The organism is Ruminococcus gauvreauii (genome assembly GCF_025151995.1).
GTDB classification, from domain to species: domain Bacteria; phylum Bacillota; class Clostridia; order Lachnospirales; family Lachnospiraceae; genus Ruminococcus_G; species Ruminococcus_G gauvreauii.
This window is the reverse complement of record NZ_CP102290.1, coordinates 57,672-115,342: the sequence shown is the minus strand read 5'-3', so window position 1 is coordinate 115,342 and position 57,671 is coordinate 57,672. Positions and strand designations below refer to the sequence as shown.

Below are 57,671 nucleotides of genomic sequence, written 5' to 3'. Positions count from 1 at the left end.
TGATGACCTCACAGATGGTCTTGAGACCTGTCTCTTCCCGGGCGGCGGCCATGTATTTCAGCCCCTCTTCCTCCAGCCCCTGGAAAGAATACGGAGAAGTCCTCGGCTTGTAGGCGCCCCCGCGTACAAACTGAGCGCCTGCTTTTTTCACAGCACGTGCGATCGCCATCAGCTGCTCCTCGGTTTCAACAGCGCAGGGACCGGCCATGACCGTGAGTGTATCGGGACCGATTTCCGTATCACCCACCTGAATGCGGGAAGGCGACGGGTGAAACTTTTTATTTGTCAGTTTATAACTCTCCGTGATAGGAACGATTTTATCGACAAAAGGCATAAGCTCGATGTTTTCATTACATAAAAGATTCTTATTGCCGACGACTCCGATGATGGTGACTTCTTTTCCCTGTGAGAGATGTGTTTCGAGACCTTTTTCTGTCACGGCACGTTTGACGGTATCCACAGCACTTTGAGGCGCCCCCGGTTTCATTACAATGATCATGTTTTTGATATCCTTTCTTCTATAATTAATGTGTATTTTTACTATTAGACAACGGTTTTATTGTAAAGTATCCGGATATAAAAGTCAATACTTTAAGACGTTGAAGTTTAACGGTTTAAAGCGCGAGTGCATATGAGGGGAAATGTGAGAAGAAAATAAAAAAACACCGGAAAATTGTTGAAATTATATAAATAGCTTGAAATTATCGTTCGTTTTTAGTAAAATATAACCATACTAAAATTTGGGAGGTAATTTTATGGACATTTACAGAACAGACCGAATCAGAAATGTTGTCCTGCTGGGACATGGAGGCGCTGGTAAAACAACTTTAGTAGAAGCAATGGCTTACTTATCCGGCATGACAAACCGACTGGGAAAAGTGTCTGACGGAAATACAGTCAGTGATTTTGATAAAGAAGAGATTAAACGCGGATTTTCGATTTCTACATCAGTAGTTCCGATTCAGTGGGATAAAATGAAACTCAATATTCTGGACACTCCCGGCTTTTTTGATTTTGTCGGGGAGGCAGAGGAAGCTGTTGCAGCAGCGGATGCTGCCGTTATCGTAGTATCCGGTAAATCCGGTGTACAGGTGGGAACACAGAAAGCGTGGGATCTGTGTGAGAAATATAAACTACCCAGAATGATCTTCGTCACGGAGATGGATATAGACAATGTCAGCTACCGTGAGGTTGTGGAAAGCCTGACGGAACTATACGGCAAGAGGATTGCTCCGCTGCACATGCCGATCCGTGAAAACGAAAAGTTTGTGGGCTATATCAACATAGTGAAAAATAAAGGCCGCAGATACATTGAAAAAGATAAAAAAGAAGAGTGTGAGATCCCGGAATACTCTCAGGAGTATCTGGAAAAATACCGTGAAATCCTTCTGGAATCTGTCGCTGAGACAAGTGAAGAGTTCATGGACCGCTATTTTGGCGGAGAAGAATTCTCAGTTGCTGAGATTTCTGCCGCGCTGGCAATGAATGTGCATGAGGGAAGCCTCGTGCCGGTGTGTATGGGTTCACCGGTCAACCTTCAGGGCGTGTCCAACCTTCTGGATGATATCTGCGGATATTTCCCGAGCCCGAAAGAGAGAGAACGTGCCGGTATCATTAAGAACACCAGTGAAATCTACGAAGCGAATTACGATTTTACAAAGGCTAAATCTGCGACTATCTTTAAAACGATCGTCGATCCGTTTATCGGTAAATATTCCATGATCAAAGTCTGCTCAGGTGTCATTAAATCCAATGACGTTCTTTACAATGTAGACGAAGATATGGAAGAGAAACTGAACAAATTATACGTTCTGGAAGGTAATAAGCCGATTGAAGTATCGGAGCTGCATGCAGGCGATATAGGTGCGATCGGAAAACTGAATTCGAAGACAGGGGATTCTCTCGCGACAAAAGCCACGCCTGTCATGTATGGAAAACCCGAAATGTCGGTACCATATACATACAAGAGATATAAAACACCAAATAAGGGTGACGTGGATAAGATCTCGCAGGCATTGGCGAAAATGACGCAGGAAGACCTGACAATCCGTTCAGTAAACGATTCACTCAATCACCAGACATTGTTATATGGAATGGGCGATCAGCATCTGGACATTATCGTGAGCAAACTCAAAGAACGCTATAAGGTCGATATTGAACTTTCAAAACCTAAAGTTGCGTTCCGCGAGACGATCCGGAAATCTTCAGATGTGGAAGGCAAATACAAAAAACAATCCGGTGGACATGGACAGTACGGACATGTTAAAATGAAATTCGAACCGTCAGGTGATCTTGAGACTCCGTGCGTATTCGAACAGATCGTAGTCGGAGGAGCTGTTCCGAAGAATTACTTCCCGGCAGTAGAAAAGGGACTGCAGGAATCCGTATTGAAAGGACCTCTTGCAGCATATCCTGTAGTCGGCGTGAAGGCAGTACTGTATGACGGATCATACCATCCGGTTGACTCGTCGGAGCAGGCATTTAAGATGGCGACGATCATGGCCTTCAAGAAAGGTTTCATGGATGCATCACCGGTGCTTTTGGAACCGATCGTAACCATGAAGGTATCTGTCCCGGATAAATATACCGGAGACGTTATGGGAGATCTGAACAAGCGCAGAGGCCGCGTGCTGGGAATGAATCCTGACCACAACGGAAATCAGGTCATTGAAGCGGACGTTCCGATGCTGGAGATCTACGGATATTCAACAGTTCTGCGTTCCATGACAGGCGGAAGCGGGGACTTCTCTTATGAATTCGCACGTTATGAGCAGGCACCTTCCGATGTTCAGGCACGCGAAATTGAGGCGAGAGCTGCCAAGGAGAATGATTCGGAAGACTAGACAAGATGATATCAATTAATTAAAACGGGGGATGTTGCGGTGCTGCAGATCAATTTCTGCAGCCGCGGCATCCTTTGTGTGTAGGAGAAAACATTATGAAGAAAAAAGGCAAAATCATCATTGCAATCATCATTATTCTTTTAGCAGGCATTTACTATTATGTGACCCTGCCGGCCATCAACATTCACGCATCCGGATTCTGGCTCTTTGTCATCCTTCTGGCAGTGATCGTGCTGGCAGCATACATTCTCAGGAAGCGGATGTACACGCCGCAGGAACTGAAGCACAGCGGTATTGTCAAAATACTGGGAGGCATTGCCCTGGTGCTCGTAGCGGCATATCTGATCGGAAGCATCCTGTCGTCCCCGATCATCAATGCAAATAAATATCAGAAGCTGGTGTCGCCGGAGACGCGCAACTTTACCGAGGATATCGAACAGGTCAGCTACAATCAGATACCGCTTCTGGATAAAGACAGCGCAGAACTTCTGGGAAACAGGAAGATGGGAAACATGGTCGACATGGTCTCACAGTTTGAAGTCAGCAGTATCTATTCCCAGATCAATTACAAAGGCGATCCGGTCCGTGTCAGTCCTCTGGAATATGCGAGTCCGATCAAGTGGCTGACGAATCAGTCGGAAGGAATCCCGGCATATATCAAGATCGATATGGCGACTCAGGACACAGAGCTCGTACGTCTGGATAAACCGATCAGATATTCTGAATCTGAATATTTCAACCGGAACATATACCGGCACCTGCGTTTCAGATATCCAACGTATATCTTTGATCAGCTGAGCTTCGAGATAGATGATGAAGGTGTACCGTACTGGGTATGTCCGGTGAAAAAATTCAATATCGGTCTCTTCGGCGGACAGACGATCGGCCGTGTTGTCCTCTGCAATGCACAGACGGGGGAGACGATCGATTACGCGATTGAAGACTGTCCGACATGGATTGACCGTGCATATCCGGCAGATCTGCTGATCGAGCTTTATAACTATCACGGAAAACTGGTCAATGGCTTCTTTAACAGTATTTTCGGACAGAAGGGCTGCCTCAAGACAACCGATGGATACAATTATCTGGCGATGGATGATGATGTATGGGTCTATACAGGGATTACATCCGTCAGCAGTGACCAGTCCAACGTGGGATTCGTACTGATGAATCAGAGGACGATGGAAACCAGGTATTATGAAGTGAACGGGGCGGAGGAATATTCCGCGATGGCCTCTGCAGAGGGGCAGGTTCAGAATCTGGGTTACCATGCGGCGTTTCCTCTTCTGCTCAACACTCATAATGAGCCGACGTACCTGATCGCGCTGAAGGACGATGCAGGTCTGGTGAAAAAATACGCGATGGTAAATATTCAAAAGTATCAGATCGTAGCAATCGGAGACACGGTTTCCGCGTGTGAAGAGAATTATATCAGACTCCTCGGAAGCAGCGGAATCACCGCCGACGAAGACGGCACGTATGAGTCTGAGACCGTCAAGGGGACCATCAGCCGGATGGCGCAGAGTGTCATAGACGGAAATTCGCACTTCTATATCGTGCTTGAGAATGACAGCAAGATCTATGATGTGCCGGTTGTGGATTTCATGGAGATTGTCGGTTACGACGTGGGTGATTCGATCGAACTGGAATATGTGGAAGGCGATCCCGTGTGCACGGTCATGAATATCCTTTCGTAACTGCTTGACAAACACGAGGGACATGAGTAAAATTATTTACAGATTTTACCCTCTGCCGGCAAAGATGCGTGCGTCTTTGCCGGCAGAGGATGTACGAATATTGTGGGCAAACCCCGGGAGGAAAAAATAAATGGCAGTACCTTATAACCACAGAGCGATCGAGACAAAGTGGCGCGAAAACTGGGAGAAACATCCCGTGAATGTTGATGATGGAAAAAAAGAAAAGTATTATTGTCTGGATATGTTTCCGTATCCGTCCGGAAACGGGCTTCATGTCGGACACTGGAGAGGATATGTGATTTCTGACGTGTGGAGCCGTTACAAGATGCTCAACGGTTACTACCTGATTCATCCGATGGGGTGGGACGCATTCGGACTGCCGGCAGAGAATTATGCCATTAAGATGGGCGTTCATCCGGCAAAGTCCACGGCAGAGAATGTCAGCAATATCAAAAAGCAGATCAATGACATTGCAGCAATCTATGACTGGGACATGGAAGTCAACACGACGGATCCCGAATTCTATAAATGGACCCAGTGGATTTTTGTGAAAATGTTCAAGGAAGGCCTGGCATACGAAAAAGAATTTCCGATCAACTGGTGTCCGTCCTGTAAGACCGGACTTGCGAACGAGGAAGTGGTAAACGGCAAGTGCGAGCGCTGCGGTGCCGAGGTGACCAAGAAAAATCTGCGCCAGTGGATGCTGAAGATCACCGCATACGCAGACCGCCTGCTGAATGACCTGGACAAGCTTGACTGGCCGGAAAAGGTAAAGAAGATGCAGTCAGACTGGATCGGCAAATCCTACGGCGCGGAAGTTGATTTTCCGGTTGACGGACGAGACGAGAAGATCACGGTCTATACGACAAGACCGGATACACTTTACGGTGCGACTTTTATGGTACTGGCTCCGGAACATGAACTGGCGGCTGCGCTGGCGACAGAAGAAAAGAGGGCGGAAGTAGAAAAATATATCTATGATGCGTCCATGAAATCAAACGTTGACAGGCTTCAGGATAAAGAAAAAACAGGCGTTTTCACTGGAAGCTATGCGATCAATCCGCTGAACGGTGAAAAGACTCCGATCTGGCTGTCTGACTACGTACTGGCAGACTACGGTACCGGTGCGATCATGTGTGTTCCCGCACATGACGACCGTGACTTTGAGTTTGCGAAGAAATTTGACATTCCGATCGTTCAGGTTATCGCGAAAGACGGCGTGGAAATCGAGAATATGACGGAGGCTTACACGGAGGCCGCGGGAACCATGATCAATTCCGGCGAATGGAACGGCATGGAGTCCGCAGTCCTGAAAAAAGAGGCACCGCATATCATCGAAAAGCGCGGTCTCGGCAAAGCTACCGTGAATTACAAGCTGCGCGACTGGGTATTCTCCAGACAGCGTTACTGGGGAGAACCGATTCCGATCATTCACTGTCCGAAGTGCGGCAATGTGCCGGTTCCGGAAGAAGATCTCCCGCTTCGCCTGCCGGAGGTAGATTCTTATGAGCCAACAGGAACAGGAGAGTCGCCGCTTGCCGCCATCGATGAATGGGTGAACTGCAAATGCCCGGTCTGTGGCGCAGATGCAAAACGCGAGACAAACACCATGCCTCAGTGGGCTGGTTCCTCCTGGTATTTCCTGCGCTATGTGGACAGCAAAAACACGGAAGAACTCGTATCCAAAGAAAAGGCACATAAATACCTGCCGGTTGACATGTATATCGGCGGTGTGGAGCACGCGGTTCTTCATCTGCTGTATTCCAGGTTCTATACAAAATTCCTGTATGACATCGGGGCTGTTGATTTTGAGGAACCGTTCACGAAACTGTTTAACCAGGGCATGATCACCGGAAAAAATGGCATTAAGATGAGTAAGTCCAAGGGAAATGTCGTATCACCGGATGATCTTGTGCGCGATTATGGCTGCGATTCCCTGCGTATGTATGAACTGTTTGTAGGGCCGCCTGAACTCGACGCCGAGTGGGATGACCGCGGAATCGACGGAGTCTACCGTTTCCTGAACCGCTTCTGGAAGCTGGCAGCCGACAGCTGCGAGGCCGGTGCTGCCGAGACGAAGGAGATGGTAAAGCTGCGTCACAAGCTGGTGTTTGACATTACGCAGCGTCTGGAGAGTTTCAGCCTGAATACGGTAATCTCCGGCTTCATGGAATATAACAATAAGTTCATCGAACTGGCAAAGAAGACAGGCGGTATCGATAAGGAAACGATGGAGACATTCATCATTCTGCTCGCTCCGTTTGCACCGCATATCACAGAAGAGCTGTGGGAAATGTACGGACACACGGAATCTGTATTTGAGAGCCGCTGGCCGAAACACGATGAAGAGGCCATGAAGGACGATGAGATCGAGATTCCGGTTCAGATCAACGGAAAGACCAGAGGTGTGGTATCCGTGCCTGCTGATGTCTCAAAAGAAGACGCCATTGCTGCAGGCAAGGAAGTGATTGCCGACAAGCTGACCGGGAATATCGTGAAAGAAATCTATGTTCCGGGTAAGATCATTAACATCGTGCAGAAATAAAGATAAACAAAGGCTCGAAGCATCCATAGCTTCGAGCCTTATCTTTTATACTTTTTATTCAATATCCAGTTCAATGGGTTCATCTAAATGCTCAGATACATATTTCCCGTTCTTTTTCCGCTGGCGAACACATTCTGTAAGCAAATACTCGATCTGCCCATTCACGGAACGGAAGTCATCCTCTGCCCAGGCTGCAAGGGCATCGTACAACTTTGCCGAAAGTCTCAGCGGTATCTGCTTTTTCTTTGTATCTGCCATTGTTAATACAGACTGCCCGAATTCACGATGGGCTGTGCATCATGACTGCCGCAGAGCACGACCAGAAGATTAGATACCATTGCAGCCTTTCTCTCTTCATCTAAATCCACCACTTGATTTTCATTCAGGCGTTCCAGTGCCATTTCCACCATGCCGACAGCACCGTCGACGATCATCTTTCTGGCATCAATGATCGCAGAAGCCTGCTGTCTCTGAAGCATTACAGCAGCGATCTCAGGGGCATAAGCCAGATAAGTAATGCGGGCTTCGATCACTTCGAGACCTGCATCCGTTACTTTTTTCTGTATTTCATCCCGGATACGGGAAGCCACAATCTCGCTGGAACCTCTGAGACTTCCTTCGTCAGCGATGCCGTCTCCTGTGGTATCGACATTCGGCGCTACATCGTAAGGATAATTACGCACAATGTTCCTGAGCGCTCCGTCACACTGCAGAGACAGATATTCTTTATAATTGTCTACATTAAAAACTGCCTGTGCGGTATCGATGACTCTCCACGTCACAGCGATGCCGATTTCAACGGGATTGCCGAGACAGTCATTAATTTTCTGGCGGTTGTTATTCAGCGTCATAATCTTCAGTGAGAGTTTCTTATTAACACTTTCCGTATTTACTGCACTGCCATTGATTGACAGCGATAGCGGACGCTTTTCTCCGCTGTCAACATCACCGCTTTGATTTAATTTCGTTTTGGCAGCCGGATTGACACTTGTGCTGAAAGGATTGACATAATAAAACCCTGCGTCCTTGAGTGTACCGGTATATTTGCCGAACAGGGTCAGAACCAGAGCCTCCTGAGGTTTCAGGACCTTGAGTCCCATCAGCGGAAACCATCCGATCGACAGCCATACAATAGATACGATCAGTACGGCGGCTGTCCTCTCTTTGCTGACCATGATTCCCCCGATGACACATCCTGCCACGGCTGCCAGATAGAGGAAAACGGTAAGAAGCAGCGCCGGCATGCCATTCTTTTTGTTTGATAATACTTTTTCTTTCATAATAAGTCCTCCGTTCTAAATGATATCATTATGATATCACAAAGATATTGACAAGTCAATATACTTAGTCTCAGATTTCTTGACAAAAGAAAAAGCTGTCCGATTCATTTATTTGCTGGCTTGTATCTAAGAAATGTAGTAAACTTAACTGATATAAATGGCGGGAGACCTGATTGCCCGTATGACATTTTTGTGTTATGATAAAAATAATGATATTGGGAAAGGGGTGTTGTTATGAATTTACATTATTCAGATGAGGAACAAATTAAGAATTTGCTGGACGGATATTTTGGAGCAGTCAAACATGCCGATATTAAAAAACTCAGAACCATTTTTTCAGAAGAGGCTGCCATGTACGGATATCTGGGAGACGCCCGTTTATCCGGTACTCCCGAGCCATTTTTTCAGGATCTTGCCTCCAAACCATCCATGGCAGAACAGGGGATAGACTGTCGGTATGTCGTTACCTCTATTCATGTGACAGGCAAGATAGCTACGGCATCCATCGCAGTCGATAATTTTTTTGGTGCAGCATACGTGGAAGACTATTTCCACCTGGTAAAGTCGGATGACACCTGGAAGATCGTATGTAAAACTTTTACGACGTTATAGAGCAATACCAGGTCAGAAACGGAGGAACAGGCATATGGAACGCAGCCCGGTTAAAATATTTACCGCACAGGATAATCTGCAGGCGGAGATGATTTTGAATGAGTTAAAAGACAGCGGAATTCCCGCATACAAAAAGGATTTGGGAAACGCGGGGATTCTGAATATATACGCAGGCAATTCAAAATATGGCGAGGACATTTTTGTGGCGGATACGGATGTTCAGCAGGCGCTTCAAATTTTAGAAGGTATGGGGCTGATATAGAGCAGCCACGCGGAAATATGCAAGGCGGGTAAGTCCCATGACTGCCCGCCTGTTTTATTCCGGCATGGGATGAACATAGACAGATAACAGGAGGACTATGCTATGGCGGTGATTCTGATCGCGGAAGATGAAAAAGAGATGCAGAGCATTATTGTTGATTTTTTAAATCGGGGCGGTCATTCCTGCATTCCTGCCGATGACGGTATTGATGCAGTCACCATCCTGAAGCATCATCCGGTGGATTTGGTCATCCTGGATATCATGATGCCGCACATCGACGGTTTTGCGGTCTGCCGTCTTGCGCGTGAAATGTACGATATACCGATTATGTTCCTGACAGCCAAAAGTGACGAGGATGATAAGCTGAAAGGATATGAATACGGTGCGGACGACTATATGACGAAACCATTCAGTCCCAAAATTCTTCTGGCAAAGGTGAATGCATTGCTGCGCCGTTCTAAAATGTCTGACCAAAAAGATGTGCTTATGGCGGGTGAGATTGTACTGCAGCCGGTATCCCACACCGTTACCGTATCCGGAGAAGTTGTCGGATTAACGCATAAAGAGTATGAGCTGCTGCTGTTTTTTATCAGAAATAAAGATCAGGTATTTTCCAGGGAACAGCTGCTGAACCGTATCTGGGGTTATGATTTCGAGGGAAGTACGAGAACTGTCGATACGCATATAAAAACACTGCGTCAAAAGCTTGGAAATGAGGGGCGTCACATTGTTACGCTGATACGCTCCGGCTATAAATTCGAGGTATAGCCATGGAAAACAAGAAAATGTTCCGAGAGCTGAATACGGTCCGGAAGAAGGTCCTGCTGCTCTCAAAACTGACCGGCGGAACAATTGTGATATTTTATCTGATCACTTCGGAACTGCCGGCAGATCACAACATAGCTTTCTGGAGCTGGTTTGTCTTAATGATCGGTGTAATCCTTGGGGTTGATTTCATGCTGGGAAAAATGATATCAAAACCACTGAAAGAGATCAGGGATACCGCCCGTCGAATGGCAGAGCTGGATTTTACCGCACACTGTACGGTTCACACGAAGGACGAATTTGGTGAGCTGTCACAGAGCCTGAACAAAATGTCTGCTAATCTGCAGGAGGCGCTGGAACAGAGAAAAGAACTGGCGGACAGCCTGTCGCATGAGATGAAGACACCGCTCGGCCTGATCAGGGCTTATACGGAGGGGTTAAAGGAAGAGACGGATGAACAAAAGAAACTGCAGTACATGGATTCCATCCTGTCGGCTGCGGACCGCATGAACGATCTGATCGTCTCGCTGCTTGAGCTCTCCGCACTGGAGTCAGGTGCTGCAAAACTTACAGAGGAACGTTTTGATTTCATAGAACTTGCAGAGACCGTTGCCGGACGTTTATTGGTCGATGCACCGGGGATCAATTTTAGTTTTTCTTATGAACTGCCGGAACAAAAAGTGTTTGTTCTGGCGGATAAGCGCCGCATGGAACAAGTAGTGGGCAATCTGATTGAAAACGCGAAAAAGTATGTTCGTCCGGGCGGGGAAATCCGGCTGACGATTGCATGCGCAGAACGGCATCTTGATTTTTCCATATTTAATCATGGAGATGTAATACCCGAAAGGGAACTGCCCAGGATATGGGAAAAGTTTTATCGCGGAGAGAACTCCGCAAGCGGCGGTTCCGGACTGGGACTTGCCATGGCTGCTCAGATTCTCTCCCTGTATCATGCTCCTTACGGCGTCCGAAATCACACGGACGGAGTGGAATTTCACTTTCGTTTTTCAACAATTTTATAAGGTCATAACGGCGCCCCCCGGCTCTTCAATACAGAGCAGAGGGGCTTTTATTTCACCCGGATTTCACCGCGCCCGCACTTTGAATTCACCGAGGCTTTCTATACTAACCGTATCAAATCAAAAGGAGGCCGATGTGAATATGATCTTAGGTATGGAGTGGTATTGGTGGCTGGTCATTGTCATTGCAGCTACGGTCTGTATTCCTCTGAAAATTAAATTTGTAAAGTGGTGGGGAAGGCGGCAGGAGAAAAACAAAACAGGCAGTCGTGATAAATGGGGTGGAATGGAATGATAAGGGTCAATGATTTAACGTTTTCTTATCGGAAAAACAAACAGACACTTCATGGGCTGACATTTACGGTATCAGAAGGAGAAATTTTTGGATTTCTGGGTCCAAACGGTTCCGGAAAATCCACAACACAGAAGATTTTAACGGGTGTTCTTAAAGGCTACGGAGGTCATGTTCAGGTATTCGGACAGGAGCTGGGGCATGAGAGAAAAAAATTCCAGGAAAAAACGGGGGTGCTTTTCGAATTTCCATATCTGTATACAAATCTGAGTGCACTCGATAATCTTAATTATTTTGCATCTTTCTATCCCAGGGAACAGTGCAGGGATGCCAGGGAGCTGCTGGATAAACTGGAATTTAAGAGAGATTATCTGAAAAAGCCGGTTGCCTCCTATTCGAAAGGCATGAGGCAGCGGGTCAGTATGGCAAGGGCGCTGATTAATAATCCAAAACTGTTGTTTCTGGATGAACCGACAAGCGGGCTCGACCCCGCAGGGGCGGTGCTTTTCCGCAGCATCATACGGGAAGAAAAAGAGAAGGGGACCACCATCTTTTTGACGACGCATAATATGATGGATGCGGACCTGTTGTGCGACCGGGTTGCGTTTATTGCAGATGGGAATATCAAAGCGTTGGGGGCACCCTGGAAACTGAAAAGAGAAAACAGCAGCCATTTACAGGAACCAACTCTGGAAGATGTATATATGAAGTACACCGGGAGGGGGCTGGAATGATGCGCAGGATATTTTGTTCATTGTTAAAAAAGGACTTCCGATTGATGCTGTCCAGTAAATTTCTGCTGCTCGCCGCAGGTTCTCTGATTCTTTATTCCTGTTACATCAACTTTGTCTTTGTGAATACAGACCAGGACATTTATCCGGTTTATCTGTATGACCCTCACAATACGCAGGAGACGGTGTCTGAGAATGTGGTCATGGCTGCCGGCATGGATGAACTGAAAGAGGCATGTGCGGATGGATATGCTGTCGGCATCGACGCTTCAGGCAGCAGCCCGGAAATCTATATGGTATCATCCGGTGTGTATAGTACGGACAATTACCGGGCGGCCTGGGCGCTGTCCAGATTGAGTCCCGAACACGTAACACGGGCGGATCTCATCGGTACTGACAGCAAGGAGATGAAAAACCGCAGGGAGATCACGGCAGAAGTTCTGTTTTTTGAACTGGCTGCTGTCGGTTTTCTGGGACTGGCGTCCATGCTGTTTAAGGAAAAACAGATGGGTGTGATCCGGGTTCACGGCATACTCCCGGTGAGTACTGCGGCGTTTATACTGTCGAAGTTATGCATTTTCCTGATGTCTGACCTGGTGTTTGTCATCTTCCTGACGCTTGTCAACCTCGGAGTGCAGGAGGGAACAGCAGTACTGCCCGCCGTACTGGTACAATCCGGTATTTTGTCTCTGATTATGGCGCTCGTTGGTTTCCTGTGTGCGGTGCGGCTGCCTGATTTTAAACAGTTTTCACTTTTATATCTGGTGCTTGCTGTATTCATCACGACTCCGGTGTTTCTCGCAGGACAGACCGGGGCTGCGCTGAGCCTGATCAGGTATCATCCGATGTATCATATGTTCATGGCAGTCAAGAACGCATACTTTCTGGAACCGTCTGCATCGGTTCTCTATTATTTTTCCTGTGCGGCAGCAGTCGTTCTGTTATATTGCCTGGTGTACAGAGCACTTGTCCATGAGATGGTAAAGGAGGGGTAATGTGACCGGACTGAGATATCAGCTTAAAAATGTCTGGCGGGATAAAATGTGTATTCTGACGTTTCTGCTGCCAATCGCTGCTGCATTTGCCATCAATCTGTTGTCAGGTGCCGGCTTTTCATCTGTCTATGAGACATCGTTCGGCATTCTCTCAGGCGATCTGCGCGAAGAGTGCATCGCCTGGCTGGAAAGCAACGGACGCGTGACCGTATTTGATACGACAGAGTCGTTATACGACGGTGTCAATGATCCGGCAACTCAGATGATCGGTGTTCTTTCGGACGGCGATGGGATCAAAACGATTCTCTCCGGGGACGAACTGAGGATAAATACCGTTATCGCTGATACGCTTCCCGGGCTTTTCGAGAATCGTGATACGGCAGATGTGTGCGGCAGGACAGTCATTCCTGCGGGAGGAAGCAGCGACAGCCTGAAATCACTCCTGATTGTGATAACGCTGGTCACTGCCATGTTCATGGGGTGTACATTTAATGCGATGAGTATGATCGGTGAAAAAGAAGACGGGATCACCTTTATCAACGAGATACTGCCGATATCGGCTGCAGATTATATGATCCAGAAAATAATACTGGGGTTCGCCGGGGGCATCCTGTCGGCAGCGGCGGCAGCGGCTGTCTGCATGAGAATCGAAGTCCGGCAGCTCATTTCCTTCGTATGCGTGCTCATCCTGTCGGCATTCCTTGCAGCGCTGACAGGACTGTTTATCGGACGTATTTCGGGGGGACTGATGATCGGTATCATTTATATCAAGATTTTCATGCTCCTGTATATTGCTCCTCCTATCATGTTTTATCTGACCATCCCTTCAGACAGCACTGCGAGGATATGGACATATCTGCTGCCTTCCAGCGCAGCATTTTACGGTCTGATGGATCTGCAGTCCGGACAGACTCAGGGGGTGTGGACTGCACTGGCTGCACTGCTTGTGCACTGTGTGGTCTGGACTTTGATTTACCTGAGCGCCAATACATTATACGGCCGGTATTCACATTTTTATAAAGGTCGCAGCAGCACTGAAAGATAAAAGAGCAGCCCGGACATTTCAGAGGACTTTTGCGTGTGCAAAAGTCCTCTGTTATTTTGATTTGAGATAAAAACCGATTGACATTGTGATCAAAAACATCTATCATAATATAGTAAATAAATTGACCATAAGGAGATTTGCTGAAAGGACGATGATTATGACAAAGGACGATAAACAAAACGCATACCTGTATTGCAAGTTCCGAGATGAACAGTTTGCTCTCTATGATGAATACGCCAAAAAAAATGGGATGCTTATGAAAACCCTGCTTGTTTTGAATGTTCTCTATTATGCAAAGGCGGGCATGACACAGCGGGATATTTGTCAGAAAACATTTCAATCAAAGCAGACAGTAAATCTGATTATAAAAAATCTTTTGAAGGATGGGTACGTTACCATTTGTGAAGACCCGGATAACGGGAGAAATAAACTTGTGGCAATGACAGATGAGGGGCGGGCTTATGCGAAAGTTCCGGTGACACACATTACGAAATCTGAGGATACCGCCATGTCCATGTTCACATCAGAGGAACAGGAGCAGTTAATCAGCCTGTCGCGGAGATTTACAAAAAACCTGACGGATTTAATCAATGGAAGGGGGGCTGAAGCATGATACTTAACACAGGAGGCAGAACAGATACTGTCCAGTATTACACGAAATGGCTGTTGAAACGTTTTAAAGAAGGCTATGTGCTTTCGCGTAACCCGCTGTTTCCCAATAAGGTTACCCGCTATGAATTAACTCCGGACAAGGTTGATTGCGTCGCATTTTGCTCCAAGGATTACGAGCCGATACTAAATGATCTGACAGATATTACGAGCCGATTCAACACCTATTTTCACTATACCATAACCGCTTATGGCAAGGATCTTGAACCCGGTGTGCCGGCCATTGAAAAAAGTATGGAAACGCTGAAGAAACTGTCGGCTATTGTCGGAAAACAGCGTGTTGCATGGCGGTATGACCCTGTGCTGCTGACAGAAAAATATACGATTCAAACCCATCTGAATACTTTTGAGAAGATGGCAAAGGAACTTGCCCCTTTCGTTGATCGCTGCATTTTCAGCTTTGTAGAGATGTATAAAAAGCTGGAAACAAATATGCCGGAGCTGATACTGCTCTCAGATTTGGACAAGGCTGCCCTGGCAAAAGGTTTAGGTGAGACGGCCGCCAAATATGGTTTATACATTCAGACCTGCGGGACAAACGGCGATTATTCGCAATATGGGATACATTCTTCCGGGTGTCTGACACTTGATATTCTTGGCGGTGCAAACGGTGTTGTGTTCAGGGACTTGAAGCATAAAGGAATGCGCCAGGGCTGCCATTGCATTGAAAGTCGGGACATCGGTGCCTACGATACCTGCATGAATGGCTGTAAATACTGCTACGCAAACAAGAACCCAAAGAGAGCATTTGAAAATTACAGGTACCACGACCCGGATTCTCCGCTTCTTCTGGGGCATTTGAAGGAAGCAGATGCCGTTTGTCAAGGGGCGCAAAAGACTTATTTAAACAGCGAAATCATCTGCGGGCAGCAGGCATTAAAATTGTAAAAGAATTTCGCCGATATTCCGTAATAGTATTGTGCTTCTGCTGGGTGCTGTCTTTGTATTTATTTTTGTCTACGGATTCTGGCTTTCAAAACATCTTGGAAGGATTACAGGGGTATACCGGATGATCTGCTGTCTGAGTATAGTTGTTCCTGCAGTGCCCCAATGAATTTTTCGGCAGGCTTTGACAGTACCTGATATTTCTTCCAGATAATACTCATCTCACTTTCAAGCGGTGGGTTTAGTGGACGGAAACAAAGATTACTGTCACCAGTCGTATTGATAATTCTGTCAAAGGTAATTGCATATCCAAGACCTTCATCCACCATTAAGGAAGCATTGAATATAAGATTATAAGTAGCTGCGATGTTTAAATCAGAGGCTTTTCGTTTTATCCACTGTGTGACACTTCCTCCTTTATCCTCCTGCTGTGAAAAGATCAAGGGCTTGTCCCATAAATCCTTTGGAGTAATAGATTCTTTCTGTGCCAGAGCTGAATCTTTCCGCATGAGAACACCCCAGACATCTCTGGCAGGCATTTTCAGTGCATCAAATCTTGTCAAATCTATGTTGGTAAATACCAGACCGAAATCAATCAATCCTTTTTCCAGACGTTCTGTGACAAATTCAGAATTTCCGCTGGATATATGATAATGAATGCCGGGATGGGATTGCTGCAGTTTTTTTGCGGTTTTGGCAATCAGGCGTATTGCATCTGTCTCGCCGGCTCCGATATAGATATCACCCACAGTGATATCGTCGGCGACGGTTATTTCTTTCTCTGTCTTTTTAACCAGATCCAGTATCTCTTCTGCGCGTTTCCGCAAAATCATTCCTTCTTCAGTCAGTGTGACTTTCCGTGACCCTTTGGTTCCGCGTATCAAGAGCTGTTTTCCCAATTCTTCTTCCATATTTTTAATCTGGGTTGAAAGAGTAGGCTGTGAAAGGTGCAGTGACTGGGCTGCCCGTACAATGCTCTGCTCCCTGGCAATTGCCAAAAAATACTGAAGTACCCGTAATTCCATATGACATCCCCTTAATTTTATATAATATTGTTATGATTCTGTATATCAGTTAGGCTAAGTCTAACATAAAAATAAATAGGTTTCAATTATACATAACAATTAAATATAAATATTTGCTATTGTATGGCGGCCAAATTATACTATACATAGAGCAGAAATAATGTAGGAGGTGCTGCACAATTAATGATAAATTCAGAATCCAAAGAAGAGTTAGTACAAAACCTGAAGGATGCCGGGTGTAGGATGGAAACCATTCAAGATTTTCTTTTATATCTGGATGAAAATCAGAAAGAGAAACAACTGGAACTATTGGAAAAGCACAGGAGACGGCTTCTGAGTAACGTGCACAGGGAAGAGAAGAAGATTTACTGTCTGGACTATTTAGTATACCAAATTAAAAAACGAGGAGAAGAAAAGATGAAAAAAAATATTTTAATCATTTCAACCAGTCTGCGAAAAGGGAGCAATTCAGAACGCTTGGCTGATGAATTTATGAGCGGGGCCAAAGCAGCGGGTCATTCTGTAGAGAAGATAGAAATCCGAGATAAAAAGATTGGTTTTTGCCGGGGCTGTCTTGCCTGTCAGCACACAGGAAAATGTGTCATTGGAGATGATGCCAATACCATTGCCGGGAAAATGCTGACGGCAGATACAATCGTATTTGCCACACCTGTTTATTATTACGAGATGAGCGGGCAGATGAAAACCATACTTGACCGGGCTAATCCGCTTTATTTTGCAGATTACAGGTTCCGGAAAATTTATCTGCTGGCAACAGCGGCAGACGAAAATGAGGATGCCGTGAACGGAGCGCTTACAGGACTGAACGGATGGATTTCCTGTTTTGAAAAAGCGTCTCTTGCAGGAACCGTATTTGCAGGCGGAGTGGATAAAGCGGATGAGATGGAACAACATCCGGCTCTGGAAAAAGCATACCGTATGGGAAAAGGAGTATAAGCTGGAGCTTATAAAAGGAAAAAGGAGATTGTAAATCATGGAAGCAAAAATGTTAGAAGGAAAAGTTGCGGTTATTACCGGGGCAAGCTATGGAATGGGACAGACTATGGCGGAACTTTTTGCAGAGGAAGGTGCCAGTGTTGTCCTGACCGCCAGAGGAAAGGAGAAACTGAATCAGGCAGTAGAGGGAATTTGCAAAAGGGGTGGAAAGGCAATTGGAATTGTTGCGGATACCTGTTCCACGGCAGACACAAAGAAGGTTATGGAGAAGACAATAGAGACTTTCGGAGACTTGGATATCCTGATTAATAACGCAGGAATCGGCGAACAGAAGATGATTGACGAGACCGATGATGAATGGATGATGCAGGTAATGAACACCAATCTGGGAGGACCGATGAGGTATATCAGAGAAGCATTAAAGATATTCATGCCTAAAAATGAAGGAGTCATTATAAATATTTCTTCTGTAAATGGAAACCGTCCTTTCTGCGGCGCAACTTATACTTCTACAAAAGGCGCATTGAACACGTTGACAAAAAATGTGGCAATGCGGCTGATTGATACAAATATCAGATGTAACGCCGTAGCACCCGGGGCAACAATCACACCGGCACACCTTGCCAACAAGGCGGGAGAGCAGCCGGGAGGAAATGAAATGCTGAAATACAGCGGCCATTATGTTTATTTTCCGGGCCCGGAATGTGAAGCAATGGATCAGGCATATGCCTGCCTGTATCTGGCCAGCAAGATGGGCAGAGCTGTCCGTGGGCAGGTGCTGCAGGTCTGCAATGGTGCGTTTCTGTAAAAGGCTCATTCTCAAACAAGGAGGGTAAAATATAATGCAATATAAAGAATATAAAGACGGTATCATGCTTTCCAGGCTGGGCATGGGAGTTATGAGGCTGCCGGTAGCAGATCAGGATGATTCCAAGATTCAGTATGAAGCAGCCAAAAAACTTATAGACCGTTGCATGAAAATTGGTATCAATTATTATGATACAGCTTACATTTATCATGGCGGAAATTCAGAAACTTTTTTAGGAGAGGCATTATCTGATTACCCCCGCAATAGTTTTTATTTGGCAGATAAATTTAATCTGCAGGCAAACCCGGATTACCGTGCACAATTTGTCCAACAGTTGGAACGGCTTCAAATGGAATATATTGATTTTTATCTTCTGCATGGGATTCAGGATAGTTTTGCGGATACCATGTTAGCGTGTGGTTGCATTTTCTATTTCGACACTATGAAAAAGCAAGGGAAAATCAAATATCTTGGTTTTTCTTATCATGGCAGTCCGGAAGAACTTTCGGAAATCCTAGAAGCCTATCCGTGGGATTTCGTACAAATACAGTTAAATTATTATGACTGGTATTATGGAGATGCAAAACAGTTATATGAAATACTGACTGAGGCACAAATACCGGTTATGGTCATGGAGCCAGTACACGGTGGATTGCTTGCAAATCTTGAGGAAGAGGCAGGCAGAGAATTAAAGGCAGCAACGCCGGATGCATCTTTGGCTTCCTGGGCAATGAGATGGGTGATGGGTCTTGAAAATGTACAGGTTGTTTTAAGTGGGATGAGTGATGAAGCTCAGGTATTTGATAACATAGATACCTTTGAAAAAGCAGTCCCCCTTACAGGAGAAGAACAAGAAAAAATAAAAACGGCTGCAAGGATTCAGTATTCTGCCTTGGCGGTAGCATGTACAGGCTGCCGTTATTGCTGTCCGGATTGTCCCAGTGGATTGGATATTCCCTTACTGCTTAAATCTTACAATGAAGCAAAACTTGGTGGTGCATGGCGCCTCAATAGTTTAAAAGCTGTCGTACAAGAAAAGCAGCCAGCTGCCTGTGTGGGATGCGGTTCTTGCAAAGAACACTGCCCACAGGGATATGACATTCCAAAATACATGGAAGAAATGAAAGCTATGATGGGCAGCATTTAGTCTACAAAATGTTTATCTTTATGTTTAAAAATACAGACAGAGCAAAAGGAGAAACAAAAAATATGAAAAAAATGAGACAATTAACCAGCCTTTTCATCGCAGTATGTTTGAGTTTTGGCCTGACTGCCTGCAGTAACGGCAGCCCACCTGCTGAAAACAATACGGATGTACAGGATTCCGGAACAGAACAGAGTACGGAAACTTCTGCTATGGACGCGGAGCCGGATGCTGGAACAGATGTATTAATTGCATATTTTTCTGCGACCGGCAATACGAAGGCGGCAGCGGAACAGATTGCAGAATTTACGGGAGGAGAACTCTACGAGATTGTCCCTGCCAATCCATATACTGAGGAAGACCTGGATTATAGTAACGATCAGAGCCGCACCTCACAGGAGATGGATGATCCAGCCGCACGCCCGGAGATCGGCAGTGAGGACATTGTAATGAACGGATTTACTACGCTGTACCTTGGATATCCCATCTGGCATGGGCAGGCTCCGCGTATCATGAGTACCTTTGTGGAACATTACAATTTTGACGGACTTACAGTCATTCCGTTCTGTACTTCCGGAGGCAGCGGGATCGGCTCCAGCGCAGAGACTCTGGAAGAGCTGGCCGGCAGTGGGAAGTGGCTTACAGGAGAACGCTTTAGCTCCGGTGTTTCCGAAGATGAAGTGCAGACATGGATAGAGAGTTTACAAGAATAGAAGGAAAATTTCGATTATGAAACGGAGAATGATGAAAGCGGCCGTATTGACGGGACCGCAGAAAATTGAGATTAAGGAAGTGCCGATCCCGGCACTGAAACCCGGCGAAATCGTGATTAGATAGACCCGCTTATGGTTGCCTACCACGCCATCCGCCGTTCAGAAATCAAGCTCCATGACAAGGTTCTGGTAGTTGGCAGCGGCATAATTGGGCAGATGCTGGGCGAGCTGTCCAAGAAGGCAGGGGCATCCTATGTGGCTATGTCAGAGGTGAATGATGTTAAAATTCAAAAAGCAAAGGAAATTGGTATTTTTGATGAGTATTTTGATGGAACTGATTCGCAGCGGGCGTCTTCTTTCAAAAAAGCTACAGACGGCGGATTTGATATTGTATTTGAGGCAGTGGGAGCGGCAGATGATCCGATGGTAAAGACTGTAGTAGGAATGAATTGAAAGAAGAACGAAACGAATTAAAAGATTTTTAACAGAAAGGAGAATGATATTATGTTAGGAAATTTTGTGTTTTCAAACCCTACAAAATTATATTTTGGAGAGGATTCTTTAGATTATCTAAATGAGGAACTTCCAAAGTACGGAAAGAACGTACAGCTTGTATACGGCGGCGGTTCCATTAAGAAAAACGGAATCTATGACAAAGTAACTGCTATATTAAAAGCAAATGGAAAAGAAATCTTCGAGGATGGCGGCGTTATGCCAAATCCGACGGTGGAGAAACTGTATGAGGGTGTTCAGATTGCAAGAGACAATCAAGTGGACTTTATCCTGGCAGTGGGTGGAGGCTCATGCTGTGATTATGCCAAGGCGGTTTCCATTTCTGTCAATTGCAAGGAAGATCCATGGGAAAAGTACTATCTGAAGATTGAGGATGTGGATAAAGATACAGGAATCATTCCGGTAGGCTGTGTGCTGACAATGGTTGGCACAGGGTCAGAGATGAATGGCGGAGCAGTTATCACAAATCATGAAAGTAAATTGAAGATCGGGCATGTGTTTGGGGACCGGGTATTTCCAAAGTTTGCGATATTAAATCCAACCTTTACCTATTCGCTTCCGAAGTACCAGATGGTTGCCGGTTTTTATGATATTATGAATCATATATGTGAGCAGTATTTCTCCGGGGAGGATGACAATACCTCTGATTATCTGATGGAGGGGCTGATGCGGTCACTCATACACAGCAGCAGAATCGCAGTCAAAGAACCGGAAAATTATGAGGCCCGAAGTAATATCATGTGGACAGCTACCTGGGCGTTGAATACGCTGGTGGCTATGGGCAAATCCACAGACTGGATGGTGCACATGCTTGGCCAGGCAGTGGGGGCTCACACAGATGCAACCCATGGAATGACGCTTTCTGCAGTATCCCTGCCATATTACCGCCATATCATGCCTTATGGACTTCAAAAATTTAAACGGTTCGCCATGAATGTGTGGGATATAAATCCGGAAGGAAAATCGGATGAAGAAATAGCAGCAGAAGGATTAAATGCCATGGAGGCATGGATGAAAGAAATCGGGGTAGTGATGAACATCCGTGAGCTTGGTGCGACAGAAGACATGCTGGATGGACTTGTGAAGAGTACCCTTGTTATGGAAGGTGGATATAAGGTGCTGACACAGGAAGAAATCAAGAAGATTTTCGAGGAAAGTATGTAGCAGTAAATGTCCATACAAGCATGGCTATTTGGCTCGTTGCTCGCGGGAATAAAAAAGCAGTTAAGGATGATTGAGATGGAAAAGGTAACTGCGGGAAAGGATAAACTGGGAGATTTTGCACCAAAGTTTGCTGAATTAAATGATGATGTATTATTTGGGCAGGTGTGGGTCAGAGAGGACAAATAGCAGAAATGCCAAACAGTACAAGGAAAGAAGAGAAAGAGGTTGTTTAAGAGTCATGCTTACTCTTAAGCAGCCTCTTTTGTTCATAATGTAGATTCATAATGTAACGCAAAAATAAATTGTTTAAAACTATACAAATACATTATTTATAAGTATTGGTTATCTGAAATTATGAATGTTATGATAAAAGCAGTTTAGAAATTGTTTATCTTTTTGTTAGCCGCATGTTATTCCTGGGGCTTACAGTATTAACAGATGAAAGGAGTGCAAAAGAAATGAAGAGGGAATTATGCATAGTATGCATGATCACCCTGATCTTTAGTATTGTAACCGGGTGTGCACAAAATACAAATACATCTGAAAATACAGTACAGACAAAAACAGCAGAGGGAGAAAACATGGCGAAGAATACCATCACACCAGATACTGATATAACAGAACTGGAGGATGGATTATCTGTTTCCTCAGTCAACATAGACTTTATCCAGGCAGGAGGTCTGGACATTTCAAGGCTTCCGGACACGGCACAGGCAATCATCGGGATGTATGCGCCGCTGGACGGCATGAACGAAGAGGGATTAGCCGTATCTGTCAACATGATTGAAGACACCGATACCATAGAGCAGGATACCGGGAAGCCGGACATTACCACCACTACAGCCATTCGTCTCCTTCTTGATCAGGCTGCAAATGTAGAGGAAGCGCTAAGCTTACTGGAGCAATACAACTTACATGCATCCATGGGAATAATGATCCATCTGGCTCTTTCTGATACAGCTGGGAACAGCGTAGTCGTGGAATATGTAGACAATGAGATGAGTGTTACAGAAACACCTGTTGTCACTAATTTTTATCTGTCTGAAGGTGAAAAACAGGGAATTGGAACATCCCAGTCCCATGAAAGATTCGACATTCTAAGCGAAACGCTGGAAGAAAAGAAAACCATGACTGAGACTGACGTAAGGGATGCGCTGGACAGTGTGCGCAAAGATAACTTCGGTGAATTTGAATCTACAGAGTGGAGCATTGTTATGAATCAAGAGACGAAGGAACTGACATATTACCACAGAGAAAATTACGGACAAGGCTATAGCATTGCTGTTGAGTAGGGAAGGAAGGGAGAAAAGGATGAACTATTTTAAAACATTGATAGATTTGTATCGTTTGAAAAGCCCTCTGGGACATGTCCATGCCGCAGACACTGTTCCTTCTGGCAAAACGTCCAAGAATCATCTTGAATTGGTGGGGAATTACTCCTTTGACGGCGTGAAAAATATGGAAATCCATAATGCAAAGATGCTTTCCAAAGATGCCTTCTGGAACAGTGAGAATGTAACGGTGTATGATTCCTTCATATCCGGGGAATACCTCGGCTGGAACGCAAAGAATCTGACCTTGATTAACTGTACCATCGAGAGCCTGCAGGGGATGTGTCAATGACCGCACAGAGAACCTTGAATTACGGTGTGAAAGCCGGTCTGTTAACCGGTTTGGGCTCCTCTGTCACAGACTGTCTTTATGCCTGTGTCGGAGCCTTTGGACTCAATCTTATATCAGACTTTCTACTAAAATACCAAAACATCGTTAATCTGGCCGGGGGATGCCTGATTGTGGGAATGGGTATCCGGATGTTTGCTTCTTCCTTTGCGGTGGGAATTACCAACCCGGCGGCAATTCTCACTTTCCTGTTTGCATTTTCCTGGTTTGGGATTCATGGGCAGACAGGACTGGCAGAAGGGATCGGTTTGGTTTGCGGTGTTTTCATTGGAACTTATATCTGGTGGGGAACTCTTACCGGCGCAGCATCCATGTTCAGGAAAAAATCAAAAAAGGACTGCCTGCCTGTTATGAACCGGGTATTTAGACTTATATTAATTCTATTTGGAGCAGTGATTCTGGTTAGGAATTTTCTAAATTAAAAGGGGAACTATCATGAAAAAAAGATATTGCAGCGTGTTGCTGGTACTTCTTTTTGCATTAGCACTGTCTGCTTGCGGAAACAGCGCAGACGAAGATCAATCGGTTCGTCCATCAATAGAGGAAGAAACACGCAGTGTGGAAAGTTCAGGTGGAGAAGATGAAGATCCTTTGGCAGAAGTTCCAGAGGACATTTCCGAGGATGGACAAAAAGCATCCACGGATGAAGGTATAGACAACAGCAGAGAAACAGGAGGTGAAAAGATGCAGGAAATGACAGTGGAAGTAAGCGGGCAGAAATTTCAGGCGTCCTTATATGATAATGAGACGGTACATGCGTTTCTGGAGCGACTTCCTATGACACTTGATATGGAGGAATTGAATGGAAATGAAAAATTCTATTATCTGGACGTGGGACTGCCCGCCAACTCTGAAATTGTGGGAAATATTAAGGCCGGGGATATTATGCTGTTTGGTTCCGACTGCCTTGTTCTGTTCTTCGAGGATTTCAGCACTTCATACAATTATACCCGTATTGGTCATATCGAAGAAGAAGAGGCGTTTGTCAAGGCACTGTCGGGAGGAACTGTGGAAATAACCTTTGAGGCAGAGGAATAGGAGGGGACACAATGAAATTTCAATTTGATAACATCATTCGGCACAAGGTCAGCCGGGGGCTGAATACAGATGAGGTAGCGGAGCCAAATGTATTTGCCGCTGTGGCGCCCATCGCCGCATTTACCTGCGGCGGGGAATGGAACAGAGTTTTGCCGCTTTATCCGCAGCTACAGTGGTCTTTATCTCCTTGACGGAAACGAGTACCGGAATGGAGAAGGGTTCCTGCGCATGAACCTTGCCTGTCCGAGAGAGCAGGCGGAAGAAGGACTGAAGCGTCCAAAAGAAAGTGTATCTGCCTATGAGAGGTGGGCAGCGGAGCAATGTTAGAAAAAGAGGCAGCAGTAAATGAAAAATAGAATCCCTGCACTGATATTTCAGACTTGTGAATACAAATTAGTATTTTTCTGGAATCTGTATATAGGCGGCTCTGTAAAACCTGTATTTTTTTATCATATATTCTTTCGCGCGCTTTAAAATGTAACGATAGCAGTCTGCAATGCCGTCTGCAAAAGCCGTCACATTCCCTTCACGCAGATATTGGAATGCTTCCAGGACCTTTTTATTGAGCTTTTGTATGACCAGTTTCTTGTTATCGTAATAAGCAATATAGTGTCCCCATTCGGTAAGACGAAAAGCTTCGGTTAATATCACCTGCAATGGTTTCAGATCAACATGATTTAAAATGACTTCAAACATAGCTATGATATAAATGGATTCAGCCTGACTGAATGTCCCTTCCAGTTTTTCTAAATCTGTTGGAGACAACCTTGGAGCTGCAATGGAGGCTGCCGGATGAATAATTAATACTAACAATTGTAGTGCATGCAGATATTGCAATGCCTCCTGCGAACGCCGTGGAGTGGGAAGCATCTGATTCACCCGGGAATCATCCGGTTCTATAACGACAGTTCCTTTCGCATTTAAGGTTTTTACTAGACCTCTCTGCTCCAGTTCAGCCAATGCTTTTCTGACTGTGGAAACAGAGACGCCGTACTGGCCGGACAGCTGTTTCTCATAAGGAAGAAATGTTCCGCGGGGATATTCCCCGCTGCCGATTTTCCGGTTCAGATCGCTGATGATTCTTGAGTAGAAGTAATCCTTGCCTCGTGTCGGTTTCCAGGAAAATGAAACGGGAGCCTGGAGAGGACACTGGGGCGTCGTATTCGCCAAATGTTCTAAAGTATCAGTGATGGTGTCTGCAAATCTCTGTCCTAAATCTGCGAACTGCTGATGTTTCACAGAAGGATTGTTCCCTTTTAAAATATCTATAATAATCCCCGTCACGGATACAGAATTCTGCAGAAGGTTCTCTAAAAAGTGAGGACATCTTTCTGTAAAAAAACTAAGGTTGTGATAAAGCTCAAAAATCGAATAGAGATTGCCAAGCAGAGGGTTACCCCCAATTTCCAGTACCTCTTTTATAAAATCGGAAGAAGGCCGCCAGCCGCCGGCCGCAATTCCCAGGCGTGATACTTTCGCAGCCTGTTTATAATGGGGCAGCATTTCCAGATCACAGTCCTGTGAAGCAAAAACCAGAAGCGGCGGCAATAACAGTGCGAATGTTTGATATATCTGCACAATGCTGTCTCTTTTTCTCAGGACATCATACAACATATATTCCGTTTTTTGTTTATCTGTTCCTGCGAGGACGGTTGGAGCGAGACGAGGCTGAATTTCGATCATTCCTTCTTCTTTCAACACATCAAAAACTCGGTTAATTGTATATCGGCTCACCTGAAAGTGATTGCAGAGCGCCCTTGAAGATGGCAGCCGGTTCCCGGGAAGGACCTGCCCGTTTAAGATGCGCTGCTTAATTTCACTGTATATAAATGAGAACTTGGTTTCCTGTGGTTCCATCATTCATCTTCCTTTCCTTTTACATTCAATTATACTTCGTATATGACAGTTTGTCAGTAAAAAACACGCAGCTATGTGTACACCTGTCCAATATGATTATTGCAGTCTGCAGGAAGTATATTTATAATTAAGATCGTAAAATGATGATGAAAGAGATTGAAGTATCATGGATAAACAAAAAATCTTGATTGCGGACGATTCAGAGATGAATCGGTCTCTTCTGGCAGCTATTCTGGAAGATCAGTATGAGATTATAGAGGTCAGCAACGGCGCAGAGGCAGTTGCACTTCTCTCACAGCACAGATCGGATTTTTCACTTCTGCTTTTGGACATTATGATGCCGAAGATGGATGGGTTTGAGGTGTTGACTTACATAAATAAATACCACTGGAATGATACGCTTGCTGTGATTATGATTTCCGCCGATGATTCTCCTGAAAATATTAAACGAGCCTACGATCTGGGGGCATTTGACTATATCAGCCGGCCGTTTGATTTTACGATCGTCCATCGCCGGATTTCCAATACGATGCTTTTATATGCCAGGCAACACCGTCTGGAGAGGATTATCGCAGAACAGTTTTATGAGCAGGAAAGAAATAATAAGCTCATGATTTCAATCCTGTCTCATATTGTAGAATTCCGCAACGGAGAGAGCGGTTTACATGTAATGCATGTAAATACCATTACAGAACACCTGCTGGAACGCCTGATTCAGAGGACAGACCGGTATCCGTTGACAAAATCTGAGATTGCTTTAATAAGTACGGCCTCATCCCTGCATGATATAGGGAAAATATCGATTTCCGATGCGATTCTGAATAAGCGGGGCCCCCTTACTGCGGAGGAATTTGAAGTGATTAAGACCCACTCGGCAGTCGGTGCCAGGATGCTGTTGGAATTACCGTTTGAGCAGCAGGAACTGCCGTTTGTCAAAACAGCTTCGGAAATCTGTCGGTGGCATCACGAAAGATATGACGGCAATGGTTATCCGGATGGATTAAAGGGAGAACAAATACCCATTGCCGCCCAGGTGGTTGGTTTGGCTGATGTGTATGATGCGTTGACCAGTAAAAGATGCTACAAGAGGGCATATTCACAGGACGAAGCATTAAAAATGATTGTAGAAGGACAATGCGGAACGTTCCATCCGATTCTCATCCAGTGTCTGCAGGAAGTTTCGGACAGGCTGAAACACGAGTTGATGGATACCACAATCGGACAGGATACGAAAAGCATTCAGAACCTGAAATTTCCACGCAAAGAATACGCTTCATTTTCCGCAGGTCAGCAACACCTGCAATACTTATATATTGATTCGCTGACCGGTATCTACAATCGCCGTTATTTTGAAGAATATTTTCAGGGAGAGGAAGACAGTGAAGCTGTCGTGGTGATGGATGTTGATAATTTTAAACGTGTCAATGATCATTATGGACATTATGCAGGTGATTGTGTGCTTCAAAGCGTTGCCAAAACGATATCATCGAGTATTCGAAAAACAGATGCTGTAATCCGTTACGGCGGTGATGAATTTGTAATTCTTTTTTACCGTATCCCTGCAGATGCATTTGAGAAGAAACTGGAGGGAATAAGACGCTCTGTTGATCGGATGGTGATCAATGAATACCCTGAAATACATGTATCTGTGAGCATTGGAGGGGTACATGGGAGAGGAAAAACCAGGGAATTGTTTCTAGTGGCGGACAGCATGATGTATCAGGCAAAGGCCACAAAAAATCAAGTGACGATACATTTTCCGGACAGAGACACGGATGAAGACAAAAAAGGGAGTGATAACGTCAATGCGCAGCAGTAAAAATAAAAATTCCACCACCCGGTTTCTGATATACAGCTTTATCGGGCTTCTGCTCTTCAGTGTAGTTGTTTTCAGTATTCTGGGAATTTATATGAATCGAAAAAGCAAAAAGACCATATACGAAGTCGGAGAAATCTACATGTCTGGAATGAACGAACAAATGTCCAGACATTTTGAAAACATAATCAAACTGCGGTTTGATCAGGTGGACGGCATCATATCGGTGGTCCTGGCAGAGAATTACGATACAGAAAGTCTGTACGAGGAACTTGTATACAGGGCACAGGTCAGGGGCTTTGATTATCTGGCGATCTGTTCTGAGGAAGGGAACTTTGAAACACTCAGCGGAACACCGATACAGCCGCTTAATCCGTCTCCCTTTGTCGAAGCATTAAATCGAAGGGAGCGGAGAGTTGCGGTAGGCGTTGATGCGGCGGGCAATGAAGTGGTGCTGTTTGGCGTTGATGCAGATTATCCTATGCAGAACGGCAATATGGGCACCGGTCTGGTCGCAGCTGTACCGCTGGATTATATCACCGATTTTCTTTCTTTGGAGGATGAGGGACAGCTGACATACTATCATATTATCCGGCCGGATGGGAGTTTCGTCATACGAAATCCCAACACTGAATTGTGGGGATTTTTTGATCAGCTGCAGCAGCAACTCGATCCTTCCGCAGACATATCAGCTGCAGAAAATTCTGTTGAGGAATTCGGCGCAGCTCTGAGGGATCATAAAGAATATACCACAATATATGAAGTAAATAGTGAAGAGCTGCAGATTTACGGCATACCCTTGCCATGTTCCGAGTGGTATCTGGTATCAGTCATGCCTTACGGAATATTGGATGAGACTATAAACAGCCTGAGCACCCAGCGTATGTTCATTACATTGTTGGCCTGTGCTTCTATATTAATCCTGCTGACGTTGATATTTCTTCGGTATTTTTCCATGACCCGCTTGCAGATGCAGGAACTGGAGAAGACGCGTCAGGTGGCGATTGAGGCAAACAAAGCCAAAAGTGAATTTTTAGCCAATATGAGTCATGATATCCGTACACCCATGAATGCAATCGTCGGTATGACAGCGATCGCAACTGCACATTTAAACGACAAAGAACAGGTAAAGAACTGTCTGAGAAAGATCACACTGTCAAGCAAACATCTGTTAGGGCTTATCAATGATGTATTGGATATGTCTAAAATCGAGAGTGGTAAACTGACGCTGACAACAGATCAGGTTTCCCTGAAGGAAGTTGTTGAAGGAATTGTCAGTATCATGCAGCCACAGGTGAAGGCAAAGAAACAAAATTTTGAAATACACGTTGAGAGTATTATGACGGAAAACGTGTGGTGCGATGGTGTGCGCCTGAATCAGATCTTACTGAATCTTTTGTCCAATGCGACAAAGTACACGCCTGAGGGAGGGTTCATACGATTATCTTTATCAGAGGAAGCATCTCCCAAAGGAGACGGCTGTGTCCGAATCCATATTCGCGTTAAGGATAACGGAATCGGTATGTCGCCGGAATTTTTGGAAAAATTATATGAATCCTACAGTCGTGCCGACGAAGCCAGAATACATAAAACTGAGGGCGCCGGTCTGGGGATGTCGATCACAAAGTATATAGTGGACGCAATGGAAGGTACGATTGATGTGCAGAGTGAACCTGATGTCGGTACGGAATTCCATATCACGGTTGACTTTGAAAAGGCGGCGTCGATAGAAGAGGATATGATTCTGCCTCCCTGGAGTATGCTGGTAGTCGATGATGACGAACTGCTGTGCCAGACGGCGGCAAATGCACTGAAGTCGATTGGAATAAAGGCGGAATGGACACTGAGTGGAGAAAAGGCTGTCAAACTGGCAATCCAGCACCATAAAAAGAGAGATGATTATCAGATCATTCTATTAGACTGGAGACTGCCTGGCATGAACGGCATTCAGACCGCCAGAGAGATCCGGCGTAATTTAGGAGACGAGATACCGATTCTGCTGATTTCCGCATACGACTGGAGTGAATTTGAGGCGGAAGCCCGTGAGGCGGGGATCAGCGGTTTTATTTCCAAGCCTTTGTTTAAATCAACCTTATTTTACAGTTTGCGTCAATATATGGGCAGCGAGGAATCACGAAACCGGACGCCGGATCAGAAGATTGACCTGTCCGGACGCCGGATCCTGCTGGCAGAAGATAATGAGCTCAACTGGGAGGTTGCAAGGGAATTGCTGGCCGATTTAGGCGTGGAACTGGAGTGGGCAGAAGATGGCCGGATATGTCTGGACAAGTTTGGGAGGTCATCAGAAGGTTATTACGATGCCATTCTGATGGATATACGAATGCCGCATATGACAGGATATGAGGCTGCAACAGCCATTCGCGGACTGGATCATCCCGATGCTGCATCCATTCCGATCATTGCCATGAGTGCAGATGCTTTTTCTGAAGATATCAGGCAATGCCTGGCGTGCGGTATGAATGCCCATATTGCAAAGCCTGTCGAGATTACGGAATTGACACGCCTGTTGAAAAGATATTTTATATAGATACCTGATGTTTTTTTCAGAACTTTAGGAACCTGGACATTCAGACGCATGGATTTCAAAACTTTTGGGAATGGATAGTGGGGAATATGGAAAAGGAGGACCGTCATGAGCAGTAATCATTTAAGAGGTCAAAGCAGTCCGTATCTAATACAACATGCCAAAAATCCTGTCGACTGGTATCCATGGTCTGATGAGGCGTTTGAAAGAGCCAGGCAGGAAGATAAACCGGTTTTTTTAAGTATTGGATACAGTACCTGTCACTGGTGTCATGTGATGGCGCATGAGAGTTTTGAAAATGAGGAAATTGCCGGTATTCTAAACCAAAGTTTCATTTCCATCAAGGTAGACAGGGAAGAGCGGCCCGATATAGACAGTGTGTATATGGAAGTCTGCCAGACCCTGACAGGCAGAGGGGGATGGCCTATGAGTATTTTTATGACGGCAGAGCAGAAGCCCTTCTACGCGGGAACGTATTTTCCGCCTGTGAACCGCTCTGGCATGATGGGATTTCGGGAACTGTTACTGGAGATCAATAGACTTTGGAAACATAAGAAAGCTGATTTGCTGCAGTCGGCAGAACAGATATTAAGCCAAATAAAAATAAGTAAGGACAGTACAGAAGAGAATGAAAAAAAGCGGTCTGAAAAAGAAATAGACAGCGGGCTGCCCGGGCAGGCTGCCAAATTATTTACGCGGTCCTTTGACAAGAATTACGGTGGGTTTGGTTTGGCGCCTAAGTTTCCAACCCCCCATAATTTAATGTTTCTTATGCTGTATTCCCGGATTGGATGTGAGGATACATTTTATCAGGCGGGAAAGACTCTGGAGCAGATGAGGAGAGGGGGAATCTTTGATCATATTGGCTATGGATTTTCCAGATATTCTACAGACCGTTTTTATCTTGTGCCTCATTTTGAGAAAATGTTATATGATAATGCCCTGCTGATGATCGCTTACTCAGCCGCATTTAAGATATCTGAAGAAAACATGTTCCTGGATACGGCAGAAAAAACTGCGGAGTATATTTTACGGGAAATGACAGGACCTGAGGGCGAATATTACTCTGCCCAGGATGCGGACAGTGAGGGCAGGGAGGGCATGTATTATGTCTGGGATTATGAAGAAATTTGTAAGATACTCGGCAGGGAGAAGGGAGAGGAATTCTGCAGTTACTTCGGAATCACTGAAAAGGGAAACTTCGAGGGGAAAAATATACCAAACCTGTTGAATGGAAATCCTATTTCTGATAAATTCCATAAAGAAAAAAAGCTTTTATATGAGAATCGGCAGTTAAGGTCAAAACTCCATCTGGATGATAAAGTCCTTACCACATGGAATTCTCTGATGCTTTCTGCTATGGCGCTGCTTTACCGGGTCACCGGAAAGGAAAGATATCTTCAATCTGCCATGCAGGCGCAGTGTTTCATCGAAAAATATCTGGCAGACGGAACGATACTCTTTGTCAGCTGCCGGGATGGAGCCGGGAATGTAAGAGGATTTCTTGATGAGTATGCCTATTATACAGCCGCTTTGCTCAGCCTTTACGAGGCGGTCTCTGATGAAAAGTATCTGAGGCGTGCCCAACAGATCTGTAATGAAGCGCGGCGGCAGTTTGCGGATCAAAATGGCGGAGGATTCTTTCTGTACGGGAACCGTAATGACAGATTGATAACGAGGCCGAAAGAAACCTATGATGGTGCGATACCCAGCGGGAATTCCGTGATGGCTTACTGTCTTGTACGGCTATGTCAGATCACGGGTAATGAAGATTATAAAAATGCAGCAGAGCATCAGCTTGCATATATGTCCAGCGCGGCACAAGACTATCCGGCGGGACACTGTATGTTTCTGACTGCACTTCTGCTATATGACTATCCCCCACAGAAGATTACCGTTATATTGTCGAAAACGGACAGAAAAGAAGAAATCATCAGCCGCCTTCCGCTGTATGCGGATATAAAAATTCTGGAGGAAGAAACGCCGGAGTTTCAATTACTGAATGAAAAAACAACATATTACGTTTGTAAGAATTATATATGCCTTCCGCCGGTAAATGTGTTATAGAATTGAAACGCTTATTTAGTCTTTGTAGTACCTTAGGAAAAAATTAATGATTTTATAATCACAAATGAATAAATGGAAGCAGTAAATTTGCTATACTATATAAAATATAAAACAAAAGGAGTAAAATGCTTTGGCCGAGAAAATACTTGTGGTTGATGATGAGAAAGAAATTGCTGACTTGATTGAAGTCTACCTCCAAAATGAAAATCTGGATGTGTATAAATTCTACTCAGGTGCAGAAGCGCTTGACTATATGGAAAACATGGAGTTTGACCTTGTCATATTGGACATTATGCTTCCAGATATCAGTGGTCTTTCAATATGCCAAATGGTGAGAGATAAGGGATGCGCTTGTCCTGTGATCATGCTTACGGCAAAAGATTCGGAAACCGATAAAATTACCGGTCTGACACTTGGGGCAGATGATTATATTACAAAGCCTTTTCGGCCGCTTGAACTGCTGGCCAGGGTGAAGGCACAGCTTCGCCGATACAAGAAATATAATACAGTCTCAGCCTCACATGTAACAGAAGCAATCTTTGAATATGCGGGATTGACTATGAATGTCAAGACTTATGAATGTACGATTGACGGAAACAGCCTGTTGCTAACCCCAACGGAGTTTTCAATCCTTCGTATTCTTCTGGAGCGCAAAGGCAGTGTAGTCAGTGCCGAGGATTTGTTTCATGAAGTTTGGCAAGGCGAATATTATACTAAAAGCAACAATACCCTCACCGTACACATTCGCCATCTTCGTGAGAAGATGGGGGATATCGGTGAAAGACCCAAATATATCAAAACTGTCTGGGGGGTCGGATACAAAATTGAAGAAATTTAAAAAAAAAGATTACAACTATGCAAAGCTTAGCCGCATCACATTTGGCAAAGGATTATGTATAACAATTGGTGCTGCCCTTACAGTACTGCTCCTGCGGTTACTTAGCCATGGACATTTGGCTGATATAATAGCAGTTTTCATTGCGCGTATCCTTCACATCAGTGATACTGATGCCAACTTACTCTATTTCCGAATAATAGGAAATAACATGCAGTTTATTCTTACGCTAACGATCATTCTCTTTATGTTTCTGCTATTTCAGATGCTGCTGAAATCATATAAAAGATATTTTGATGAAGTTGTGAACGGCATTGACCAGCTCATGGAGGAGGGCGCACAGATATCCTTATCTCCCGAATTAGAAATTATCGAACATAAATTGGACCATGTCAGGCAGACACTGAAAACACGGGCGTTTGAGACACAGAAAGCCGAGCAGAAAAAGAATGATCTTATTGTATATCTGGCTCATGATATAAAAACTCCGCTCACTTCAGTTATAGGATATCTTAGCCTTTTGGATGAAAATCCGGATATGACTGATGTGAAGAAATTAAAATACATCCATATCGCATGGGAGAAGGCGAATCGACTTGAAACTTTGATTGATGAATTTTTTGAAATTGCACGCAGCAATTCGGAATCCATTCCTCTTAAAAAAACAAGTATTGATCTTTACTATATGATGGCACAGATTTCAGATGAGCTGTATCCACATCTGAAATCATGTGGGAAGCACATTGCAAACAAGATCTCCGAAGATATGGTATTGTACGGTGACTCAGAAAAGCTGGCACGGGTATTCAATAACATTTTGAAAAACGCCATAGCATATAGTGCAGGCAACGGTGTCATAACAATTTCAGCGCAGGAGCTTTCCGGTAAGGCGGTTGTCAAATTTGAAAATAAGGGTGACATTCCGGAAGACAAGCTTAATGTGATCTTCGACAAATTTTATCGTCTGGACAGCTCAAGATCCAGTGCGACCGGCGGCTCCGGACTTGGTCTTGCCATCGCGAAAGATATTGTTGTAAAGCACGGCGGTGAGATAAAGGCTGAAAGCAGTAACGGAACTACTGAGTTTATCGTCGAACTTCCATCAGTTTAATCCCATCCAGGTTTCTGCCTTAAACTCTTAGGAATTCTTAGGATTTCATTTACCATTCCTTAGTCAATCATTTATATGGAATTAAAAAACTGCCTGCTCATTCATGGTATGCTGAATATACCTGAAAGAGCAGGTATTTTATATGCAAGGAGGATAGCAAATACTATGAAAATGTTACAACGAAACATCTCTATGCTATGTATAATAGCGATACTTTTTTCTATGACGGCATGTGGTCATAATACCAAGGGTGAGGAGTCTCATGAATCCTATGTCGCAAGTTTTTTCGACATCCCTGATGCAGTGACATACATTTCAAGGCTCCTGGTCAGCGATAACAAGGCTTATGTGTGCTGCCAGGAAGGTAATGATGTCTCATATCTGGCGGCAATATCAATTGATGACGGTGATTTTCAAAAGCTGCCACTGGAAATTGAGGATTCAACTGTATTTCTGGATTTTGGGATAGATCAGCACGGCAGCATATGGGCTGTCTGCAAGGACGATGCAGGAGGCTACAGTTTGAAAAAATTTGATCGCAGCAATGCAGCAGTCCAATCCGTAGATTTATCGTCGGTACTGGATGCCACAGTTACTTCCTCATCTGGCAGTGAAATATTTATGAGTATGGATGCCGAGGGGAATATCTGCATAGCAGCCAAATGCAGCAGTACATATGCTTATCTTTTTGACAGCAATGGTGAGTTTTTGTTTGATCTCAATTATGATGGAAATCTTATGACCACCATAACGACCGCTGAGGGGCAGATTGGTGTGTGCGCCACTACTACGGACAGAGCGAACTATCATCTGCTTACCGTGGATATAGATAATAAGGATTGGCGCAGGGATCCCATATATTTGGGAACAACAGCAGGTCTGTTTGGAGGAAGCACCGACAATTTCTATCTTTTTGACTCCTCAAGCCTGTATGGTTACAGTGCCGGGGCACAGGAAGGTAAGCTTATCTTCAACTGGTCTGATATGGGGTTGAACACATCGGATGTTCATGTATGTGAGCTTGAGGATGGCCGATTTGTGGTTCTGGCCGCGTCGTCCAACCAGACTTCTGTACTCTCCTATGAGATAGGGGTGCTTTCCAAGGGAAAAGATAATCGGACAGAACTCAGTATGGTGAGCCTGACTGCCGATCCAAGTGTTGTCCAGGCTGTTTCGGATTTTAATAAAACAAATAAAGAATATAAGATTGAACTGACGGAATATTTTCCATACGAGCAAAACGTATCCGATGAGGAATGGGATAATGCCATTTTAAATCTTAATACAAAGATTATTTCAGGGGATATACCAGACATTTTGGATATGAGCAATTTATCGGTTCCGATCTACCATAACAAGGGGTTGTTGGAGGATCTCTATACGTATATTAAGAACGACTCAGAAATTAATATGGATGACTATTTCGCAAATGTCTTTGACGCCATAAGCATTGACGGTAAACTGCCTTACATTACAAATGGTGTAGCTATATCCACGATGCTGGCTAATACAAGTGCCCTTGGTGAAAATGGGGGATGGACGCTGGACAGCCTGGAAAAAGTTCTGGAAACCTCGGGGCTAAATTCCATAAGTAATCTGTCAAGTACATCATTTCTTGAAATAATGCTCCAGACCAATGACAGTCTTGTTGACTGGGCCTCTGGTGAGTGCTTTTTCAACTCTTCGGAGTTCATAGAATTGCTGGAGTTTGCCGGGAAAATTCAGGAGAGCAGCCAGAGCGGCTTCGAAGCGGACTTGAGTGCTGCTGTGGCATCTTATGAAGCTGTTTACAGTGCATACCAAATTGCACGGTACAGAGATTCTTATCAGGGAAACGTAAATGTAATAGGCCTGCCAAGCTCCCATGGAGAATACCATGCGATCAAGCCGGAAGTAAAGATTGGAATATCCTCATCCAGCAAGTATAAGGATGGTGCATGGGGGTTTGTGAGGACGTTTTTGATGAAAGAGCATCAGGAGTCCTGTTATCTTCTGCCATTCCATAAGGGAGCGTTTGATACTGTAATGCAGGCCGCTATGAATGGTAATTCCATATGGACGTTCCTGTATGAGGACGGGAAGATAACACAGGAGGATGCAGAGCTTATGAGGACGCTCTTAAGCAGTGTGTCCTATGCAGTAAATGAAAGCCAGAGCCTGGAGGACATCATATTAGAAGAAGCCTCAGAATTTTTTGCCGGAACGATAAGCGTACAGGAGGCTGCTGAAAAGATCCAGAGCCGTGCCAGCCTTTATATAAAGGAACAGATGTAGTTATGATTAAAACAGAAAGGAATTAAGAATTATGAAAAAACGAATGGTAAGCCTGTATGGAATCATTTGTGCAGGGATGCTTTTATTCTCAGGATGCACAGGTGCAGAAACGGAACCTAAAACTTCCAATAACCAAATCAACGATACGCAGTCAGATGCGGTACCAGCCGATCAGGGATCTGTTGCAAAAAATGATCCCCAAGATGACGCTGGCAGTGAAAAAGAGGAAATAACTGTTGAAAACACATTTACGGATGCAAATGATATGTTTACTTCAGCCGACTTCAGTGGAGCAGTCAGTGGCTGTACCGAAACAACATGTACGATAGATGCAAACTTTGCTTCTACTACTGATGGTGAAGCAGACAGCGGCAGTGTAAGTGTTACTTTTACGGATGAAACTATATTTCAAAGAGCGCTGGTTGATTCTCAGGGCAGGAAGTATTCTCTTGACGATGGTGATAAAAGCGAACTAAAGGACGATGATTTTGTGTTGCTTTTTGGAACCCAGCAGGCAGATAGCACTTATCTGGCGGATAAAATAATTATGATAGAGTTTAATTATTAACTATACAGGAGACCACACAATGAAGCTCTTACATATCAAGGAAAAGATCAACGATATTATCACACAGGAAAAAGATATGTTTGCCTCTGGTTTAAAGCATAAGCCTCTGTTGAGTAACCGTGTACAGCGTATAGCAATACGTCTTATAGTCACATTTTTTGTACTGATTTTTGTCTTAACGATCGTTTCCCGTGTGTCTGATTCTGCCACAATTGCCAGTGTTCAGGTATCGACAATGACAAGTGGAACATTGACGAACAAAGCTGAAATTGATGGAACCATTGACGCAGAGGATGGTATATCCATCCCCCTGCCGGAGGGCCTCAGGGTTATCAAGGTTAATGCAGAAAGGGGAAAGCAGGTGAGCGAAGGCGAGGCGCTGCTTGCGTTTGATGTATCTTCCATAAAAGATAAGATTAAGGGCCTCGAGGATGAGATCTATATCCTTAACCAGAAGATAAGCCTTTCCGGGAAAGGAAGCAGCGACAGTGTTCTTGATGCACAGCAGGCGCTTGATGATGCACAGCAGGCGTATGAGCGTTTAGTTGCAAAGCTTGAGAGGAATGATTTTGCAGACCTCGAATCGGCGCTTGCCAATGCAATCGAAAATAAAGACAGGGCCATCACAGCTACAAGGCAGGCATACATTAAGGAAGCGGAGGATAATCGGAAGAATGTTCAAGAATCTGGGGATGATGCGGTTCGCGCGGCACAGCAAGTGCTTTCAGAGGTTGAGGAGGGAACGCCTGCCTACGATAGCGCCGTTCAAAACCTTGAAGCTATCAAGACGCGCTGGGACAACGCACTTTCTGAGGCCGATGAGGAACTTTCTGCGGCAGAAAACCGTACAGATTTTTCAGATGAGGCTGCGGTTATGGATGCTCAGGCTGCTATTGAAGCTGCAGAGAGCGCGCTAATAAGTGCCCAGCGAGAGTTTGAAGACTCAAAGGATGAGGAACTCTACGCTGCCGAAAAAAACATTGAAGCGGCGCGGCGAGCATTGAAAAAGGCTCAGGAAAACAAGGCTAAATCGCAGACTGAGGCAGAAATTGAGAGTGTCACCTATAAGGCAGAGTTGTCAGAAAAGGAAAAGTTACGTGACACACTGAAAGAAATCATAGACAATGGTGGTCATGTTATGGCTCCGGTTTCCGGTACGGTTTTGAAAACTTTGGAAAAGGGTTCAAAAACGGAAGCGGATGTTGAAGTAGTTACACTGTCCAACAATGGCGTGGGTTTTGCTTTTAAAGGGAGCCTGGATAAAGAGAATGCCGAGAACTTTTCGGTAAATGATACTGGGGAACTTAGCTATAGACTTGACGGCAGCACTCAGAAGCTGGATGTGAAGATAGCAGCCATGGGAACAGCTGATGAGGATAACATGGTTCCGGTGACGGTTACCCTCCCCGACGGTAAATATACCCCCGGCATGTCTGCACAGCTTTCTTTGAACAAAAAAAGTGAGACATATCAGAACTGCCTGCCGTTGACCGCACTGAGAAGAGACTCTCGCGGTGACCATGTTCTCGTAATCCGTAAACAAAATACTGTGATGGGAATCGAGTGGGTTACTTCACGGGTTGATATCATCGTCAAGGACAGGGACGGGCAGATGATGAGCATTGAAAGTACAGAAAATGCTCTGACCTACTCGGATAAGGTGATCACGAGCTCAAATAAGACTATTTCGGAAGGAGACAGAGTTCGCATTGAAGGCTAACAATTCTATGAATTACCGGGCTCTCACAGTAACGGGAATACTGGCAGCTTTCGTTTGGTGTATGGCCTGCTCATTCTTTATTGCGGCTATTGGCTTATGCTCAAGTGTCAGCGTACGATGGGAAACTGGTGGTGTCAGTCCGTCTGCCCTTGTCAGGCAGCAAAAATATGCAAAGCAGGATGGCCTTGCAAAGCAGCCGGAGGTCACGCTGTGGCAGGTATATTCCGCACAGGAGATCATGGATGCAGATATGGGGAGTACGACTGCGGATGTGGTTGTTGTTTTTGGAGCCTGTGAAGATATCACGTCAAAAACCGTACTCGTTGGTTCTTTACCCTCGCAGTCTGATACAGCGGGCTGCGCCATCAGCTCAGAATTGGCTTTTTCATTATGGGGAAGCACGAATGTGCTCGGTATGCAGATTAAGATTGAGGGGGAGGTATTATATGTTCGTGGTGTATTCGATGATGATACATCAAGGGTATTCCGGCAGGCAGAGGAGGAATCCAGTGATACACTGTCAAATATGCAGTTAATATTTTCTGATGGCGGAACGCGGGAGATGGCAGAGCGTTATCTTACGGCTTCGGACTTCACAGGAGGTACCATTCTCGATTTACCGCTGATGGGGTGGGTGTTTGGCATGATTTACCGGCTTCCGGCTATGGTTTTGGCGTTTGGTATTGTTATAAGGTTGATTAAGCGGGGAGGAAAGCTTCGGCACTATCCGGTGTGGATGATTTCCTATCTGCCGCTTGCCTTGATCGCCTTGGCCGGATTAGTGATCTGTATTGATTTTCCGGATATCCCTTCAATCTTTATCCCTTCAAGGTGGTCTGACTTTAAATTTTGGAAAAATTTATTTTTGGATCACTGGGGAAATCTTGCTGCATGGATGTCGGCAGCCCCGACCTTCCGGGATAAGGAGCTTTGGAATGCAGCGTTTTTACTGCTGTTGTTTTCTTTATTTGCTTCTGTCCTTGTGGTAATAGCGGCCAGGATGACATCAATACGCTCGTATTCGGGCCTGGTTCTGAGCTGCGTGATCTATACACTGTCACTTTGTCTGATATCTGTAAAAATAGTGTCATACAACAATATTTCGATTGGCAAGGTTATGTATTTCATGCCCTGTCTGTGGCTTTGCATCGACTTCATGCTCCATTGGCAAGAAGGAAAGCCTGGCTTTGTATCCCATGAAAGGAGGTTCTCTGTTGATAAAAACTCTTCTCTGCCGAAAAAAGAATATACCTTTGCCGAAAGCGGCGAGGAAGCCCAAATACTTATACAGGAAAAAACAACAAAACGAACATGAATACAAGGCACCGTTAAAAGAACGTATCGTACCGTGGCTGTTTTTGACACCGAGTTTGTTTGCCGTGAGTGTAATGGTACTCATTCCGCTTGTGGACGCACTGCGGCGTTCTTTTTTCTCCGCTGTAAGCAATCAGTTTGTTGGAGTCCAAAACTACATATCTGTGCTGGGTAACAGTGCATTCCAATTGGCAGCGGCCAATACTGCAAAGTTTATATTCGTTTGCATACCACTATTGCTTATCATATCGTTAGTTGTTGCATTGATGCTTACTACATTTCAGGAAAAGCATGGGATTTTCAAAACAACGTTTTTAATGCCAATGGCAATACCTGTGGCCTCAATTGTTCTGCTGTGGAGGGTGATTTTCCATAGAAACGGATTAATCAATGGAATCCTGTCTTTACTGGATGTAACTTCGATTGACTGGATTGGCAGTAAAGCTGCATTTGCAGTTTTAACGTTTGCGTATATATGGAAAAACTTTGGGTATGACATGGTGCTATGGCTATCAGGGATCAGTGCTATCAATCCGGCACTGTATGAGGCCGCACAGATAGACGGTGCGGGCAGCATAAAACGGCTTATAAAGATCACGATGCCCAATCTGCTGCCGACGTTGTTCACAGTCACGGTGCTGTCCCTGCTCAATTCGTTCAAGGTATTCAGGGAAGCTTATCTCATTGCAGGCAGCTATCCCGATAATAGCATTTATATGCTTCAGCATTTGTTTAATAACTGGTACAGCAGCTTGGACGTGGATAAAATGTGCGCCGGGGCCGTGATGATGGCACTTATCGTATTTACTTTGATTATGCTGCTGCAGAAGATCATGAGTGGAGGTGACGGCTCTTGAAAAAAATTTTTATCTGTCTCATTCTTTTTATGATCGCAGCTTTTGTATGGGTACCGCTGTGGATGCTTTCATCCGGTACACTTATGGGACCCGGGGAGTTGTCCGGGAACCTTGCCCCGGTTTTAGAAAGTGGTGATGGCTTCGCTGCATGGCCGATTTTTGCACGCTACCCGACCTTCCAGGCTTATGCGGAGCTGTTGTTTGATACACCTCAATTTTTTAATGTATTCTGGAATTCCTGTAAACAGGTCTTTCCCATTATATTGGGCCATATTGTTTTGGGCGCTCCTGCGGCATGGGCATTTGCACGTTTTGACTTTCGCGGAAAAAAAGTGTTTTACACCTTATATATTGTCCTTATGCTGATGCCTTTTCAAGTGACTATGGTTTCCAGTTATCTGGTTTTGAATAAGTTAGGCCTTATTGATACCGCATGGGCCATTATTCTGCCAGGCGCCGCATCAACCCTTCCGGTATTCATCATGACCCGATTCTTTATGACGATACCGGGGGCGGTTACTGAGGCAGCAGCTGTGGATGGTGCTTCTCCTATCCAGACATTTTTGAGATTGGGTATACCTCTCGGCGCACCGGGTATCCTCTCCGCAGTTGTGTTGGGATTTCTGGAGTACTGGAACGCAATGGAGGCACCTCAGGCATTCTTAAAGGATCAGACACTTTGGCCGTTGTCTCTGTATATGGCGAATATCACCGCGGACAATGCGGGAGTATCGCTGATCGCATCACTGATTACACTTATGCCGCCGCTTCTGATATTTATGTTCGGGCAGAAATATCTTGAACAAGGCATTATATCTTCTGGAATGAAGGACTAAAATATAAAAGGAGCTGTTTATGGAAAATGAAGTTCGGGCAGGCGGCCTGCAAATACACAAAGTAAATAAGTGGTATCCAGGCAATGTACACGCCGTTATCAATATGGATATGGAAATAGAACAGGGTGAATTTATTGTTTTCGTGGGGCCTTCCGGCTGTGGAAAGACTACACTGCTTCGTATGATTGCGGGACTTGAGGGCATCAGCAGCGGCGAGATCATGATGGATGGCAGGGTAGTTAATAAAGTACCGCCTAAGAACCGTGACATTGCAATGGTATTTCAGAATTATGCCCTCTATCCGAATATGAAGGTAAAGAATAATATTGCGTTCCCCCTCAAAATGCACCATACCAAAAAGCAGGAGGCAGCGGCACGGGTAGCTGAGGTGGCAAAAAAGCTGGAACTGGACACTCTGTTGGAACGGAAGCCCGGTGCACTCTCAGGGGGACAGCGTCAGCGTGTGGCTCTTGCGCGGTCATTGGTGAGAAGGCCTAAGCTTTTTTTGATGGATGAACCGCTGGCAAATCTGGATGCAAAACTCCGCACAGAGATGCGCCGGGAGATTATAACGCTTCAGCGGGAATTGGGTGTAACAACAATATATGTTACACATGACCAGATCGAAGCTATGACAATGGGGACACGTATTGCTGTAATGAATTGCGGCGTTTTACAGCAGTTTGGGACGCCGCAGGAGATTTATCAAAATCCGGCTAACCTTTTCGTTGCCGGATTTATAGGCTCTCCCAATATGAATATATGGGATACCAGGATTGTGTCATATCATGCACAGCATTTTCTGACTCTGGGTGAAGCCCGTATTCCTATAGACATAAGTGGTTTGCCTGGGGAGCAATTACAAGAACCGCTTAAGGCTGGTATCCGTCCGGAACACATTGAGCTTGCTTCAAAGAAAGAACCTGGCGCCATCCGGATGGAAATCGACCTGTTGGAGAATACAGGGCGTGAGGTGGCTGTTTTTCTTACTGCGTCCGGCATACCGAATCTTACGGTAATGACGAATGCTGATTTCCCCGGTCAAATTGGACATGAGATATATGTTCGTCTGAAGCAGGAGAAGATACATGTATTTAATGCAGAGGGAGAGCGATTGACGAGAGTGCAGACGGATACGAAGCACCGCAGTACAACATAAGAATCCGGGTGATGAAAACGCGTACGGGTGTTATGCAATGCTGTAATTGATATAACAAAATGGAATGAATTTAAGCGAAAAAAATTGTAGACTTCAGATAAAAAAGGTGATATTCTCATAAAAGAGCAAATTTAATACAATTTTATAGTTAAACTGTGCAAGTTCCGAAAGGATTAATAGAGAAACCGGTCAGAATCCGGTACGATCCCGTCACTGTGTTAGGGAGCATTCTTTCAAAGTGCCACTGGGTATTTACCCGGGAAGGTGGGAGAATGTGATGATCTTAAGTCAGGAGAACTGCTTGCACAGAAGTAGTTATGATTCTTACGGTGTATAAGGAGCATATGTTATTTGTGTGTTTACGGCCGTAGTGGGCCGTTTTTTTTTATTTAAAGCACAGACAACCAGATGAAAAGGAGGACAACATGGAACTGAACAGCGAGATCAAAGATTATTGGGAGGGTGAGGCGAAGGTCTACAGCCGTGGAATTCAGGAGGAACTGGACGGACCGCAGTGCGAGGCGTGGAAGGCACTGATTCGGGATTATGTACCACGCAGCGGCTCTCTGAAAATTCTGGATGCGGGATGCGGTCCGGGATTTTTTCCGGTCATTCTGGGGGAAGAGGGACATGAGGTGACGGGAATCGATATTACCGAAAATATGATTTCCTGTGCAGAGGAAAACGTAAAAGCCCGGGGACAGCACGCAGTACTGCAGACGATGGACTGTCAGGACCTGCAGTTTCCGGATAATACCTTTGATATGGTGATCAGCAGAAATATAACATGGACCCTGGGGGATCCTCAGAAAGCGTACAGGGAGTGGAAACGGGTGCTGAAGCCGGGAGGCAGGCTGCTGGTATTTGATGCGTGCTGGTATCTTTATCTGTACGACGAGGAACTTGGAAAACGATACCGGGACAATGAAGCCAGAATTAATGAAAAATACGGACGGAACGTACATGCTCATGCAAATCCACAGAAAGGAGATGAACTGAGCCGTCAGCTCTTCATGAGTGATAAGGTTCGCCCGTTGTGGGATCTGGAATATCTGATGTCACTGGGATTTGCAAGAGTATTTGCGGAGCCGAATATCATCGATAAAGTCTGGGATGAAAAAGGAAAGGAACTCAATAAACTGACACCGGCCTTTATGGTGGGCGCAGAAAAATAACGGACGATTATGGGAAAATACATAAGACTGATTGAATTTCTAAAAAAGATACCGGGAGATGTTGCAGTCAAGGTCATATTGGGACTATCCATGGTTGCGTGCAGTTTTATACAGGCATTTTGCCTTGCAAAGGGCGTCACAGCTGTATTTGATAAAAAGCAGCTGTCGGCTGTGCTGGGATATCTGGCAATATGCCTGCTGGCATTATTGTTCCGGTCATTTCTGGTACGATATCAGGAAGGATACGCGAAAAAGATGGCGGCCAAGGTAAAGGCGGTCATCAGGAATACGATGCTGGTAAAACTGATGCAGCTGGGACCGTCCTATAGAAACGACAAACGGACGGGAAACCTGCAGTCACTGATCACAGACGGGGTCGAGTCTTTTGAGGCGTTTCTGGTCCAGTACCTGCCGCAGACGGTTGTGGTATTTGTGACAACGCTGTTTTCTACGGTTTATCTGTGGACACTGGACTGGGCAGTAGGGCTTCTTGTTTTGATTATGGCGATTTTAGCCATCGTAGTTCCCCATTTATTCATGCCGGCAGTATCTAAAGTTATGATTGAATACTGGCAGGATTATGCAGATCTGAATGCTCAGTATATCGACAGCATGCAGGGTATGAATACGCTGAAATCCATGGGAGTCAGCAAACGGGAAGGAAAGAAGCTGGCGGAGCGTGCCTGGGGATTTGCAGGAGAATCCATGAAAAATCTGGGAATTTCCCTGTCTGACTCAGCAGTGATCGTTACGTGTACGGCCATCGGAACGGCAGCCAGCATCGCCATTGCAGCGTATCACATGGCTCAGGGAAAGCTATCCTATGGAAGTCTCCTGATCATTCTGTTCCTGGCAGGTGAATGTATGAAGCCCCTGAATGATATGAATACATACTGGCACAGCAGTTATCTGGGACTCTCCGTTGCAGAAGAGCTGTTTGCGGTGCTGGATGAACCGGTCGCATTGAAGGATGGAAAAGGTCCGAATCAGCTCACCGGGAAGCTCCCGGAGATTTCCATGAATCAGGTATTCTTTCATTACGATAAGAGTTCCGCAGATGTACTGGAGAATATTGATTTGCAGTTTGACTCAGGAAAGATTACAGCCATTGTGGGAAAATCGGGTTCCGGAAAGTCTACAATTGTGAACCTTCTGCTTCGTTTTTATGATGTTTCCTCCGGCAGTATTATTCTGGACGGAATGGATCTTCGGGATTTTTCCATCGAGTTTCTGCGCAGCAAAATTGCGGTGGTGTTCCAGGAATCCTATCTGTTTTATGGAACGATCAGAGAAAATATCAAGATGGCAAATCCAGAAGCCTCCGATGAGGCGATGATAAAAGCGGCAAAAACGGCGAATGCCCACGAATTCATCATGGAACTTCCTGACGGATATGACACGATTGTGGGAGAGAGAGGCGCTACGCTTTCCGGCGGAGAACGTCAGCGGGTTTCCATAGCCCGGGCAATTCTCAAAGACGCACCAATCCTGATTTTGGATGAGGCTACGTCCAGTGTTGATATGATTCATGAGTCATTGATACAGGAAGCCCTGAATCGGTGTATGAAACATAAGACGACCATTGTAATTGCTCACAGGCTTTCTACCATTGAGCATGCAGACAGGATCTATGTGCTGGATCATGGAAAACTGGCAGGATGGGGAACTCACCAGGAGTTACTGGAACATAACAGTACCTATCAGGGACTCATAAAGGCACAGAAATATGCAGAAAAGTAAAAAGGAACAACAAATGGAAAAAACAAGAATTCAAAATGTATTACGACTTTCCAAAAGGTTGAAACCATACAGAGCCAGAATTGCGGGAGCTGTCGCAAGCGGTGTGGGACACCAGCTATCTATCGTTGCAGTGTCGGCAGTCTGTGCGTACCTGACAGGGCTTGCGATTGAAGGAAAGCTGCTGGAACGTATGCCGGCGATGGCGGCCCTGCTCGCTGCTATCGTCGCGGCAAGGGTTTTCTTCTATTTTATAGAGATGTGGCTGGCCCATGATGTGGCTTTTAAGGTTCTGGCAGATTTCAGGATCAGATTGTTTAATGCTATTGAACGGGTCTCGCCTGCGATTTTACTGAATATGCGTTCTGGACAGCTCGCCTCCACGTTGATGAGTGATGTGGAATTGCTGGAGTGGTTTTTTGCCCATTCATTCGGAAGCATTCTGGTGGCGGTGATTGCGCCGCTGGTGCTGATGGTCTGCCTGGGCTTTCTTTATCCAGTACTGCCGCTGCTGCTGATCTTCTTTTTGATCATCCTTGTTTGGATTCCGGTCTGGATGAAAAAGAAGGCGGATACCCAGGGGAGACAGGTAAGAGAACAGCTGGGAGATGCCAATGCGGTTACCATGGAAGGTGTTCAGGGTATGAAGGAGATTCTTTCTTTGAATTACCTGAAAGCTTATCAGAAGAAAAATGAAGCCTATATGAGCCGATTTTATGCAAGTCAGCTTGTCTACGGCAAACGTCTGGGAACAGAGGGTGCCCTGCTTCAGGGAGTCCTGGGAGTCTCCATGCTGTGCATAACGGCTGTAGCGGCAGGACTGGTGCTGAATGGAAAGATTGGTTTTGCCTGGTATCCGGTGGTGGTAATACTTTCCGGTATGGTTCTGGGACCCGTTGTGGAAGTGTGTAATACGGCGAGAAACTTTGGGCTGATCTTCGCAGCAGCGGATCGTGTCTACCGTGTATTGGAAGCTGAACCCCAAGTGAAGGACTGCGGCAAAGAAGTAGATACTGACGGGCTGTCACCAATTGTGACATACGATCGCGTGTCGTTTCGCTATCAGGAAGATCTTGAAAATGCGGTGGAACATGTCAGTTTTACCGTCAACCCGGGTGAGACGGTTGCCCTTGTGGGAGCTTCCGGAGCGGGAAAAAGTACGTGTATGAATCTGCTTCTTCGTTACTGGGATGTAGAAGAAGGTTCCATAAAAATCGGAGGCTGTGATCTGCGGGATATGACTCTTAAGAATTTAAGGGAGCTGACATCCGTTGTGCTTCAGGATGTGTATCTGTTTCGGGATACAATTCGTGAAAACATCCGGCTCGGGAAACCGGAGGCTACGGATGATGAGGTAGAGCAGGCTGCCAGGATGGCACTTGCCCATGAGTTCATCATGGAGCTGCCCAAAGGATACGATACGATAGCCGGTGAGAGCGGATTGAAGCTGTCAGGCGGCCAGCGGCAAAGGATTGCCATAGCAAGGGCTTTGTTAAAAAGTTCGCCCATACTGATCCTGGATGAGGCAGTGTCCAATTTGGATACAGAAAATGAGAAAGAGATTCAGGAGTCCATCAGAATATCAAGCTCCAGAAAGACCACTATTATTGTAGCCCATCGTCTTTCCACGATCCGGTCGGCAGATAAAATTGTAGTTCTAAAAAGCGGTCACGTGGTTCAGACGGGTACCTATAAGGAGCTGGCCCAAGTGCAGGGGTTATTCAGGGAGCTGATTTCAGCTCAGATCAGCCGCAGCGGTAAGGGTGGTGAATAATGTGCTGAAATATGTGGTGAAAAGATTGTTGATACTGTTGCCGATTGTACTGGTGATGTCCATATTGGTGTTTGGATTGAGTACACTGTCATCAGGTGATGCGGCAAGGGTCCTGGCAGAACAGATCTATGGTCACCCCACCCAGACTGAGATTGAACAGGTACGCCATGAAAATGGTCTGGACCAGCCAATCTGCAGACAATATGTTAGGTGGCTGGGAAATGTGCTGCACGGGGATTTTGGGACTTCCTATCAGACCCAGAAGTCTGCGGTGGAAGAACTGGCAAAACGGTTTCCGGCTACACTGAAACTGGCAGTGACAGCGTTTCTGCTCCTGTTGCTGGCAGCAATTCCGCTTGGAATTATATCGGCAGTGTGGGAACATTCCTGGATCGACAAACTATTGCAGGTGTTTTCCTTTTTCAGTGTCTCCATGCCGTCTTTCTGGCTGGGGCTGATGCTGCTTTACCTTTTTGGAGTGAAATTAAAGCTGATTCCAATCATCGGCGGGACGGATGTTCCTATTTTGGCAGCGGTCACGCTGGACATCGGCTACTTTGGTGTGGTAATTCGTCTGATGAGAACAAATTTGAGTGATGTATTAAAAAAAGATTATATCCGTGCTTGCCGCGCCAAAGGGTTATCAGGTTTTAAAATTGTAATGAAGCATGGACTGAAGAACGCAATCCTGCCTGTAATTACACAGATGAGCAGCATGTGTGTCAGTCTTCTGTGCGGATCAGCAGTGATAGAATCGATCTATTCTATCCAGGGAATTGGAAAGCTGGCGCTTGAAGCTGTCTATACAAAAGATCTGCCGGTGCTTCAGTGTTTTATTCTGGTCATCACCTGTTTTGTGGTGGTGCTCAATCTTCTGATCGATATCCTGTATTCAGCGATTGATGCCAGAATTCAGCTGGAATAGGAGGTTGTTATGAAAAAACGAGCAAAAGAGCTGGAAAATCAAGGGTTATCCAATACCAGATGGAAACAGATATTTCGGCAGGGCAAAACCAAGGTTGGGCTGATCATTGTTCTGCTATTTATCGTTGTCGCTGTCTTTGCACCTGTCCTCGCACCTAATAATCCCTTACTGGTGGATGTTGCCCATAAACTGGAAGGGCCCAGCCGCAGCTACCTGCTGGGAACGGATCAGCTGGGACGCTGTATCCTTTCCCGGCTGATATGGGGAAGCAGATATTCTCTGCTGTACAGCGGTATTGTGCTGCTGTTGACGCTGCTGATCGGAGTGCCTGTTGGTCTTATTTCCGGATATGTGGGCGGAAAACTGGATCTGTTTATGATGCGGATCATAGATATCTTTATGGCGATGCCCAGCTTTATCGTTGCACTTGCGATTGCCGGCACTCTGGGCGCCAGCGGAAGAAATCTGGTAATCGCCATGTCCTGTGTATACTGGGCTGCCTATGCAAGGCTTACGAGGGCTTTGACGATGCAAGTCAAAGAACAGAATTATATGCTGGCATTAAAAGCAGGGGGATGCAGCCACGGACAGATTATTTTTAAACATGTATTAAAAAATATTTCGCCCTCAATCATCGCGCTGGCGACGATTGAAATTGGTTCGATTATCCTGGCGATCGCCGGGTTTTCCTTTATCGGGCTGGGCGTACAGCCGCCTGTACCGGAGTGGGGGATCATGCTAAGTGACAGTCAAAGTTTTATTCAGACATATCCCCGCCTGATGATGTACCCGGGAATTGTGATTGTAATTGTAGTAATGGCCTTTAATTTGTTAGGAGATGGGATGAAAAATGGAATGTCAGCAAAATGATCGGCTAACCGTCACTGATCTGCATGTTGAATTTTACACCTCAGAAGGTGTGGTTCGCGCATTAAACGGAGTCAGTCTGGAAGTACAAAGAGGGAAGATCACAGCACTGGTGGGGGAGAGCGGAAGTGGAAAATCAGTCACCTCCCTTGCCATTATGGATTTGCTGCCTGCCAATGGCAAGGTTGTAAAGGGCGATATACGGACCGGTGATATCCTTTTCAAAGATCTTTCCCAAAAACAGCGCCAGAAGCTAAACGGCACCCTGATGGGTATGATTTTCCAGGATCCGCTTGCCTCGTTAAGTCCATTGTATACTGTGGGAAATCAGATGTCAGAAGGGCTTTTGTGCCACTATAAGATAAACAGGAAAGAAGCTTTTGAAAAATCGGTATCGTACCTGGAGGCAGTGGACCTGCAAAATCCAGAGCAGTTGATGAATAAATACCCTTTTGAGTTAAGCGGAGGGATGTGTCAGCGTGTGATGATTGCCATCGCCATGGCACTTCATCCTACATTTTTGATTGCAGATGAACCGACAACAGCTCTGGATGTGACGGTTCAGAGACAGATTCTTTCGGAAATATACCAGATGAGCAAAAAAGAGAACGTGGGCGTTTTATTTATTACCCATGATCTTGGAGTTGTTGCGGAGATTGCAGATTATGTTTATATCATGCAGGATGGTGAAATTGTAGAAGATGCCGATGTGGATACTGTATTTCACCATCCAAAACATCATTATACAAAACAGCTGCTGAATGCAATCCTATAAAGGAGACAAAACATGAAAACTATATTGTCGGCTGACGAAGTGAAAAAAATTTACGGCAAAACAGATTCAATCAGAGCCGTCGACGGTGTCTCGCTCAAGCTTATCAAAGGAAAATCACTGGCACTGATTGGTGAAAGCGGAAGCGGAAAAACAACTTTTGGAAAATTGGCAGTAGGACTTGAAAAGGTATCTTCAGGAACAATTTCTTTTATGGGAAAAGAAATTCAAAATCTGAAGGAAAAAGAAATCCGCAGACTGCGCAGGGATATGCAGATGATATTCCAAAGCAGCAGCGGAGTATTTGACCCGGGGTATACGATTGGCGAGAGTATTTATGAAGTGTTGAAAAACTACGTCTCGCTGTCAAAGGCAGAGTACAGCGAAGCTATAGAGGAAGTACTGGAAAAAGTCGGTCTGGATCCGTCCTTTAGAAACAGCTATGCCAGCCAGATCAGCGGTGGACAATGTCAGAGAGCCAATATTGCGAGGGCACTCGTGCTCCATCCGAAAATGGTAATCTGTGACGAACCAGTCTCAAGTCTGGACTTTTCCATACGAAAACAAATCTTAACTTTGTTGCGGGATATGGGTCAGGAATTCGGTATTACTTATCTTTTGATTACGCATGATCTGTCCAATGTCCCCTATGTATGTGATGCTGTAGCTATCATGTATCAGGGGAAAATTGTGGAGCAGATCGCTCAGACGGAACAGATCGAAAAAACGGCACTTCACCCATATACGAAGCTGTTGTTCCAGTCGATTCCGGCAACAGATCCAAGAGAAAGAAAGATTGGAATTCCAAATGGTGCACGGCCGGCAGCTGTACAAAATGATGTAAAAGGCTGCAGTTTCCAAAACAGGTGCCCCTATCGTAAAGAAGTGTGCAAAGAAGTTCAGCCCTTACTCAGGGAAGCGGCAAAAGGACATGATGTCGCCTGTCACTGTTATCATACATAAAAAAGGAGAGACAAAACGATGAGAAAAAAAGCAAGCAGACTATTTGTGACAGCAGTTATAAGCTCGGTACTGTTCCTTACAGGATGCAGTTCAGGAGGTGATATGAGTACTTCCCAGGAATCCGGCAGCATAGAGGCGGCACAGGAGGACGGTGAAACGACATCGGCAGAAGAAAAGGTGGTAACAGCCCTGATTTCCAGTGATATAACACCGGAGGATGCTGATACGATCTCAAGCTGTGACGAAGATTTCCGACTGCTGGAAATGGTCTATGAACCGCTGGTCAAATATGGATCCGGCGGCGAAATTGAGCCGGCGCTGGCTAAATCATGGGAGATCAGCGAGGACGGAAAAGAATACACCTTTCATTTGAGAGAAGATGCAAAATATTCTGACGGTACAGATTTTAATGCAGACAGTGTACTGTTTAATTATTCCCGCTGGACGGAACAGCAGGTATTTTCTGCAACGCTGCTGGATGTAAAAAAAATTGATGACTATACCGTTACTTTTATTTTTGACAAAGTAGCATATCCCTGTCTGATCGAATTTACGTACCCACGTCCTTATCGTATGCTGAGTGAAAATGCAGTAGATGAAGAAGGAGATTTTAAAGAGATGATCGGAGCCGGGCAGTGGATGGTTGAGAACTATAAAACCAACCAGGAAGTGGTACTGGTTCCCAACCCCTATTATTACGGAGAAGCACCGAAAGTAGATAAAGTCATCCTGAAACTGGTAGAAGACGGACAGGCAAGAACCATGGCCATGCAGAGCGGTGAAGCGGATATTACGATCGGTGATACACCGGTGGAAAATAAATCAGTAATAGAAAATGATGAGAATCTGGAAATACTAAAGGCCAATGGTACACAGAGTTTTTATCTGATTCTCAATTATGAAAATAAAGCGCTTCAGGATCAGAGAGTTCGCCAGGCATTGAATTATGCCACCAATCAGGAAGGGCTTGTAAATGACCTGCTGGATGGAGCGGGCACAGCCGCAACCGGTCTTTTTACCCCGAATACACCATATGTGACAGAAAAGAACAGTCCTGGTTATGCATATGATACAGAAAAAGCGGCGGAACTTTTAAAAGATGCAGGGTACGAAGATACAAACGGAGACGGCATCGTGGAGAAAGACGGAGAAAAACTGTCATTCCGACTGGTATTCCAGACAGAGGAATTTGCAAACTGGAAGACAATTTGCGAATATCTGCAGTCTGAATATGCAAAGGTTGGAATCGAGGTTGAGCTGGTTCAGATGGAGTCGGCATCCTATTATGATGCAATCTGGTCGACAAGAGATTACGATATGATCATTTATCGTACTTATGAAGATTCCTGGAATCCTCATGGTTTCCTTTCCAGTCTGTTCTATCAATCCGAAGGAAATCCCTCTGTTTCCTGGTATGATGAACAGATCAACGAGAACATTGAGAAAGTATTAGTCACCATTGACGAAGATGAGAGGACAACATTATATGACGCCATCTTTACGAGGATGAATGATCAGGCAGTGTGTATTCCGCTGTATTATCCAAACAAAGAGTACGTATATAATAAACGCCTGACAGGAGTTACCGAGGCCCCTACTTCTTATGAAGGTATCATCTGGGGAGAGGTAGATATTCAGTAAACGGAGGATGACGATGTTTAAAGAATTAGAGGAAGCATGGTCGCAGGACTCCGGCGGCTATGATGAGATGATCAAAGAACAGCTTGCAGATAAAAAGGAAGTAGCCTACTGGATGGAAGAGCTGAGACAAGTACTGGGAAATGAACCCAGGGATATTTTGGATGTAGGATGCGGACCTGGATTTCTGACAATTATTATGTCACGTCTTGGTCATCGTGTAAAAGCGATCGATGGTTCTGGGGGTATGGTGCGCTGCGCAGCGGGTAATTTTGCTGCAGAAGGGCTGGATGCGGATGTTCAGGTGGAAGATGCAGTCAAATTGCCGGAGGAGAGAAAGGCAAGTTATGATGTCATTATATCCAGAGACGTTGTCTGGACATTATATGATCCTCAGAAAGCTTTTGAGAGATGGCGAGAGGTTTTAAGACCGGAAGGCAGGATCATCATTTATGATGGAAATTACCGCCGCGGTCAAAATTCTCTTAAGATCACAGCATGGAAAGTTCTGTCACAATGTCTGATAACCGTGACGGAGAGGAAGATTCCGCGGAAAGCAGCACACGGAGAAGAGGAGGGCGTTTTTACCAGATTGCCGATGGTGATGTCGGAACGTCCGGATGCGGATCTGGAATTGCTTCGCGGGGCTGGTTATAAAAAGATCAGGATTACCAATGATCGATATCGAAACAGCCCTTCCCGAATGGAATTTTGGAAATACGGGTATCAGGGCAAAAAATTCAGGGTAATCGCCTGGAAATAGATGTAAATGATGATAAATGATGACGAGAATGCAGATCGGTGTTAAAATACAATCAGAGTATATAAGGAGATACAGATATGATAACAATTGATCAAAGAAAATGCATCGGCTGCGGACAGTGCATACAGGTCTGTCCATTTACCGTGCTGAAGCGCGGTGATGGCGGGAAAGCCGTACATACCGGAAAACCTTGTGTCGCCTGCATGCACTGTGCGGCAGTCTGCCCGAAAGAGGCAATCACTTATGATGGAGAATCTGCAGTCTCTGAGAAAGTACGTCCATTGCCGGAACAGTGCAGTGCAGCAGTAGAACAACTGATTTTCCAGAGGCGTTCCTACAGAAGATTCCAGAAAAAACAGGTACCCCGGGAATTGATAAAAAAAGCGCTGGACGCCGCAATGATCGCGCCGAGTGCCAAGAATCAGCACCCTGACAGATGGATCCTTATAGAGACGGAGGCCGTGAAGACGGAACTGATGGAATTGATTCTGCTGCACTGCAAAGAGAATCAGGTATCCATGGAGATCCTGTCAGAATATGAAAATCATAACAATCCTGTCATGGGAGAGAACGCGGTGCTGCTGATCGGAGTCTGCAAAGACGATGCGCTTAATCCATGGCAGGATACCGCCATTGCGCTTGCGTCGGCAGAATTGATCCTGCAGGCGGAAGGAGTCGGCACTTGCTGGGGCGGTTATCTGACACGGTTTGTGAATGCAATACCAAAATGCCGGAACCTGCTGGGCATTTCCGACGGCAGCAGTGCGTACGGTTCACTGATGTTGGGATATCCGGAAGGTCAGCAGTACCGGAAAATTCCCGTCAGGCTGGTAAAAGCTGAAGTGACTAGGTTTTAATTAATCGACGTGCCAGGAATGTTATACCGATACATAGAAAATTAAAAAGCAGAAGCCACTTGTTGAGAAACAAAAGGCTTCTGCTTTTTCGTCAATGTGTGTAATCGATGAACCGGATATCCTCACCCAGATCTTTTTGTATCAGATCCTTCATCTTTTTTGCAAAGGGACACGGGTAGCCGATCGGGGTTCCCTTCTGAATGCACGAGGCAAAAACGATCGTATCTGCTCCCCTTCTGACGAGTTCCCGGGCTCTCAGAACGGCTTTTTTCGCAGGACATCCGCCGCAGTTGATAAAGCCGATGACAGTAATCTCTTCCGTGACCCCTTCAAAGGCGCCCTTGCGTTCCCGGATCATCTTAAAGTCCGTTGTACCAGGACAATAATCCTCTGTCTGCATGCATCTGATAATTCCGATTTTCATCTTCATTCCTTCTTTCTGCTTCATGAATATGATTTGTCGTCTGGTAATTACGCTTATTATAGCATACATTATTTGGCTGTGACGCGAAAATAAATCTAAACTTTTCAGCCGATGCCGCCATAAAGGATACCGAGAATAAAGACGACAACCGCAAGTATTACGTAAATGTATTTTGAAACAAACTCAAAAAATTTCCCGACGGGTTTTGCCGCACCCAGATTCAGTTCCGTGTGTATTTCCCGTTTTCCCAGAACCCAGTAGATCATCACCGCTCCCAGAAGTGCGCCGAACGGTACAACATAGATCGTTATGGCATCCATCCAGCTTCCCAGCCGGCTCTCCGCTTCAATGAACAGACCGATACCGAAGATGATTGCCGATACGATGGCTACGGATACGTTTCGCTTTACACGGAGCAGTTTCTGTACAGCCTCCGCGCACACCTCAAACATGTTCATCAGGGAGGTGATCCCTGCAAACAGACAGGAGACGAAGAACAGGACAGCGATCACGCTTCCGAAAGGTATCTGTGCGAAAACCTTCGGCAGCGTGATGAACATCAGCGGCGGTCCGGAGGTCGGGTCCATGCCGAATGCAAAGACCGCCGGGATGATCGCAAGGCCTGCAAGCAGTGCGGAACATGTGTCCAACACCGCAGTCATCAGGGAGGAGTGGATAATATTTTCTGATTTGCTCAGATAGCTTCCATAGATGATCATGCCGGATCCTGTTATCGACAGAGAGAAGAACGCCTGCCCCATTGCCATGACCCAGGTATTCACCTTCAGCAGTGCGCTCCAGTCTGGAATAAACAGATATTGATACCCTTCCGAGGAGCCGGATAAGAACGCAACTCGTACGGCGATGATAAAAAACAGGACAAAAAAAGCAGGCATCATGATCTTGTTAATTTTCTCGATTCCCCTGGTGACACCCCGCATCAGAATGAACGCCGTCAGAAGAATGACGATCAGATGCCACGGCACGCTGCCAAGGGTTCCTGTCGCCTGAGCAAAATATGCTTCTGAGCCGGAGGTATTGATCGCATTTGTTGCTGAACCGAAAATGGAACGGAGAACCCAACCGACGATGACGGAATATCCGATGGCGATGCCGAAGGATCCGAGCAGCGGTATGGCTCCCAGGATCTTTCCCCCGCGTTTCCCACGGCTTTTCATCGCATAATCATAGGAGCCGACAGGCCCTGTACCCGTGAGGCGGCCGAGTGCAAACTCTCCGGACAATCCGACATATCCGAACAACGCGACGAACAGAAAATATGGAATCAGAAAGGCGGCGCCTCCATTCTGGCCGAGCCGGTATGGGAACATCCAGATATTGCCCATGCCGATCGCAGACCCCACCGATGCCAGAATAAACCCGATGCGGCTGTTAAAGGTATTTGTCTTTTCATTTTTCATTTGTTTCTCTTCTCCCTGAATAAGTCTAGTACTCTGATGCATTATTTAAAAGATTTCCGAATTTTATTTGTCTTTTGCTCTTTTTGTGTTTTCTCTTTTAAGCCGTTTCTTCTGACGCATAGTACTGAAGAACTTCTCGAGTGTTTCTATGATGCTGCTCGTATAGCGAAGAACAGGTTCTGTCGCCAGAGCGAATACACCGAGAAGCATACCGCATTTCAGGGATACCATACTGATAGCAAAAAGGTTATTGACAAAGAAAATGCAGATCAGCATACCAACGGTCACTCCGGTAAATACGGTCCAGCGCATTCTGTTCATCGGTTTGCTGATGCGGTAAAGGATCATAAGTCCGACAGCCGCGAGCAGGAGCGTGGAGGCGGTGGATATGTCCGTCGAATCCACCCCGAACACCAGACCGAATACAACGAGCGCACTCACAATAAAGAAGTCAGTAAGCCCCGCCGGCAGCGCCTTTAACAGGACGTTTGTGATAAAATGGCCTTCAATGATTTTTTCGTTTGGTTCCAGTGCAAGAAGAAAACCGGGGATACCGATCGTGAACATACTGATCAGAGATATCTGTGACGGTTCCAGCGGATAATTGATCATAAATGCGATCGAGAACATTGCCATCAGGAAAGAGAAAATATTCTTGACCAGAAACAGGCTGGCAGAACGCTGGATATTATTCACAACACGTCTGCCCTCCAG

The 57,671-nt window shown here is 45.4% G+C and carries 53 protein-coding genes, 2 pseudogenes and 1 riboswitch (2 of these 56 cut by a window edge); of the genes and pseudogenes, 47 read left to right on the top strand and 8 right to left on the bottom strand.

Features of this window, described 5'->3' with window-relative positions; all coding sequences use genetic code 11:
- Positions 1 to 499, bottom strand: partial view of a 3-deoxy-7-phosphoheptulonate synthase gene (aroF, locus tag NQ502_RS00555; protein WP_028527825.1) — the 5' end (the start) only. The gene continues 515 nt to the left of window position 1, outside the view; only the first 499 of its 1,014 coding nucleotides appear in the window; its start codon is at positions 497 to 499; its stop codon lies beyond the left edge, outside the window.
- A 256-nt stretch (positions 500 to 755) separates the two neighbouring features.
- Here aroF and NQ502_RS00550 point away from each other — a divergent pair, with 256 nt between their 5' ends.
- The 3 genes from NQ502_RS00550 (at position 756) to leuS (ending at position 7,085) form a co-directional block, all read left to right on the top strand.
- Positions 756 to 2,843, top strand: a complete 2,088-nt coding sequence (locus NQ502_RS00550) for an elongation factor G (protein ID WP_028527826.1) — start codon at positions 756 to 758, stop codon at positions 2,841 to 2,843.
- A 95-nt stretch (positions 2,844 to 2,938) separates the two neighbouring features.
- Positions 2,939 to 4,540, top strand: a complete 1,602-nt coding sequence (locus NQ502_RS00545; RefSeq protein ID WP_028527827.1) for a hypothetical protein — start codon at positions 2,939 to 2,941, stop codon at positions 4,538 to 4,540.
- A 130-nt stretch (positions 4,541 to 4,670) separates the two neighbouring features.
- Positions 4,671 to 7,085: a leucine--tRNA ligase gene (gene leuS, locus NQ502_RS00540; RefSeq protein WP_028527828.1), complete on the top strand. Its 2,415-nt coding sequence runs from the start codon at positions 4,671 to 4,673 to the stop codon at positions 7,083 to 7,085.
- 54 nt (positions 7,086 to 7,139) lie between these two features.
- Here the strand turns inward: leuS and NQ502_RS00535 are convergent, their stop codons facing one another.
- Both NQ502_RS00535 and NQ502_RS00530 read right to left on the bottom strand, forming a co-directional pair.
- The gene (locus NQ502_RS00535; RefSeq protein WP_028527829.1) at positions 7,140 to 7,343 is read right to left on the bottom strand and encodes a PTS ascorbate transporter subunit IIC; all 204 of its coding nucleotides are present in this window, start codon (positions 7,341 to 7,343) and stop codon (positions 7,140 to 7,142) included.
- Positions 7,344 to 7,345: 2 nt separating this feature from the next.
- Complete coding sequence (locus NQ502_RS00530) at positions 7,346 to 8,365, bottom strand: SPFH domain-containing protein (RefSeq protein WP_028527830.1); 1,020 nt, start codon at positions 8,363 to 8,365, stop codon at positions 7,346 to 7,348.
- Between the two features lie 234 nt (positions 8,366 to 8,599).
- Here NQ502_RS00530 and NQ502_RS00525 point away from each other — a divergent pair, with 234 nt between their 5' ends.
- The 10 genes from NQ502_RS00525 (at position 8,600) to NQ502_RS00480 (ending at position 15,643) form a co-directional block, all read left to right on the top strand.
- A complete protein-coding gene (locus tag NQ502_RS00525) occupies positions 8,600 to 8,977 on the top strand; it encodes a nuclear transport factor 2 family protein (RefSeq protein ID WP_028527831.1) in 378 nt (125 codons plus the stop codon).
- 34 nt (positions 8,978 to 9,011) lie between these two features.
- On the top strand, positions 9,012 to 9,239 hold the full coding sequence (locus NQ502_RS00520) for a putative signal transducing protein (protein WP_028527832.1): 228 nt from the start codon (positions 9,012 to 9,014) through the stop codon (positions 9,237 to 9,239).
- A gap of 102 nt (positions 9,240 to 9,341) precedes the next feature.
- Positions 9,342 to 10,007 (top strand): response regulator transcription factor, encoded by a 666-nt coding sequence (locus tag NQ502_RS00515; protein ID WP_028527833.1) that lies wholly within the window; start codon positions 9,342 to 9,344, stop codon positions 10,005 to 10,007.
- Between the two features lie 2 nt (positions 10,008 to 10,009).
- Positions 10,010 to 11,026 (top strand): sensor histidine kinase, encoded by a 1,017-nt coding sequence (locus NQ502_RS00510; protein ID WP_044983043.1) that lies wholly within the window; start codon positions 10,010 to 10,012, stop codon positions 11,024 to 11,026.
- A gap of 133 nt (positions 11,027 to 11,159) precedes the next feature.
- Positions 11,160 to 11,318, top strand: a complete 159-nt coding sequence (locus tag NQ502_RS00505; protein ID WP_156887900.1) for a hypothetical protein — start codon at positions 11,160 to 11,162, stop codon at positions 11,316 to 11,318.
- Positions 11,315 to 12,049, top strand: a complete 735-nt coding sequence (locus tag NQ502_RS00500; RefSeq protein WP_028527835.1) for an ABC transporter ATP-binding protein — start codon at positions 11,315 to 11,317, stop codon at positions 12,047 to 12,049. Before NQ502_RS00505 ends, NQ502_RS00500 begins: the two co-directional genes overlap by 4 nt.
- Entirely contained in the window at positions 12,046 to 13,041 is a 996-nt protein-coding gene (locus NQ502_RS00495) for an ABC transporter permease (protein WP_327240953.1), read from the top strand. The genes NQ502_RS00500 and NQ502_RS00495 overlap by 4 nt, the downstream gene beginning before the upstream one ends.
- 1 nt (position 13,042) lies before the next feature.
- Positions 13,043 to 14,086 (top strand): ABC transporter permease, encoded by a 1,044-nt coding sequence (locus NQ502_RS00490; RefSeq protein WP_028527837.1) that lies wholly within the window; start codon positions 13,043 to 13,045, stop codon positions 14,084 to 14,086.
- Between the two features lie 157 nt (positions 14,087 to 14,243).
- Entirely contained in the window at positions 14,244 to 14,699 is a 456-nt protein-coding gene (locus NQ502_RS00485; protein WP_044983058.1) for a MarR family winged helix-turn-helix transcriptional regulator, read from the top strand.
- The gene (locus tag NQ502_RS00480; protein ID WP_028527839.1) at positions 14,696 to 15,643 is read left to right on the top strand and encodes a DUF1848 domain-containing protein; all 948 of its coding nucleotides are present in this window, start codon (positions 14,696 to 14,698) and stop codon (positions 15,641 to 15,643) included. Before NQ502_RS00485 ends, NQ502_RS00480 begins: the two co-directional genes overlap by 4 nt.
- Positions 15,644 to 15,747: 104 nt before the next feature.
- Here NQ502_RS00480 and NQ502_RS00475 read toward each other — a convergent pair whose 3' ends face one another.
- Entirely contained in the window at positions 15,748 to 16,665 is a 918-nt protein-coding gene (locus NQ502_RS00475) for a LysR family transcriptional regulator (protein WP_028527840.1), read from the bottom strand.
- Positions 16,666 to 16,848: 183 nt separating this feature from the next.
- Here NQ502_RS00475 and NQ502_RS00470 point away from each other — a divergent pair, with 183 nt between their 5' ends.
- The 12 genes and pseudogenes from NQ502_RS00470 to NQ502_RS00415 all read left to right on the top strand — a co-directional run bounded on the left by NQ502_RS00470 (position 16,849) and on the right by NQ502_RS00415 (position 24,873).
- The gene (locus tag NQ502_RS00470; protein WP_341349391.1) at positions 16,849 to 17,622 is read left to right on the top strand and encodes an NAD(P)H-dependent oxidoreductase; all 774 of its coding nucleotides are present in this window, start codon (positions 16,849 to 16,851) and stop codon (positions 17,620 to 17,622) included.
- A 37-nt stretch (positions 17,623 to 17,659) separates the two neighbouring features.
- On the top strand, positions 17,660 to 18,430 hold the full coding sequence (locus NQ502_RS00465; RefSeq protein WP_028527842.1) for an SDR family NAD(P)-dependent oxidoreductase: 771 nt from the start codon (positions 17,660 to 17,662) through the stop codon (positions 18,428 to 18,430).
- Between the two features lie 34 nt (positions 18,431 to 18,464).
- Positions 18,465 to 19,577 carry an aldo/keto reductase gene (locus NQ502_RS00460; RefSeq protein WP_028527843.1) on the top strand — a complete coding sequence of 371 codons (1,113 nt, stop codon included), beginning with the start codon at positions 18,465 to 18,467 and terminating at the stop codon, positions 19,575 to 19,577.
- A gap of 62 nt (positions 19,578 to 19,639) precedes the next feature.
- On the top strand, positions 19,640 to 20,287 hold the full coding sequence (locus NQ502_RS00455) for a flavodoxin (RefSeq protein ID WP_028527844.1): 648 nt from the start codon (positions 19,640 to 19,642) through the stop codon (positions 20,285 to 20,287).
- A gap of 132 nt (positions 20,288 to 20,419) precedes the next feature.
- A complete protein-coding gene (locus tag NQ502_RS00450; protein WP_028527845.1) occupies positions 20,420 to 20,740 on the top strand; it encodes a zinc-binding dehydrogenase in 321 nt (106 codons plus the stop codon).
- A 51-nt stretch (positions 20,741 to 20,791) separates the two neighbouring features.
- A complete protein-coding gene (locus NQ502_RS00445; protein WP_028527846.1) occupies positions 20,792 to 21,964 on the top strand; it encodes an iron-containing alcohol dehydrogenase in 1,173 nt (390 codons plus the stop codon).
- A 75-nt stretch (positions 21,965 to 22,039) separates the two neighbouring features.
- A pseudogene (locus tag NQ502_RS00440) lies at positions 22,040 to 22,147 on the top strand (carboxymuconolactone decarboxylase family protein); the annotation flags it as partial.
- Between the two features lie 275 nt (positions 22,148 to 22,422).
- Complete coding sequence (locus NQ502_RS00435; protein WP_028527847.1) at positions 22,423 to 23,256, top strand: carcinine hydrolase/isopenicillin-N N-acyltransferase family protein; 834 nt, start codon at positions 22,423 to 22,425, stop codon at positions 23,254 to 23,256.
- Positions 23,257 to 23,377: 121 nt separating this feature from the next.
- Positions 23,378 to 23,581: pseudogene (locus NQ502_RS19440) on the top strand (DUF3737 family protein); the annotation flags it as partial.
- A 2-nt stretch (positions 23,582 to 23,583) separates the two neighbouring features.
- Positions 23,584 to 24,066, top strand: coding sequence for a LysE family translocator (locus NQ502_RS00425; protein WP_049898050.1), 483 nt, complete (start codon positions 23,584 to 23,586; stop codon positions 24,064 to 24,066).
- 13 nt (positions 24,067 to 24,079) lie between these two features.
- Entirely contained in the window at positions 24,080 to 24,682 is a 603-nt protein-coding gene (locus NQ502_RS00420; protein WP_242830234.1) for a cyclophilin-like fold protein, read from the top strand.
- A gap of 11 nt (positions 24,683 to 24,693) precedes the next feature.
- Positions 24,694 to 24,873: a hypothetical protein gene (locus NQ502_RS00415; protein ID WP_028527850.1), complete on the top strand. Its 180-nt coding sequence runs from the start codon at positions 24,694 to 24,696 to the stop codon at positions 24,871 to 24,873.
- A gap of 202 nt (positions 24,874 to 25,075) precedes the next feature.
- Here NQ502_RS00415 and NQ502_RS00410 read toward each other — a convergent pair whose 3' ends face one another.
- Complete coding sequence (locus NQ502_RS00410; RefSeq protein ID WP_341349392.1) at positions 25,076 to 26,542, bottom strand: GntR family transcriptional regulator; 1,467 nt, start codon at positions 26,540 to 26,542, stop codon at positions 25,076 to 25,078.
- A 163-nt stretch (positions 26,543 to 26,705) separates the two neighbouring features.
- Between NQ502_RS00410 and NQ502_RS00405 the strand changes: the two genes are divergently transcribed.
- From NQ502_RS00405 to NQ502_RS00300, 22 genes are all read left to right on the top strand, one after another.
- Entirely contained in the window at positions 26,706 to 28,358 is a 1,653-nt protein-coding gene (locus tag NQ502_RS00405) for a GGDEF/HDGYP domain-containing response regulator (protein WP_028527852.1), read from the top strand.
- Positions 28,315 to 30,903, top strand: coding sequence for a hybrid sensor histidine kinase/response regulator (locus NQ502_RS00400; protein WP_341349393.1), 2,589 nt, complete (start codon positions 28,315 to 28,317; stop codon positions 30,901 to 30,903). Before NQ502_RS00405 ends, NQ502_RS00400 begins: the two co-directional genes overlap by 44 nt.
- Before the next feature lie 105 nt (positions 30,904 to 31,008).
- Positions 31,009 to 32,967 carry a thioredoxin domain-containing protein gene (locus NQ502_RS00395; RefSeq protein ID WP_028527854.1) on the top strand — a complete coding sequence of 653 codons (1,959 nt, stop codon included), beginning with the start codon at positions 31,009 to 31,011 and terminating at the stop codon, positions 32,965 to 32,967.
- Positions 32,968 to 33,097: 130 nt separating this feature from the next.
- Complete coding sequence (locus NQ502_RS00390) at positions 33,098 to 33,805, top strand: response regulator transcription factor (RefSeq protein ID WP_028527855.1); 708 nt, start codon at positions 33,098 to 33,100, stop codon at positions 33,803 to 33,805.
- On the top strand, positions 33,768 to 34,913 hold the full coding sequence (locus tag NQ502_RS00385; RefSeq protein WP_407691155.1) for a sensor histidine kinase: 1,146 nt from the start codon (positions 33,768 to 33,770) through the stop codon (positions 34,911 to 34,913). Before NQ502_RS00390 ends, NQ502_RS00385 begins: the two co-directional genes overlap by 38 nt.
- 165 nt (positions 34,914 to 35,078) lie before the next feature.
- Complete coding sequence (locus NQ502_RS00380) at positions 35,079 to 37,187, top strand: ABC transporter substrate-binding protein (RefSeq protein WP_028527857.1); 2,109 nt, start codon at positions 35,079 to 35,081, stop codon at positions 37,185 to 37,187.
- A 31-nt stretch (positions 37,188 to 37,218) separates the two neighbouring features.
- Positions 37,219 to 37,755 (top strand): hypothetical protein, encoded by a 537-nt coding sequence (locus NQ502_RS00375; protein WP_044983045.1) that lies wholly within the window; start codon positions 37,219 to 37,221, stop codon positions 37,753 to 37,755.
- 19 nt (positions 37,756 to 37,774) lie between these two features.
- On the top strand, positions 37,775 to 39,475 hold the full coding sequence (locus tag NQ502_RS00370; RefSeq protein WP_044983046.1) for a hypothetical protein: 1,701 nt from the start codon (positions 37,775 to 37,777) through the stop codon (positions 39,473 to 39,475).
- Positions 39,465 to 40,790 (top strand): hypothetical protein, encoded by a 1,326-nt coding sequence (locus tag NQ502_RS00365; protein ID WP_242830235.1) that lies wholly within the window; start codon positions 39,465 to 39,467, stop codon positions 40,788 to 40,790. Before NQ502_RS00370 ends, NQ502_RS00365 begins: the two co-directional genes overlap by 11 nt.
- Complete coding sequence (locus NQ502_RS00360; protein ID WP_407691147.1) at positions 40,690 to 41,646, top strand: carbohydrate ABC transporter permease; 957 nt, start codon at positions 40,690 to 40,692, stop codon at positions 41,644 to 41,646. Before NQ502_RS00365 ends, NQ502_RS00360 begins: the two co-directional genes overlap by 101 nt.
- A complete protein-coding gene (locus NQ502_RS00355; RefSeq protein ID WP_028527861.1) occupies positions 41,643 to 42,482 on the top strand; it encodes a carbohydrate ABC transporter permease in 840 nt (279 codons plus the stop codon). Before NQ502_RS00360 ends, NQ502_RS00355 begins: the two co-directional genes overlap by 4 nt.
- A 19-nt stretch (positions 42,483 to 42,501) precedes the next feature.
- The gene (locus NQ502_RS00350) at positions 42,502 to 43,641 is read left to right on the top strand and encodes an ABC transporter ATP-binding protein (protein ID WP_044983047.1); all 1,140 of its coding nucleotides are present in this window, start codon (positions 42,502 to 42,504) and stop codon (positions 43,639 to 43,641) included.
- Positions 43,642 to 43,783: 142 nt separating this feature from the next.
- A riboswitch (cobalamin riboswitch) is annotated at positions 43,784 to 43,960 on the top strand.
- 106 nt (positions 43,961 to 44,066) lie between these two features.
- Entirely contained in the window at positions 44,067 to 44,816 is a 750-nt protein-coding gene (locus NQ502_RS00345) for a class I SAM-dependent methyltransferase (RefSeq protein ID WP_028527862.1), read from the top strand.
- Positions 44,817 to 44,825: 9 nt separating this feature from the next.
- Positions 44,826 to 46,556 (top strand): ABC transporter ATP-binding protein, encoded by a 1,731-nt coding sequence (locus NQ502_RS00340; RefSeq protein WP_028527863.1) that lies wholly within the window; start codon positions 44,826 to 44,828, stop codon positions 46,554 to 46,556.
- A gap of 13 nt (positions 46,557 to 46,569) precedes the next feature.
- The gene (locus NQ502_RS00335; RefSeq protein ID WP_242830241.1) at positions 46,570 to 48,327 is read left to right on the top strand and encodes an ABC transporter ATP-binding protein; all 1,758 of its coding nucleotides are present in this window, start codon (positions 46,570 to 46,572) and stop codon (positions 48,325 to 48,327) included.
- A gap of 1 nt (position 48,328) precedes the next feature.
- Complete coding sequence (locus tag NQ502_RS00330; protein ID WP_028527865.1) at positions 48,329 to 49,252, top strand: ABC transporter permease; 924 nt, start codon at positions 48,329 to 48,331, stop codon at positions 49,250 to 49,252.
- A gap of 9 nt (positions 49,253 to 49,261) precedes the next feature.
- Positions 49,262 to 50,122: a nickel transporter permease gene (gene nikC / locus NQ502_RS00325; protein WP_028527866.1), complete on the top strand. Its 861-nt coding sequence runs from the start codon at positions 49,262 to 49,264 to the stop codon at positions 50,120 to 50,122.
- Entirely contained in the window at positions 50,103 to 50,894 is a 792-nt protein-coding gene (locus NQ502_RS00320) for an ABC transporter ATP-binding protein (RefSeq protein ID WP_049898051.1), read from the top strand. The genes nikC and NQ502_RS00320 overlap by 20 nt, the downstream gene beginning before the upstream one ends.
- Positions 50,895 to 50,906: 12 nt before the next feature.
- Positions 50,907 to 51,854, top strand: coding sequence for an oligopeptide/dipeptide ABC transporter ATP-binding protein (locus NQ502_RS00315; protein ID WP_028527867.1), 948 nt, complete (start codon positions 50,907 to 50,909; stop codon positions 51,852 to 51,854).
- An 18-nt stretch (positions 51,855 to 51,872) separates the two neighbouring features.
- Positions 51,873 to 53,495: a nickel ABC transporter substrate-binding protein gene (locus NQ502_RS00310; protein ID WP_028527868.1), complete on the top strand. Its 1,623-nt coding sequence runs from the start codon at positions 51,873 to 51,875 to the stop codon at positions 53,493 to 53,495.
- Between the two features lie 13 nt (positions 53,496 to 53,508).
- A complete protein-coding gene (locus tag NQ502_RS00305) occupies positions 53,509 to 54,255 on the top strand; it encodes a class I SAM-dependent methyltransferase (RefSeq protein ID WP_207637653.1) in 747 nt (248 codons plus the stop codon).
- A 77-nt stretch (positions 54,256 to 54,332) separates the two neighbouring features.
- Positions 54,333 to 55,112, top strand: a complete 780-nt coding sequence (locus tag NQ502_RS00300; RefSeq protein WP_028527870.1) for a nitroreductase family protein — start codon at positions 54,333 to 54,335, stop codon at positions 55,110 to 55,112.
- A gap of 91 nt (positions 55,113 to 55,203) precedes the next feature.
- Here NQ502_RS00300 and NQ502_RS00295 read toward each other — a convergent pair whose 3' ends face one another.
- The 3 genes from NQ502_RS00295 to NQ502_RS00285 all read right to left on the bottom strand — a co-directional run.
- A complete protein-coding gene (locus NQ502_RS00295) occupies positions 55,204 to 55,536 on the bottom strand; it encodes a CGGC domain-containing protein (protein WP_028527871.1) in 333 nt (110 codons plus the stop codon).
- A gap of 104 nt (positions 55,537 to 55,640) precedes the next feature.
- On the bottom strand, positions 55,641 to 56,957 hold the full coding sequence (locus tag NQ502_RS00290; protein ID WP_028527872.1) for a sodium-dependent transporter: 1,317 nt from the start codon (positions 56,955 to 56,957) through the stop codon (positions 55,641 to 55,643).
- Between the two features lie 63 nt (positions 56,958 to 57,020).
- A protein-coding gene (locus tag NQ502_RS00285; protein WP_028527873.1) for a cation-translocating P-type ATPase crosses the window boundary here: on the bottom strand, positions 57,021 to 57,671 show its 3' end. It continues 1,812 nt past the right edge of the window; 651 of the gene's 2,463 nt are visible here — the last part of the coding sequence; its start codon lies off the right edge, out of view; its stop codon occupies positions 57,021 to 57,023.

Coding starts and splice junctions, on each gene's coding strand:
- NQ502_RS00535 (WP_028527829.1), bottom strand. CDS start 7,343: ATGGCAGATACAAAGAAAAAGCAGATACCGCTGAGACTTTCGGCAAAG.
- NQ502_RS00500 (WP_028527835.1), top strand. CDS start 11,315: ATGATAAGGGTCAATGATTTAACGTTTTCTTATCGGAAAAACAAACAG.
- NQ502_RS00320 (WP_049898051.1), top strand. CDS start 50,103: ATGGAATGTCAGCAAAATGATCGGCTAACCGTCACTGATCTGCATGTT.
- NQ502_RS00290 (WP_028527872.1), bottom strand. CDS start 56,957: ATGAAAAATGAAAAGACAAATACCTTTAACAGCCGCATCGGGTTTATT.
- NQ502_RS00435 (WP_028527847.1), top strand. CDS start 22,423: ATGAAGAGGGAATTATGCATAGTATGCATGATCACCCTGATCTTTAGT.
- NQ502_RS00395 (WP_028527854.1), top strand. CDS start 31,009: ATGAGCAGTAATCATTTAAGAGGTCAAAGCAGTCCGTATCTAATACAA.
- NQ502_RS00495 (WP_327240953.1), top strand. CDS start 12,046: ATGATGCGCAGGATATTTTGTTCATTGTTAAAAAAGGACTTCCGATTG.
- NQ502_RS00400 (WP_341349393.1), top strand. CDS start 28,315: ATGAAGACAAAAAAGGGAGTGATAACGTCAATGCGCAGCAGTAAAAAT.
- NQ502_RS00545 (WP_028527827.1), top strand. CDS start 2,939: ATGAAGAAAAAAGGCAAAATCATCATTGCAATCATCATTATTCTTTTA.
- NQ502_RS00460 (WP_028527843.1), top strand. CDS start 18,465: ATGCAATATAAAGAATATAAAGACGGTATCATGCTTTCCAGGCTGGGC.
- leuS (WP_028527828.1), top strand. CDS start 4,671: ATGGCAGTACCTTATAACCACAGAGCGATCGAGACAAAGTGGCGCGAA.
- NQ502_RS00530 (WP_028527830.1), bottom strand. CDS start 8,365: ATGAAAGAAAAAGTATTATCAAACAAAAAGAATGGCATGCCGGCGCTG.
- NQ502_RS00410 (WP_341349392.1), bottom strand. CDS start 26,542: ATGATGGAACCACAGGAAACCAAGTTCTCATTTATATACAGTGAAATT.
- NQ502_RS00375 (WP_044983045.1), top strand. CDS start 37,219: ATGAAAAAACGAATGGTAAGCCTGTATGGAATCATTTGTGCAGGGATG.
- NQ502_RS00305 (WP_207637653.1), top strand. CDS start 53,509: ATGTTTAAAGAATTAGAGGAAGCATGGTCGCAGGACTCCGGCGGCTAT.
- NQ502_RS00350 (WP_044983047.1), top strand. CDS start 42,502: ATGGAAAATGAAGTTCGGGCAGGCGGCCTGCAAATACACAAAGTAAAT.
- NQ502_RS00300 (WP_028527870.1), top strand. CDS start 54,333: ATGATAACAATTGATCAAAGAAAATGCATCGGCTGCGGACAGTGCATA.
- NQ502_RS00450 (WP_028527845.1), top strand. CDS start 20,420: ATGGTTGCCTACCACGCCATCCGCCGTTCAGAAATCAAGCTCCATGAC.
- NQ502_RS00470 (WP_341349391.1), top strand. CDS start 16,849: ATGATAAATTCAGAATCCAAAGAAGAGTTAGTACAAAACCTGAAGGAT.
- NQ502_RS00405 (WP_028527852.1), top strand. CDS start 26,706: ATGGATAAACAAAAAATCTTGATTGCGGACGATTCAGAGATGAATCGG.
- NQ502_RS00445 (WP_028527846.1), top strand. CDS start 20,792: ATGTTAGGAAATTTTGTGTTTTCAAACCCTACAAAATTATATTTTGGA.
- nikC (WP_028527866.1), top strand. CDS start 49,262: ATGAAAAAACGAGCAAAAGAGCTGGAAAATCAAGGGTTATCCAATACC.
- NQ502_RS00310 (WP_028527868.1), top strand. CDS start 51,873: ATGAGAAAAAAAGCAAGCAGACTATTTGTGACAGCAGTTATAAGCTCG.
- NQ502_RS00510 (WP_044983043.1), top strand. CDS start 10,010: ATGGAAAACAAGAAAATGTTCCGAGAGCTGAATACGGTCCGGAAGAAG.
- NQ502_RS00415 (WP_028527850.1), top strand. CDS start 24,694: ATGAAATTTCAATTTGATAACATCATTCGGCACAAGGTCAGCCGGGGG.
- NQ502_RS00465 (WP_028527842.1), top strand. CDS start 17,660: ATGGAAGCAAAAATGTTAGAAGGAAAAGTTGCGGTTATTACCGGGGCA.
- NQ502_RS00340 (WP_028527863.1), top strand. CDS start 44,826: ATGGGAAAATACATAAGACTGATTGAATTTCTAAAAAAGATACCGGGA.
- NQ502_RS00550 (WP_028527826.1), top strand. CDS start 756: ATGGACATTTACAGAACAGACCGAATCAGAAATGTTGTCCTGCTGGGA.
- NQ502_RS00420 (WP_242830234.1), top strand. CDS start 24,080: ATGAAAAAAAGATATTGCAGCGTGTTGCTGGTACTTCTTTTTGCATTA.
- NQ502_RS00480 (WP_028527839.1), top strand. CDS start 14,696: ATGATACTTAACACAGGAGGCAGAACAGATACTGTCCAGTATTACACG.
- NQ502_RS00515 (WP_028527833.1), top strand. CDS start 9,342: ATGGCGGTGATTCTGATCGCGGAAGATGAAAAAGAGATGCAGAGCATT.
- NQ502_RS00425 (WP_049898050.1), top strand. CDS start 23,584: ATGACCGCACAGAGAACCTTGAATTACGGTGTGAAAGCCGGTCTGTTA.
- NQ502_RS00485 (WP_044983058.1), top strand. CDS start 14,244: ATGACAAAGGACGATAAACAAAACGCATACCTGTATTGCAAGTTCCGA.
- NQ502_RS00345 (WP_028527862.1), top strand. CDS start 44,067: ATGGAACTGAACAGCGAGATCAAAGATTATTGGGAGGGTGAGGCGAAG.
- NQ502_RS00315 (WP_028527867.1), top strand. CDS start 50,907: ATGAAAACTATATTGTCGGCTGACGAAGTGAAAAAAATTTACGGCAAA.
- NQ502_RS00525 (WP_028527831.1), top strand. CDS start 8,600: ATGAATTTACATTATTCAGATGAGGAACAAATTAAGAATTTGCTGGAC.
- NQ502_RS00380 (WP_028527857.1), top strand. CDS start 35,079: ATGAAAATGTTACAACGAAACATCTCTATGCTATGTATAATAGCGATA.
- NQ502_RS00335 (WP_242830241.1), top strand. CDS start 46,570: ATGGAAAAAACAAGAATTCAAAATGTATTACGACTTTCCAAAAGGTTG.
- NQ502_RS00475 (WP_028527840.1), bottom strand. CDS start 16,665: ATGGAATTACGGGTACTTCAGTATTTTTTGGCAATTGCCAGGGAGCAG.
- NQ502_RS00520 (WP_028527832.1), top strand. CDS start 9,012: ATGGAACGCAGCCCGGTTAAAATATTTACCGCACAGGATAATCTGCAG.
- NQ502_RS00455 (WP_028527844.1), top strand. CDS start 19,640: ATGAAAAAAATGAGACAATTAACCAGCCTTTTCATCGCAGTATGTTTG.
- NQ502_RS00295 (WP_028527871.1), bottom strand. CDS start 55,536: ATGAAAATCGGAATTATCAGATGCATGCAGACAGAGGATTATTGTCCT.
- NQ502_RS00370 (WP_044983046.1), top strand. CDS start 37,775: ATGAAGCTCTTACATATCAAGGAAAAGATCAACGATATTATCACACAG.